Origin of the sequence: Streptomyces sp. NPDC126499 (assembly GCF_040302485.1) — a bacterium.
Classification (GTDB): domain Bacteria; phylum Actinomycetota; class Actinomycetes; order Streptomycetales; family Streptomycetaceae; genus Streptomyces.
The window spans coordinates 55,659-113,329 of record NZ_JBEOUO010000006.1 but is presented as its reverse complement, the minus strand read 5'-3'; the positions used below and the strand labels follow the sequence as shown (position 1 = coordinate 113,329).

The following is a 57,671-nucleotide window of genomic DNA, read 5'->3' as shown; positions in this document are numbered from 1 at the left end:
TCGCCGTCCTCGGCCTGCTCCGCGAGGCCCCGATGCACGGGTACGAGCTCCGCAAGCGGCTCAACACCTCGCTGGGGATCTTCCGGGCCTTCAGCTACGGCACCCTCTATCCCTGCCTCAAGACGCTGGTCGCCAACGGCTGGTTGATCGAGGAGCCGGGCAGCGCCCCCGAGGAAGCCGTGGCGGCTTCCCTGGCAGGGCGCCGCGCCAAGATCGTCTACCGGCTGACGGCCGAAGGTAAGGAGCACTTCGAGGAGCTCCTCTCCCACACCGGCCCCGACGCCTGGGAGGACGAGCACTTCGCCGCCCGGTTCGCCTTCTTCGGCCAGACCGAGCGCGAGGTGCGGATGCGGGTGCTGGAGGGACGCCGCAGCCGGCTGGAGGAGCGTCTGGAGAAGATGCGCGCCTCTCTGGCCCGTACGCGCGAGCGCCTCGACGACTACACGCTTGAGCTGCAGCGCCACGGAATGGAGTCCGTGGAGCGCGAAGTGCGCTGGCTGAACGAGCTCATCGAGAGCGAGCGGGCGGGGCGGGATCAGCGATCCGGCCCCGACGCCCCCGAGGGCGCCGCTCAGCAGGACAGAGATTCTGGAGAAACGGGCGGCCTGCCCCGGCACGGGGGCAGTACCCGGCCGGATCCGTCCGACGACACCGCCAAGTGAAACCCTGCTCTCGCAGGGCTTCCACGATCACACAGGGAGCAACCGGAAATGGGTTCGGTTCGCGTAGCCATCGTCGGCGTGGGCAACTGCGCCGCCTCGCTGGTGCAGGGCGTCGAGTACTACAAGGACGCCGACCCGGCGTCCAAGGTGCCCGGCCTGATGCACGTGCAGTTCGGCGACTACCACGTCCGTGACGTGGAGTTCGTGGCCGCTTTCGACGTGGACGCGAAGAAGGTCGGCCTCGACCTCGCGGACGCCATCGGCGCCAGCGAGAACAACACCATCAAGATCTGCGACGTCCCGAACACCGGCGTCACGGTCCAGCGCGGCCACACCCTGGACGGTCTCGGCAAGTACTACCGCCAGACCATCGAGGAGTCCGCCGAGGCCCCGGTCGACATCGTCCAGGTCCTCAAGGACAAGCAGGTCGACGTTCTCGTCTGCTACCTGCCCGTGGGCTCCGAGGACGCGGCGAAGTTCTACGCCCAGTGCGCCATCGACGCCAAGGTCGCCTTCGTCAACGCCCTCCCGGTCTTCATCGCCGGCACCAAGGAGTGGGCCGACAAGTTCACCGAGGCCGGTGTCCCGATCGTCGGTGACGACATCAAGTCCCAGGTGGGCGCCACCATCACGCACCGCGTCATGGCGAAGCTCTTCGAGGACCGCGGTGTCATCCTCGACCGCACGATGCAGCTGAACGTCGGCGGCAACATGGACTTCAAGAACATGCTCGAGCGCGAGCGCCTGGAGTCCAAGAAGATCTCCAAGACGCAGGCCGTCACCTCGCAGATCCCCGACCGGGACCTCGGCGAGAAGAACGTCCACATCGGCCCCTCGGACTACGTGGCCTGGCTGGACGACCGCAAGTGGGCGTACGTCCGCCTCGAGGGCCGCGCCTTCGGTGACGTTCCGCTGAACCTGGAGTACAAGCTCGAGGTGTGGGACTCCCCCAACTCCGCCGGTGTCATCATCGACGCCGTGCGCGCCGCGAAGATCGCCAAGGACCGCGGCATCGGCGGCCCGATCCTGTCGGCGTCGTCGTACTTCATGAAGTCCCCGCCGGTCCAGTACTTCGACGACGAGGCCCGCGAGAACGTCGAGAAGTTCATCAAGGGCGAGGTCGAGCGCTGATCTGAAGCTCGACCGGCCTGAAGGCCGAGCGCGTCGATGACGAGGGTCCCCGGGCGGCACTGCCCGGGGACCCTCGTCGTATGTGAGTCTTGCTGCCATGCCCGTCGTGCGTGATCTGCGCGTCCTCCTGCGCCTGCGCAACTTCCGCCGTCTGCTCGCCGTGCGCCTGCTCTCCCAGTGCGCCGACGGCGTCTACCAGGTCGCCCTCGCCGCGTACGTCGTCTTCTCCCCGGAGAAGGAGACCAGCGCGGCCGCCATCGCCGCCGCCATGGCCGTCCTGCTGCTCCCGTACTCCTTCGTGGGCCCCTTCGCCGGCGTCCTGCTCGACCGCTGGCGGCGACGCCAGGTCTTCTTCTACGGAAACCTGCTGCGCGCCCTCCTCGCGGGCGGCACCGCCCTGCTCATCCTGGCCTCCGTTCCCGACTGGCTCTTCTACGCCTCCGCCCTCTCGGTCACGGCCGTCAACCGCTTCGTCCTGGCGGGGCTCTCGGCCGCACTGCCCCGGGTGGTCGACGACGAGCGGCTGGTCGTCGCCAATTCCCTCTCCCCGACCGCAGGCACGCTCGCGGCGACGGTCGGCGGCGGACTCGCCTTCGGTGCGCGTCTTGTCGTCGGCGACTCCGACGCCGTGGTCGTCCTCCTGGGCGCCGTCCTCTATCTCTGCTCCGGTCTGGCCTCGCTCCGGATGTCCCGCGAGCTCCTCGGGCCTGACCCGGCGCTCGTCCGGCCCGGTCTCCTCAGCGCCCTGTCCTCCACCGCACGAGGGCTCGCCGGGGGGCTGCGGCACCTGTCCGAGCGGCGCCCCGCCGCCCGGGCACTGGCCGCGGTGTCCGTCATGCGCTTCTGCTACGGCGGCCTGTTCGTCACGGTGCTCATGCTCAGCCGGTACGCCTGGAGCACCACGGAGTCGGAAGGCCTTGCCGTGCTCGGGCTGGCGGTCGCCGCATCGGGAGCGGGTTTCTTCACCTCGGCGGTGATCTCGCCGTGGACGATCGGCCGGCTGGGGCCCTTCGGCTGGATGACGGTGTGCGCGGGGACCGCCGCCGTGCTGGCACCCGCCCTGGGCCTGACCTTCGCCCGGACTCCCTTCCTCCTGGCCGCCTTCGTGCTCGGCATGACCACCCAGGGCGCCAAGATCGCCACGGACACCGTCGTCCAGACCTCCGTGGACGACTCCTACCGAGGGCGGGTCTTCTCGCTCTACGACGTCCTGTTCAACGTCGCCTTCGTGGGCGCGGCCGGAGTCGCGGCACTGATGCTTCCGCCGGACGGCCGCTCTCCGGCCATCGTCGCGCTGGTGGGCGGGCTCTACGCCGTCGTCGCGCTCGGCCTGGTCAGGGCCGGCAGAAAGGGGTGATGTTTCACGTGAAACATCACCCCTGCCCGGCGTTCGCGGTCGATGTTTCACGTGAAACATCGACCCGCGTCAGTCGTCCTGGGTCGCCCACCACTCCTTGAGGGCGGCCACGGCGGCGTCGTGTCCCATCGGACCGTTCTCCAGCCGCAGCTCCAGCAGGAACTTGTACGCGCGCCCCACGGCCGGTCCCGGGCGGATGCCCAGGATCTCCTGGATCTGGTTGCCGTCCAGATCGGGACGGATCGAGTCCAGCTCCTCCTGCTCCTGAAGCTGCGCGATGCGCTCCTCCAGGCTGTCGTAGGTCCGGGAGAGGGCGGCGGCCTTGCGCTTGTTGCGGGTGGTGCAGTCGGAGCGCGTCAGCTTGTGGAGCCGGGTGAGCAGCGGTCCCGCGTCGCGGACGTAGCGGCGGACGGCGGAGTCGGTCCACTCGCCCGCGCCATAGCCGTGGAAGCGGAGGTGGAGCTCCACGAGACGCGAGACGTCCTTGATCATCTCGTTGGAGTACTTGAGCGCGGTCATGCGCTTCCTGGTCATCTTCGCGCCGACCACCTCGTGGTGGTGGAAGGAGACCCGGCCGTCCTTCTCGAAGCGACGGGTGCGCGGCTTGCCGATGTCATGGAGCAGGGCCGCGAGGCGCAGCACCAGGTCCGGGCCGTCCTCCTCCAGGTCGATGGCCTGGTCGAGCACGGTGAGCGAGTGCTCGTAGACGTCCTTGTGCCGGTGGTGCTCGTCGCTCTCCAGCCGCAGGGCCGGGAGCTCGGGCAGCACATGGTCGGCGAGACCGGTGTCGACGAGGAGACCGAGGCCCTTGCGGGGGTTCGCCGAGAGGAGCAGCTTGTTGAACTCCTCGCGGATGCGCTCGGCGGAGACGATCTCCAGCCGCCCGGACATCTCCTGCATGGCGGTGACGACCTCGGGGGCCACCTCGAAGTCCAGCTGTGCGGCGAAGCGCGCGGCCCGCATCATGCGCAGCGGGTCGTCCGAGAAGGACTCCTCGGGCGTCCCGGGAGTGCGCAGCACGCGCTCGGCGAGGTCCTCCAGGCCACCGTGCGGGTCGATGAACTCCTTCTCCGGGAGCGCCACGGCCATGGCGTTGACGGTGAAGTCGCGGCGGACCAGGTCTTCCTCGATGGAGTCGCCGTAGGAGACCTCCGGCTTGCGCGAGGTGCGGTCGTACGCCTCCGAGCGGTACGTGGTGACCTCGACCTGGAAGTGCTGCACGGCGTCTCCGACGCGGGCCTCCTTCTGGCAGCCGACGGTGCCGAAGGCGATCCCGACCTCCCAGACGGCGTCGGCCCAGGGACGCACGATCTTCAGCACGTCCTCGGGGCGGGCGTCGGTCGTGAAGTCCAGGTCGTTGCCGAGACGGCCAAGGAGGGCGTCGCGTACCGAGCCGCCGACCAGAGCGAGGCTGAACCCGGCCTCCTGGAAGCGGCGGGCGAGGTCGTCGGCGACAGGGGACACGCGCAGCAGCTCGCTGACCGCGCGGCGTTGCACCTGGCTCAGTGCAGTCGGGGTGTCTTCGTTGGCGTTCGGCACAACAGAAAAGGGTACGTGCCCCGGCTCACCCCGACGTCCTCGTTTTCCGACCGCCCCGGCCGATCACCTGGAGCACTCCCCGGCACTTGGCCGCCGCATGCCTCGTTACCATGCCTGGACACAGCAACCGGGAACCAGCGACACCACTGACACCACAGACAACGACGAGGACGGGCGACGCGTGGCCGAGGCGGCAGCTATCCAGGGGACCGTTCCCTCACCTGCCCGCCGCTGGCTGCGGCGCACGGCCTCCCTCGCCGTCGCGGCCCCGCTGCTGGCCGGCCTCCTCCAGGGGGTCAGCGCCCCCACAGCGGCGGCCGCCGAGTCCTCCGGCGGCGGAACGGTGGACGTGTCGGTCGACACACTGGCGCCGGCCGCCCCTGTGGAAAGCGACACGCTCACCATCACCGGCACGGTCACCAACGCGAGCAAGCAGGCCGTGACCGATGCCACGGTCGATCTCCGGGTGGGCCCCCGGATGACCAGCCGCAGCGAGATCGACGCCGTCGCCGACCGCGGTGGCTACCGGGACGGCCGCGACCCGGCTCCGCTCGGCGGCCCCTACACCGTCAAGATCCCCTCACTGGGCGCCGGACTCAGCAGGGACTTCACCCTCTCCGTGCCGGTGTCCAAGCTCGACCTGGACGACGCCGGCGTCTACCAGCTGGGCGTCTCCCTGACGGGCCGGACGGGGGGCCGGTCCTATGACCGGGTGCTCGGAATCGAGCGGACCTTCCTGCCGTACCAGCCCGAGGCCACCGAGAAGAAGACGCAGCTCACCTACCTCTGGCCGCTGATCTCCACCGCCCACGTCTCCGCCGAGACCGGTGCGAACCTGCAGCAGACCCCGGTCTTCGAGAACGACGAGCTCGCCGCCGAGCTCGCCCCGGGCGGCCGGCTCCACGAGATGGTCGCGCTCGGCAAGGACCTGCCGGTCACCTGGGTGATCGACCCCGACCTGCTGGCCAGTGTCAACGCGATGACCGAGCCCTACATGGTCAAGAGCGGGACGACCGAGGTCCCGGGCCGGAACCAGGCCGTCGCCGAGCAGTGGCTGAACGCCCTGGAGAAGGCCGTGCAGGGCCGCAAGGTCGTCGCCCTGCCCTTCGCCGACCCCGACCTGGCCTCGCTCGCCCACCACGGCAAGGAGGTGCCCGGCTCGCTCAGCCACCTCCAGCAGGCGACCGCGCTGGCCTCGACCACGGTCGAGACGATCCTCCACGTGAAGCCGTCCACCGACTTCTCCTGGCCCGTCGACGGCGCCGTCGACCCGTCGATCATGAACGTCGCCACCTCCGCGGGCGCGCGCAACGTGATCGCCCGCAGCGACAGCTTCCGCGACGACCTGTCGTACACGCCGACCTCGGCCCGCCCCATCGGCGGCGGCACGACGGCGGTCGTCACCGACGCCACTCTGTCGAAGGCCTTCCAGGGCGACATGATCAGGGCCGAGGGCTCCACCCTGGCCGTCCAGGAGTTCCTGGCCCAGTCCCTGGCGATCACCCTGGAGCTGCCCGAGGACCAGCGCAGCGTCGTGGTCGCGCCGCAGCGCATGCCGACCACCTCGCAGGCCCAGAGCATGGCGGCCGCACTGCACGGGCTCTCCGCCCAGCGCTGGACGCAGCCGCTGGACCTCCTGGCCGCCGTCGCCGTCAAGTCGGACCCCGACGCGTCGAAGCGGGTGCCCAGCACCCGCGCCTACCCGAAGAAGCTGCGCGCCCAGGAACTGGGCACCGACGCCTTCGAGCAGATGAAGACGACCCGGGACGAGCTGGACGACTTCAAGGTCATCCTGACCGCCCCGGACCGTGTGGTGCCGCCGTTCACCAACGCGATCAGCCGCGAGATGTCGACCTCGTGGCGCGGACAGGCCCCGTCGGCCGCCCTGTACCGCAGGGAGGTCCTGGACTACCTGCGCAGCCTCACGGCGGAAGTCCAGCTGATCGACAAGTCGGACCTCCTGCTGTCCGGACGCAGCGCCACCATTCCCGTGACGGTGCAGAACAAGCTGCTCCAGGGTGTGGACGGACTGGTGTTGCGGCTGGTCTCCGGCAACAAGACCCGTCTGAAGCTGAACGGCGGCGAAGCCGTCTCCGAGCTTCCGGTGAAGATCGACGGCGGCCACAGCCAGTCGGTGAAGTTCACCGCCACGGCCAACGCCAACGGACAGGTCCCGATGACGGCCCAGCTCTACACCGCGGACGGCACCCCCTACGGCAAGCCGATGACCTTCACCGTGAAGGTCTCCGAGATCACCCCCACGGTCATGCTCGTGATCGCCGGCGGTGTGCTGCTGCTCGTGCTCGCCGGTGTCCGCATGTACAGCCAGCGCAAGCGCGCCGCCGCTCGGAACGCCGAAGCGGAGGCGGAGACCGATGCGCAGACGGAGGCCGGCGCGGAGCACCCGGCCGGGACCGGCACCGGGACCGAAGCCGAAGCGGAGGCAGAGGCGGCCTCGGAAGCGGCCGAACCCGGGCAGCCGAGTGACCCGACACCGGACACCGGGCCCGAAAGCGGCGACCCGTCGGGCCCGGGTGAGAAAGTGGACCGTTGAGCGATGTCGTGGCCGGTCGGCCGGGGACGATGAGGTGGGGTAACCATGAACGCGCCGTACGACGGTGACCGCGGCCAAGGCGCGGACGGCACCGCGCCGTCCGGTGGAACGCCCGCGGCCCCCGCGCCCGGCCACGCGCCGGTGCCGCCGCCTCAGCAGGGCGCCCCGGACCCGTACGCACCGGACCCGCAGAACCCGTACGCCCAGGACCCCTACGTCCAGGACGCCTACAGCCACGACCCCTACCAGGCGCGGGACCTCTCCGCCCAGGACCCGGTGACCGAGGCGCTGTACGACCGCGCCGCCCACCCGCCGCCGCCACCGGGCACCTACGCCGATCCGCAGTCGCTCTACCAGCAGCCCGCCGTGCCCCCGCACGCGCCGGACCCCCGGGTCTGGGCCCAGACTCCCGCTCCCGAGCCCGACGGACCCTCGCGCCACCTGCCGTACGGCGACGACGCCCGCACGGTCCAGTTCACCGGTGTCGACGACCTGGTGACCCGCGCGGGGGAGGAGGAGCCCGAGCCCGACGCCTTCGCGCACCTGTACCGGGACCAGCAGGCGTCCGGCCAGGTGCCCCCGCCGTCCCCGGAGCCGAACCCCATGCCCGCGCCCGCCCCGAAGAAGGCCGGCCGTGCCTCCGGGCTGCTCAAGTCGAGCGCCGTGATGGCGGCCGGCACCCTCGTCTCCCGCCTGACCGGCTTCGTCCGCAGCCTGGTGATCACGGGTGCCCTCGGCGCCGCACTGCTCGGTGACACCTTCACCGTCGCCTACACCCTGCCGACGATGATCTACATCCTCACCGTCGGCGGCGGCCTCAACTCGGTCTTCGTACCGCAGCTGGTCCGGTCGATGAAGAACGACGCGGACGGCGGCGAGGCCTACGCCAACCGCCTGCTCACCCTCGTCATGGTCGCGCTCGGCGCGATCGTGGCCATCGCCGTGTTCGCGGCCCCGCTGTTGATCCAGCTGATGTCCCACACCATCGCCGACGACGCGGCGGCCAACGGCGTCGCCGTCACCTTCGCCCGCTACTGCCTGCCCACGATCTTCTTCATGGGTGTGCACGTGGTGATGGGTCAGATCCTCAACGCCCGCGGCAAGTTCGGCGCGATGATGTGGACCCCGGTCCTCAACAACATCGTCATGATCGCCACGTTCGGCCTCTTCATCTGGGTCTACGGCACCTCCGCCGAGTCCCACATGGGCGTCCAGACCATCCCCGACGAGGGCATCCGCCTGCTCGGCATCGGCACCCTGCTGGGCCTGGCCGTCCAGGCCCTGGCGATGATCCCGTACCTGCGCGAGACCGGCTTCCGCTTCCGCCCCCGCTTCGACTGGAAGGGCCACGGGCTCGGCAAGACCGTCAAGTTGGCCAAGTGGACCGTGCTCTTCGTCCTCGCCAACCAGGCCGGCGTCCTGGTCGTCACGCAGCTCGCCACCGCGGCCGGCGCGGAGTCCGGCAGGAACGGCGCCGGCTTCCTCGCGTACTCCAACGCCCAGCTGATCTGGGGCATGCCGCAGGCCATCATCACCGTCTCGGTCATGGCCGCGCTGCTGCCGCGGATCTCCCGCGCCGCGTCCGACGACGACCCGGGTGCCGTCCGTGACGACATCTCCCAGGGCCTGCGCAACTCGGCCGTGGCCATCGTCCCGGTCTCGTTCGCCTTCCTGGCACTCGGCGTCCCGATGTGCACCCTGCTCTACGCCTCCAGCGGCGTCGAGGCCGCCCGCGGGATGGGCTTCATCCTCATGGCCTTCGGCCTCGGCCTGATCCCCTACTCCGTCCAGTACGTCGTCCTGCGCGGCTTCTACGCCTACGAGGACACCCGGACGCCCTTCTACAACACCGTCATCGTCGCCGCCGTCAACGCGGCGGCCTCGGCCGTCTGTTACTTCGTGCTGCCCGCCCAGTGGGCCGTCGTCGGCATGGCCGCCTCCTACGGTCTCGCCTACGCCGTCGGTGTCGGCGTCGCCTGGCGCCGCCTGCGCAACCGGCTCGGCGGCGACCTCGACGGCGCCCATGTGATGCGCACCTACGCCCGCCTGTGCCTGGCGTCGCTGCCGGCCGCGATCGTCGCCGGAGCAGCCGGTTTCGGCCTCCTGAAGGTGCTCGGCGAGGGCGCCCTCGGTTCGCTCGTCGCCCTGTCCGTCGGCCTGGTGGTCCTGTTCGGCGTCTTCTTCGTCGCGGCCCGGCGCATGCGGATCGCGGAGCTCAACTCCATGGTCGGCATGGTCCGCGGGCGGCTCGGACGCTAGCCGCGACACGGGCGGGCGGGGTTCGCACAACCATCGCCCGCCGACGCGTGTCGTGCATAGCGCCGGACTGTGGGCACAATTGGCATGGCTGTTGGATGTGGCGCAACGGATGGGGAGGCAGGAACGACGGTGGCGGAACGTAGCACGGCTGCCGTCGACGTGGCCGACAACAGCGGCGAAGACCCGCTGACCGCCAAGGCGGACACGGCCGCGACCGACGGGGTGGCGGAAGCGCAGAAAAGGGCGGGCACGTCCGCCGAGGCCACGGAGGACAAGGCGGTCGAACGACAGAGCGGCGAACAGCCCTCCATCACGGCACCGGAACTGCACAGCGGCCACAAGCTGGCGAGGCGCTACCGGCTGGAGGAGTGCGTCACCCGTCTGGACGGATTCAGCAGCTGGCGTGCCGTGGACGAGAAACTGCGCCGGGCCGTGGGCGTGCACATCCTGCCCGCCGACCACAGCCGGGCCCGCTCCGTGCTCGCCGCGGCGCGCTCCGCGGCGCTCCTGGGCGACCCCCGGTTCGTCCAGGTCCTCGACGCCGTCGAGGAGAACGACCTCGTCTACGTCGTCCACGAGTGGCTTCCCGACTCCACCGAGCTGACCGCGCTGCTCGCGGCCGGCCCGATGGAACCCCACGACGCCTACCAGCTCGTCAGCCAGGTCTCCCAGGCGATGGCCGCCGCCCACCGCGAGGGCCTCTCCCACCTCCGGCTCACCCCCAGCGCCGTCCTGCGCAGCTCCACCGGCCAGTACCGCATCCGTGGCCTCGCCGTGAACGCCGCCCTGCGCGGCATCAGCGTCGAACGCCCGCAGCGCACGGACACCGAGGCCATCGGCGCCCTGCTGTACGCGGCACTCACCCAGCGCTGGCCGTACGAGAACGACGCGTACGGCCTCACCGGCCTCCCCAAGGGCGTCGGGCTGCTCGCCCCGGACCAGGTGCGGGCGGGCGTCCACCGCGGCCTGTCGGAGATCGCCATGCGGGCCCTGGCGAACGACGGGGCAACCGCCTCTCGCCAGGAGCCTCCCTGCACCACCCCGGACGAGCTGGCCAAGGCCGTCGCGGCGATGCCCCGCATCCGCCCGCCGGAGCCCGAGTTCCCCCTTCCCCCGCCCCCCGAGTACCAGCGCACCACCTACCAGCAGGGCACCTACGGCCGCCCCCAGCCGCGTCCGGCCGTGACCCAGCCCGTGGTGATCCCGCCGCCTCCGCTGCAGAGCCGTACCGGCAAGGCGCTCAAGTGGGCCGTCTCGGCCCTCCTGATCGCCGCCCTGGGTCTGGGCAGCTGGCAGATCGCGGACCGGCTCCTGGACCAGAACAACGGAGCCGAGCCCCAGCAGACCACGCAGGAGCCGAAGAACGAGGACCAGAACGAGCCGGCGGCGACCGGCAAGCCCGTCGCCATCGTCGACGCGCACGACTTTGACCCGCTCGGCGACGGCGCGGAGAACGCCGACCAGATAAAGAACGCCTACGACGGCGACCCGGGCACCACGTGGAAGACCATGCGGTACGACGGGTACTCGAAGTTCGGCAACCTCAAGGAAGGCGTCGGCATCGTCCTCGACCTCGGCACGGTCCAGCAGGTCGCCAAGGTCGAGGTCACCTTCCAGGGTCCGACCTCGGTCCAGCTGCGCACGGCTCCGGAGAACGCCTCCTCCTATCCCGGACAGCCCGGTGGCTACGCCATACAGGCCGCCGGATCCGGCAGTCAGGTGACCCTCCAGCCCGCCAAGCCGTCGAAGACGCGCTACGTTCTCGTCTGGCTGACCGACCTGCCGAACGGCGGTGGCGGTTACCGGGGCGAGATCTCGGACATCAAGATCACCGGCTGACGCCGCACCCGCGGGGAGGGGCTCACCGTTGGACGACGCCGAACGCGACGAGCGCAGCGACCAGGAACTGCTGGCCTGCCATGTGGCGGGCGACCCGCACGCCTTCGGTGAGCTCGTACGCCGTCACCGCGACCGCCTGTGGGCGGTGGCCCTGCGGACGCTCGGAGACCGCGAGGAGGCCGCTGACGCCGTCCAGGACGCCCTCGTGTCGGCCTTCCGGGCCGCCCACACCTTCCGCGGGCAGTCGGCCGTCACGACCTGGCTGCACCGCATCACGGTGAACGCCTGTCTCGACCGGGCGCGCAAGACCGCCTCGCGCCGGACCTCGCCCGTGGACGACACCGCCCGGTTCGAGCAGCTCCTCGAACCGCACGAGTCGGCCGAGGCCCCGGCCGAGCGCCAGGACCTCCACCGTGAGCTCCTGGCCGCCCTCGCGACGCTCCCCACGGAGCAGCGTGCGGCGCTCGTCCTCGTCGACATGCAGGGATACCCGGTCGCCGAGGCCGCTCGTATCCTCGATGTACCCACCGGAACGGTGAAGAGCCGCTGTGCACGCGGACGGGCCAAGCTGCTGCCGATGCTCACTCATCTGCGCGCCGACACGATGGGTAACGAAGGGCTCGACCGGGGAAGGAACCGGACGCCGGGGGCATCCGTCCCACCGGTACCGGGACCGACGGATACCGGACCGGGCAATCCAGCTGCTGTGAAGGGCGGAGGTGGGCGCGCGTGACTTCCACGGCCGACACGGCTCAGCACCCGGACGTCTCGGAGATCTCCGACCTCACCGAAGGGCTGCTCTCGCCCTCCCGCTCCGCCGCTGTGCGCCGGCACCTCGACGGCTGTCCCCTCTGTGCCGATGTACGGACCTCCCTCGAGGAGATCCGGGGTCTCCTTGGCACGCTCCCCGGGCCGCCCCGGATGCCCGCGGAGATCGCCGGACGCATCGATGCCGCTCTCGCCGCCGAAGCCCTCCTGAACGCCACCGCGCCGGCGCCCGACGCCGACGCCGACGTCCATGTTTCACGTGAAACATCGCGCAGCCGGACTCCCGCCCTGCCGGTCGCCGCCCGGCCCGCAGGGCACGCCCCGGCGGCCACCGGCCCGGGCCGCTCCCGCAGGTCCCGCCGCCGGATCGCGGCCGTCGGCGCGGCCTTCGGCGCCGCTGCCCTGGGCCTGAGCCTCTTCTTCGTCCAGTCCGGGACTCTGACCTCCGGCGGCGCCGACACCTCCGGCCACACCACGTCGGATACCGCCGCCACGGGCGCGGCTCACTTCGACGGCGCGCCGGTCGAGTCCTCGGTGCGGGCCCTGCTCCAGCAGCACGGCACCTTCAAGGCCCCCGAGGACCGCAACGCGCCGGCCGAGTCGTTCTCCGCCGAAGGCGGAGCCGCGGACAAGCGAACCCTGCCGACGGCCCTGCCCGAGTGCGTCAAGGCCGGTACCGGGCGCACCGAACCGGTCATCGCCTTCCAGCAGGGCGACTACCAGGGCACACTCGCCTATCTCGTCCTCCTGCCCGACACCACGGACGGCTCCAGGGTGCAGGCCTATGTGCTCGACGCCTCCTGCGCCTCCGGCGCCGGGAACGGCACGGCCGAGGTACTCCTCCGGGAATCCGTCCCCCGCTCCTGACCTCTTCGCCACGCCGGGCGGCGGTCTCGGGAATGCACGCCCCTTAGGATCGGTTGGGTGGGGTGACAGTGACCGATCCGACCGCCCCCGTAGGCAGTAGGCAGTCTGCAGAGACGAGGAACACACCCGTGAGCGACGTCCGTAACGTGATCATCATCGGCTCCGGGCCTGCGGGTTACACCGCTGCGCTCTACACGGCCCGCGCGTCGCTGAAGCCGCTCGTCTTCGAAGGGGCCGTCACCGCCGGTGGCGCCCTGATGAACACGACCGAGGTGGAGAACTTCCCCGGCTTCCGTGACGGCATCATGGGCCCGGACCTCATGGACAACATGCGTGCCCAGGCGGAGCGCTTCGGCGCCGAGCTCGTTCCGGACGACATCGTCGCCGTGGACCTCACCGGTGAGATCAAGACCGTCACGGACACCGCCGGTACCGTGTACCGCGCCAAGGCCGTCATCGTCACCACGGGCTCCCAGCACCGCAAGCTCGGCCTGCCGAACGAGGACGTGCTCTCCGGCCGCGGTGTCTCCTGGTGCGCCACGTGCGACGGCTTCTTCTTCAAGGAGCACGACATCGCCGTCGTCGGCGGCGGCGACACCGCGATGGAGGAGGCCACCTTCCTCTCGCGCTTCGCCAAGTCGGTCACCATCGTCCACCGCCGTGACTCGCTGCGCGCCTCCAAGGCGATGCAGGAGCGCGCCTTCGCCGACCCGAAGATCAAGTTCGCCTGGGACAGCGAGGTCGCCGAGATCCACGGCGAGCAGAAGCTCACCGGTCTGACCCTGCGCAACACCAAGACCGGCGAGACCAGTGAGCTGCCGGTGACCGGTCTCTTCATCGCCGTGGGCCACGACCCGCGCACCGAGCTCTTCAAGGGCCAGCTGGAGCTGGACGAGGAGGGCTACCTGAAGGTCGACGCCCCCTCGACCCGTACCAACATCCCGGGTGTCTTCGCCGCCGGTGACGTCGTCGACCACACCTACCGCCAGGCGATCACCGCGGCCGGCACCGGCTGCTCCGCCGCCCTCGACGCCGAGCGCTTCCTCGCCGCCCTCACCGACAGCGAGCAGCTCGCCGAGACCCCTGCGGTCTGATCCTTACGCTGCCCCACCCCACACCCCATCCATGAAGGAGGCCGCCGTGGCCGGCGCCACTATCACTGTTACCGACGCTGACTTCGAGGAGAAGGTCCTCAAGAGCGACAAGCCCGTCCTCGTGGACTTCTGGGCCGAGTGGTGCGGCCCGTGCCGCATGATCGCTCCGTCGCTCGAGGCCATCGCCTCCGAGCACGACGAGATCATCGTCGCGAAGCTCAACATCGACCAGAACCCGGCCACGGCCGCCAAGTACGGCGTCATGTCCATCCCGACGCTGAACGTCTACAAGGACGGCGACGTCGCCAAGACGATCGTCGGCGCGAAGCCGAAGGCGGCCATCGAGCGCGACCTGGCCGACTTCCTCACGTCCAAGGCCTGACGCTCTCGCTGTTTCACGTGAAACAGCAGCGGCCCGCCCCCTTCCGAGGGGGCGGGCCGCTGTCGTCCGTCCGATCGCTGTCATCGGTCAGAGGGGCCGCAGCACCGGTTCCTTCTGCACCGCACCGAGAAGCCTGTCGAGGGCCATCTCGACGTCCTCCTTCCACGAGAGCGTCGTCCTCAGCTCCAGTCGCAGTCTCGGGAAGGTCGGATGGGGCCGCACGGTCTTGAAGCCCACGGCCGTCAGATGGTCGGCCGGCAGCACACAGGCCGGCTCCTTCCAGCGGGCGTCACCGAAGGCCTCGATCGCCTTGAATCCCCGCCTCAGCAGATCCTTCGCCACCGTCTGCACCATCGTCCGCCCGAGTCCCTGCCCCTGATACCCGGGCATGATCCACGCCGTCATCAACTGCACGGCATCCGCGGCGACCGGGCTGGTGGGAAAGGCGGTGGAGCGCGGCACATACGCCGGCGGCGCGTACAGCACGAACCCGACGGGAACCTCGTCGACGTAGACCACCCGGCCGCAGGAACCCCATTCAAGGAGCACGGCGGAGATCCAGGCCTCCTTCTCCAGCTCCGGGCGGCCCGCCTTGACGGCGGCCTCTCCGCTCACCGGGTCGAGTTCCCAGAAGACACAGGAACGACATCGCTTGGGGAGATCCGGAAGGTTGTCCAGCGTGAGCGGTACGAGCCGACGCCCCACGGCTGCTCCTCGCTTCCCTCGGCCATCGCTGTACGAATACGCCTCACAGAATCGTAACGACGAGTGGATCAGGGCGATACCGCAGACAGGCAAAGGGCGGGGCGTGTCCCGGCAAGTGCCGGAACACGCCCCGCCCGGGGACGAAACAGCAGGCTCAGTCCTCGGAGCCCTGCTCGGGGTGATCCTCGGAGGCCCCCTGATCCAGGACCCGTCCCTCGCCCGGCGCCAGCGTCGCCAGGATCCGCTCCAGATCCTCCATCGAGGCGAACTCGACGGTGATCTTGCCCTTCTTCTGGCCCAGGTCGACCTTCACCCGGGTCTCGAAGCGGTCCGAGAGCCGGGTCGCCAGCTCCCGCAGAGCCGGGGAGACCCGGGTACCCGCGCGGGGCCCCTTGGGCTTGACCGGCGACGAGGGCTCCGAGCCCATGACCGCGACGATCTCCTCCACGGCACGGACCGAGAGGCCCTCGGCGACGATCCGGTAGGCCAGCTTGTCCTGCGTCTCCGGGTCGTCCACGGAGAGCAGCGCCCGGGCGTGGCCGGCCGAGAGGACTCCGGCGGCGACCCGGCGCTGCACGGGCGGGGAGAGCCGCAGCAGACGCAGCGTGTTGGAGACCTGGGGACGCGAGCGTCCGATCCGGTCGGCCAGCTGGTCATGGGTGCAGTTGAAGTCCTTGAGGAGCTGGTCGTAGGCGGCTGCCTCTTCCAGCGGGTTCAGCTGCGCCCGGTGCAGGTTCTCCAGCAGGGCGTCGAGCAGCAGCTTGTCGTCCTCGGTGGCCCGGACGATCGCCGGGATCCGCTCCAGGCCGGCCTCGCGGCAGGCCCGCCAACGGCGCTCGCCCATGATGAGCTCGTAGCGCTCGGGGCCCAGCTGACGGACGACGACCGGCTGGAGCAGACCGACCTCCTTGATGGAGGTGACCAGCTCGGCCAGGGCGTCCTCGTCGAAGACCTCGCGCGGCTGGCGCGGATTCGGGGTGATGGAGTCCAGCGGCAGCTCGGCGAAGTGCGCCCCGGCGGGGGACTCCGAAACCGGGGGCTCGGCCTCGGCCGTCGGCACGACGGAGTCCGGGGACTGCGGGCTCGCCGGGAGAGCCGCCAGCTTCGCCGCCGCCACGCCTCGGTCGGAACCGAGCGCCGGAATGGCGCCGGGGGAGGTCGTGGCGGGAGCGGATCCCACCCCGACGGCCTGCACCTGTCGTTCCTGGGGAGCAGCGGGGATCAGCGCACCGAGCCCACGCCCCAGCCCCCTACGTCGCTCGCTCACTGGATCCCCTCCGACATTCGCTGGCTGTTCTGGTGGCCCGGGAGCGGGTGTCCCCCATGGGCCTGGGTGGCGTCATAGTGGAGATCGACACCGCGCAGGGCGATCTCACGCGCCGCTTCGAGATACGACAGGGCGCCACTGGAGCCCGGGTCGTAGGTGAGGACGGTCTGTCCGTAGCTCGGGGCCTCCGAAATACGCACGGACCGCGGGATGCTGGTCTTCAGGACCTCCTCGCCGAAGTGGCTGCGCACCTCTTCGGCGACCTGCGAGGCAAGCCTCGTACGACCGTCGTACATGGTGAGGAGGATCGTCGAGACGTGCAAAGCGGGGTTGAGGTGCCCGCGGACCAGGTCGACGTTCCGCAGCAGCTGACCGAGACCCTCCAGCGCGTAGTACTCGCACTGGATGGGGATCAGCACCTCGGCCCCCGCCACGAGGGCGTTGACCGTCAGCAGGCCGAGGGAGGGCGGGCAGTCGATCAGGATGTAGTCGAGCGGCTGCTCGTACGCCTGAATCGCTCGCTGCAGCCGGCTCTCCCGCGCCACCAGGGACACCAGCTCGATCTCCGCACCGGCGAGATCGATCGTGGCGGGGGCACAGAAGAGTCCCTCCACATCCCGGACGGGCTGGACGACCTCGGAAAGCGGCCTGCTCTCCACGAGAACGTCGTAGATCGAGGGCACCTCGGCATGGTGATCGATGCCAAGGGCCGTCGAGGCATTGCCCTGCGGGTCGAGGTCGATGACCAGGACGCGGGCACCGTGGAGAGCGAGGGAGGCGGCAAGGTTGACCGTCGTGGTCGTCTTGCCCACGCCGCCCTTCTGGTTGGCGACCACCATCACGCGGGTCTGCGCGGGCCGGGGAAGTCCCTCACCAGCGCGGCCCAGGGCCTCCACGGCCAGCTGGGCCGCACGACCGATGGGGGTGTCGTCCATCGGAGGCGGTGTTTCACGTGAAACATCCGCCCCTACCGATTCGGTTCGGGGACCGGGGACCGGATCGGTCATCGGTCCCGCGATGTTGGCGTCGGACCGCAAGGATTCACTCTCCTCGGCTTCAGGCTCGCGATGCACAGAGCCTGCCATGCTTTCGGGGTCGTGAACCAGCGAGGCCCGTGGTTCTGTGGATGAATCCACCTCTGTGGACAACCCCTTAACCCTCACGGGGGGTTTCGCTGGAGGCTTGCGGTCCCAGGGCGTGCCAGCCGCGCGGCCGCGGCTGATGATCCCCTGCAGCAGTGAGCGACGTTTCACGTGAAACACGATGCACGCGCCGCAGGGTCGGGACCCCTCGACACTCCGAAATCTGTACGTATCGCAGCTTGTACGGATCAGCGGGTACGGATCGGGAAGGGCTCAGCGGCGTCGTCGGGGCCGGCTGGTCCGGGCCGCCTTGGCGCGCTTGGCGGCGAACCTCACACCGCCGGGGCTCTCGCCGACCTCGACCCGGACGACCGTGGTCAGCGGATCGACCACCCCCTCGCCCACGTGCAGCACCGACGCCTCCACCACACCGAGCTTGGAGAGCGCGGCACGGGCGCCGACGATCTCCTCCTCCGCGGTGTCGCCCTTGAGCGCGAGCATCTCGCCGTAGGGACGGAGCAGCGGGACACCCCAGCCGGCCAGTCGGTCGAGCGGCGCCACGGCCCGCGCGGTGACGACGTGCACCGACGGCAGCTTGCCCAGCATCTCCTCGGCGCGGCCACGGACCACGGTCACATGGTCGAGTCCGAGCAGTTCGACGGCCTCCTGGAGGAAGGTCGTACGACGGAGCAGGGGCTCCAGGAGCGTGATCTTCAGATCGCGGCGGACCAGGGCCAGCGGGATGCCGGGCAGACCGGCACCGGAGCCGACGTCGCAGACGGTGACGCCCTCCGGGACGACCTCGGAGAGCACGGCGCAGTTCAACAGGTGCCGCTCCCACAGCCGGGGAACCTCACGGGGGCCGATGAGGCCCCGCTTGACCCCTGCGTCCGCCAGGAGCTCCGCATACCGGACCGCCTCGGGGAAGTACTCGCCGAAGACCGTCCGCGCCTGCTCCGGCGCCTGGGGAAGCTCCGCTGCCTCCGTCACGGGGAACCGTCCTTCCGTACCGCACGCGTACCGCGCGAGCGCACTGTGGTGGCTGACTATCAGGCTGACAAAGTTCGGCCCCGCCTGCGAACAGACGGGGCCGACTCTACGAGAGGGATCAGGCAGGGAGCACGACGACGAAGCGCTGCGGCTCCTCGCCCTCGGACTCGCTGCGCAGACCTGCGGCGGCGACCGCGTCGTGCACGACCTTCCGCTCGAACGGGGTCATCGGGTCCAGCTTGACCGGCTTGCCGGAGGACTTGACCTCGTCCGCGGCCTTGGCGCCCAGCTGGGCCAGCTCGGTCCGCTTCTGGGCCCGGAAGCCCGCGATGTCGAGCATCAGCCGGCTGCGGTCACCGGTCTCGCGGTGCACGGCGAGCCGGGTCAGCTCCTGAAGGGCCTCCAGCACCTCTCCGTCGCGGCCGACGAGCTTCTGCAGGTCGCGGCTGCCGGAGTCGCTGATGATCGAGACCGACGCCCGGTCCGCCTCGACGTCCATGTCGATGTCACCGTCGAGGTCGGCGATGTCGAGCAGGCCCTCGAGGTAGTCGGCCGCGATCTCACCCTCCTGCTCCAGGCGGGTCAGGGTGTCGCCACCCTCGGCGGCGGAGGTGGTGCCTTCCGTCACGGATGGACTCCTTCTTGCTTCGTGGAGGCTTACTTCTTGGAGGAGGGGTGCTTGGGCCGCTGCTGGCCCTTGCGCTGGCCGGACTTGCCCTGACGGGCGCCACCGGAGTTGGCCCGGCTCGGCCGCGCCGGCTTGTCGGTCGCGTCCTGGGCGCCGGGCTTGGCGCCCTTCGCCTGCGGCTTCGTGTCCTTCTCCAGCGACGGAGCCGGCTTGTCCCCGGCCGTGGCCTCGGCGGTCGAGGCCGCGTCCTCGGCCTCCTTGGCCTGCTGGGCGGCCGCGGCCTGGCGCTGGGCCTTGGTCTGGCGCTTGGGCTGCTGGCGCCGGGTGCCGGCGCCGCCCTCCGCCTCGGCGGAGACGGTGTCGCTCTTGATCACGGTGCCGTCGGGCTGGGCGGCGAAGCCGGCCTTGGCCAGGCCCGCGAAGAAGCGGCGCTCGTTCTCGTTGCGGTCCGAACCCTTGGCGACGATGGCCTTGACGACCCGCTTGCGGCCACGGCCGCGGACCTCACCGTGGTGGGTGACGCTCTTGAGCAGGCGCTGGAGGTAGGCGTCCTGGGCCTTGCTGCCCGGCGTCGGGTTCTGGTTGATCACGTACATCTGCTGGCCCATGGTCCACACGTTGGTGGTCAGCCAGTAGACGAGGACACCGACGGGGAAGTTGATGCCCATGACGGCGAAGATCACCGGGAAGATGTACATGAGCATCTTCTGCTGCTGCATGTACGGGGTCTTCACCGTGAGGTCGACGTTCTTCATCATCAGCTGGCGCTGGGTGAAGAACTGCGAGGCCGACATCAGGATGATCATGACCGCGGTGACGATGCGGACGTCGGTCAGCGAGGCGCTGAGGGCCTCGACCTTCTCGGGGCTGTCCGTGAACTTGGCCGCGATGGGGGCGCCGAAGATGTGCGCCTCACGCGCGCTGTCGACGAGCTGCTGGTTCAGCGCGCCGATCCGCTCACCCTCGGCGATCTTGCTGAGCACGTGGTACAGCGCGAAGAAGAACGGCGACTGCGCCAGGATGGGAAGGCACGAGGAGAGCGGGTTGGTGCCCGTCTCCTTGTACAGCTTCATCATCTCTTCGGACTGACGCTGCTTGTCGCTCTTGTAGCGCTCCTGGATCGCCTTCATCTTCGGCTGGAGCGCCTGCATGTTCCGGGTCGCCTTGATCTGCTTCACGAAGAGCGGGATCAGGCAGATGCGGATCAGCACCACGAGGGACACGATCGACAGGCCCCAGGCCCAGCCCGTGTCAGGACCGAAGATCGCCCCGTACAACTTGTGGAACTGGACGATCACCCATGAGACGGGCGTGGTGATGAACGCGAACAGACTGGCAATCGTGTCCACTAATCAGGCTCCTTGAGCATTGGGCGAGGTCTCTGCGGCCGGGCTCGTCTCGGCGGAGATCCCGCCCTTGTCACCGCGCAGCGCGTTCCTGAGCATCTCGTGCCAGCGCGGCCGCTTGCGCGCGGGAACGTGGTCCACGCCGCCCGGCGACCACGGATTGCACCGCAGGATGCGCCAGGCGGTCAGGGCCGTGCCCTTGATCGCGCCATGCCGGTCGATGGCCGTGAATCCGTAGTGGGAACACGACGGGTAGTACCGGCAGACAGGACCCAGGAGAGGGCTGATCGTCCACTGGTACAACTTGATGAGAGCCAGCAGCGGGTACTTCATCGCGTGCCCCCTCCCAGCAACCGCTGGAGAGCGGCGTCCAGGTCTCGGGCCAGCTGGGCGTGGTCGGCGTCACCGGCTCCGGGCAACGCCCGTACGACCACCAGGCTACCGGGGGGCAGCTCGGTGAGCCGCTCGCGCATGAGATGGCGCAGACGACGCTTCACCTGGTTGCGGACGACCGCGCCGCCTACGGCCTTGCTCACGACGAAACCCGCACGCGTCGGGGGAGCGCTCTCCCCAGGCGCGTGCGGGTCCGTTGCACCGCTGCGTAGATGGACGACGAGGAGCGGGCGTCCGGCCCGGCGTCCTCGGCGTACCGCGGTCGCGAAGTCCTCGCGCCGCCTCAGCCGATTCTCGGTAGGCAGCACGTCATGACCTGTACGCGGATCAGGCGGACAGGCGGGCGCGACCCTTGCCACGACGGGCGGCCAGGATGGCGCGACCGGCACGGGTACGCATGCGCAGGCGGAAGCCGTGGGTCTTCGCGCGACGACGGTTGTTCGGCTGGAAGGTGCGCTTGCTCACTCGGGGGCTCCAGAAATGATTCGGGTGGTGGCGGGACATCGCCTGGCTGTCACCGTGCGCCCACGAGTAGCTCGCAATACGCCCGAGTGCACCGCTTCGCGATCACCTAAGGTGATCTTTGCCCATCGGAGGCAGGCGGCAGCAGCCATCGACAACTCGACCTGGTTACGGTACGCGCGGCTACGCCATCCGGTCAAACCGACCTGTCGTCACCCCCCATTGTGCACAGGCTGTGGACAACAACTTGAACCACGTCAGCCGCCACGACTACCGTGGCTGGACTCCGCAATCTTTTCCGTTCTGTCCTTACCTGTCCTTACGGACTTCGACCCACCGTCCCGAGAACCACACATTCGTGGGACCTGCGAGGAAGCGTGCCCCGTGGCTGACGTACCTGCCGATCTTGCCGCAGTGTGGCCGCGCGTGCTGGAACAGCTCCTCGGCGAAGGCCAGGGCATCGAGCCCAAGGACAAGCAGTGGATCGAGCGCTGCCAGCCACTCGCACTGGTGGCCGACACCGCGCTGCTCGCGGTGCCCAACGAGTACGGCAAGCAGGTCCTCGAAGGCCGTCTCGCCCCGCTGATCAGCGAGGCCCTCAGCCGCGCCTGCGGCCGGCCGATCCGGATCGCGATCACCGTCGACGACTCCGTCGGCGAGCCGACCCCGCCGGCGCCCCAGAGCCGGCCCGCCCAGCAGCCGTACGGGAAGTACGACGGCTACGACAAGCCGTACGAGAAGTACGACGACTACGGGCGGCCGATGCCGGACGACGGTCTGCCGACCGCGCGCCCCGCCTACCCCGAGTACCAGCAGCAGCGCCCCGACCCGGGTGTCTGGCCGCGCGCCCAGGAGGAGATCACCTGGCAGCAGCAGCGGCTCGGCGGCTTCCAGGACCGGGATCCGTACGCGACGGCCCGCCCGCAGCAGCCCCAGCAGCCGCGGTACGACGAGCGTTCTCCGTACGAGCAGCAGCGCCCCGACCGGGCGGAGCTTTCCGAGCCGGAGGGCTCCGGCGGCCCCGGCCACGGTGGTCCGGGTCACGGCGGACCCGGTCACGGCGGGCCGGGCGGCGGCCACGGGCCCCGTCCGGGAGTCGGCGGCGCGCCGGGCATGGGCGGCTCCTCGTCCGGGCAGGGCGCCGGGTCCGGCGCCCCCGGCGAGCAGCACGCGCGGCTGAACCCCCGCTACCTCTTCGACACCTTCGTCATCGGTTCCTCGAACCGCTTCGCGCACGCCGCCGCCGTCGCGGTGGCCGAGGCGCCGGCGAAGGCGTACAACCCCCTCTTCATCTACGGGGAGTCGGGGCTCGGCAAGACCCACCTGTTGCACGCCATCGGGCACTACGCGCGGAGCCTCTACCCGGGCACGCGGGTGCGGTACGTGAGCTCGGAGGAGTTCACCAACGAGTTCATCAACTCCATCCGCGACGGCAAGGGCGACGCCTTCCGCAAGCGCTACCGCGACGTGGACATCCTGCTGGTCGACGACATCCAGTTCCTCGCGAGCAAGGAGTCGACGCAGGAGGAGTTCTTCCACACCTTCAACACGCTCCACAACGCCAACAAGCAGATCGTGCTGTCCTCGGACCGGCCGCCCCGGCAGCTGGTGACCCTGGAGGACCGGCTCCGCAACCGCTTCGAGTGGGGTCTGACCACCGATGTGCAGCCGCCCGAGCTGGAGACGCGCATCGCGATCCTCCGTAAGAAGGCGGTCCAGGAGCAGCTCAACGCCCCGCCGGAGGTGCTGGAGTTCATCGCCTCCCGGATCTCGCGGAACATCCGTGAGCTGGAGGGCGCGCTGATCCGGGTCACCGCCTTCGCGAGCCTCAACCGGCAGCCGGTGGACCTCGGGCTCACCGAGATCGTCCTCAAGGACCTCATCCCGGGCGGCGAGGACTCGGCTCCGGAGATCACCGCCGGCGCGATCATGGCGTCGACGGCGGACTACTTCGGTCTGACGGTGGAGGACCTGTGCGGCTCCTCGCGCAGCCGCGTCCTCGTCACGGCCCGGCAGATCGCCATGTACCTGTGCCGGGAGCTGACGGACCTGTCGCTGCCGAAGATCGGCGCGCAGTTCGGCGGCCGCGACCACACGACCGTGATGCACGCGGACCGCAAGATCCGCGCGCTGATGGCCGAGCGGCGCTCCATCTACAACCAGGTCACCGAGCTGACCAACCGCATCAAGAACGGCTGAGGAAGCCGTCCACGACCCTCGAAGGGCGCTCCGGGACACCTCCCGGGGCGCCCTTCGGCGTTCCCGGCCCACGGCACCCGTCTGGCGACTGTTCGATTACTCCGTTCCGGTGGCGGGTTCTCCACAGATTGGGGGATGATCTCCCGTCCACAGGGTGGGGACTGTGAAGTTATCCGGATCGCGTCCACAGGCTGCCCTGGTCACAGGCCATCCAGCCAGGTCAGAGGGGTGTGGAATTGTTGGCAACCGATCTCCACAGGCTGTGGACAAAACTTTCGTCCACAGGGACCCCTCGCGGTTGTCCACGGGCAACCCACAGGCTGGGGGTGGTTGCCCACAGCTTCTCCACACCGCTGTCCACTGTTCGGCAACAAAACACCCCGCCTCACCGGGCCGAGTGAAAGCGGTCACACCAAGGGAGACGTTTGGGCTGTGGGGAACCGGGGGAAAGCTGGGGACAGCACTGGGGAGAACTCCCCATGGCCTGTGAATCGGGTGTGCAGAACTTTGGTGTGTCCACAGAGCACCCCGGTTGTCCACCGGTGTCACCCACAGGGCCGGTGGACAAAAAACTGGGTCTGACCTGCGTGGATGGCGTTATCCACGGTTTCCACAGGCCCTACTACTACTCCCACTCATAGTTAGCCCGGAATCCGCTTTGAAGTGGGACCTGTGCACAACTCGGCGCCGGAGCCTCGGCGAGCTCTTGTCGCGACTTGACCCCGAGCCGCACCGAGTGTCGGCGGCGTACGTCAGACTGGTTCCCGCAGTCGACGAAGAGCCAGCAACAAGCAGGAGGCGGTTCCGGTGAAGATCCGGGTGGAGCGCGATGTACTCGCGGAGGCGGTGGCCTGGGTGGCCCGCAGCCTTCCGGCCCGTCCGCCGGCGCCCGTACTCGCGGGCCTTCTGCTGAAGGCCGAGGACGGCGCGCTGAGCTTCTCCAGCTTCGACTACGAGGTCTCGGCCCGGGTCTCTGTCGAGGCCGAGGTGGAGGAGGACGGCACGGTCCTGGTCTCCGGCCGCCTGCTCGCCGATATCTGCCGCGCCCTGCCCAACCGCCCGGTGGAGATCTCCACGGACGGTGTGCGGGCGACCGTGGTCTGCGGCACCTCCCGCTTCACCCTCCACACCCTGCCCGTGGAGGAGTACCCGGCGCTGCCGGAGATGCCCACCGCGACCGGCACCGTCCCCGGCGAGGTCTTCGCGGCCGCCGCCGCCCAGGTGGCCATCGCCGCCGGCCGTGACGACACGCTGCCCGTCCTCACCGGTGTGCGCATCGAGATCGAGGGCGACACGGTCACCCTGGCCTCCACCGACCGCTACCGCTTCGCCGTCCGCGAGTTCCTGTGGAAGCCGGAGTCGCCGGACGCCTCCGCCGTCGCCCTGGTGCCCGCCAAGACGCTCCTGGACACGGCCAAGGCCCTGACCAGCGGCGACACCGTCACCCTGGCGCTCTCCGGCTCCGGCAAGGGCGAGGGCCTGATCGGCTTCGAGGGCGCCGGCCGCCGCACCACCACCCGGCTGCTCGAAGGCGACCTGCCGAAGTACCGGACGCTCTTCCCCACCGAGTTCAACTCGATCGCGGTGATCGAGACCGCCCCGTTCGTCGAGGCCGTCAAGCGTGTGGCCCTGGTCGCCGAGCGCAACACCCCGGTCCGGCTCAGCTTCGAGCAGGGCGTCCTCATCCTGGAGGCCGGCTCCAGCGACGACGCACAGGCTGTGGAGCGCGTCGACGCGCAGCTGGAGGGCGACGACATCTCGATCGCCTTCAACCCGACCTTCCTCCTGGACGGCCTGAGCGCGATCGACTCCCCGGTCGCCCAGCTCTCCTTCACGACCTCCACCAAGCCCGCCCTCCTGAGCGGCCGGCCGGCGGTCGACGCGGAGGCCGACGAGGCCTACAAGTACCTGATCATGCCGGTACGCCTGAGCGGCTGACCCCACAGGTGTGCACCGGGGTCCGGGCGTAGGCTCGGACCCGGGTAAACCGCACACGACGCTTAAGGAATCTCTGATGGAGCTCGGTCTCGTCGGTCTCGGCAAGATGGGCGGCAACATGCGCGAGCGCATCCGCCGCGCAGGCCACACCGTCATCGGATACGACCGCAACCCGGACCTCGCCGACGTCCACAGCCTCGAAGAGCTTGTGGGCAAGCTCAAGGGCCCGCGCGTCGTGTGGGTGATGGTCCCGGCCGGTGCCGCCACCCAGTCCACCATCGACGAGCTGGCGCAGCTGCTCTCGCCCGGCGACGTCGTGGTGGACGGCGGCAACTCCCGCTGGACCGACGACGAGAAGCACGCCGAGGAGCTCGCCGCCAAGGGCATCGGCTTCGTCGACTGTGGTGTCTCCGGCGGCGTCTGGGGCCTGGAGAACGGCTACGCGCTGATGTACGGCGGCGACGCCGAGAACGTGGCGAAGGTCCAGCCGATCTTCGACGCCCTCAAGCCCGAGGGTCCCTACGGCTCGGTCCACGCGGGCAAGGTCGGCGCCGGCCACTTCGCGAAGATGGTCCACAACGGCATCGAGTACGCGATGATGCAGGCCTACGCCGAGGGCTGGGAGCTCCTGGAGAAGGTCGACTCCGTCACCGACGTCCGCGAGGTCTTCCGCTCCTGGCAGGAAGGCACCGTCATCCGCTCCTGGCTGCTCGACCTCGCGGTCAACGCCCTCGACGAGGACGAGCACCTGGAGAAGCTGCGCGGCTACGCGGAGGACTCCGGCGAGGGCCGGTGGACCGTCGAGGCCGCCATCGACAACGCCGTACCGCTGCCGGCGATCACCGCGTCGCTGTTCGCGCGGTTCGCGTCGCGTCAGGACGACTCGCCGCAGATGAAGATGATCGCCGCGCTGCGCAACCAGTTCGGCGGTCACGCGGTCGAGACGAAGAAGTAATCCACAGGCTGTGCACCCGGCGGTGCACAGCCCGCCGGGGGAAGGTCGGCGCACACCATGCACGTCACGCATCTGTCGCTGGCCGACTTCCGCTCCTACGCCCGGGTCGAGGTCCCGCTCGATCCGGGCGTCACCGCGTTCGTGGGCGCGAACGGCCAGGGCAAGACCAACCTCGTCGAGGCCGTCGGCTATCTCGCCACCCTCGGCAGCCACCGTGTCGCCTCCGACGCCCCGCTGGTGCGCATGGGGGCGGAGCGGGCGATCATCCGCGCCGCCGTCACCCAGGGCGAGCGCTCCCAGCTCGTCGAGCTCGAACTCAACCCGGGCCGCGCCAACCGCGCCCGCATCAACAGGTCCTCGCAGGTCAGACCGCGTGACGTGCTGGGGATCGTGCGGACCGTGCTGTTCGCGCCGGAGGACCTGGCCCTCGTCAAGGGCGACCCCGGCGAGCGCCGGCGCTTCCTCGACGAACTGATCACGGCGCGCGCGCCGCGCATGGCGGGCGTGCGCTCCGACTACGAGCGGGTGCTCAAGCAGCGCAACACGCTCCTGAAGTCCGCCGCCATGGCCCGGCGCCACGGTGGCCGCGGCATGGACCTGTCGACCCTGGACGTGTGGGACCAGCACCTGGCCCGGGCCGGCGCCGAGCTGCTCGCCCAGCGGCTCGACCTCATCGGCACGCTCCGCCCGCTCGCCGACAAGGCGTACGAGCAGCTGGCCCCGGGCGGCGGACCGGTCCACCTCGAGTACAAGCCGTCCGCGCCCGCAGCCGGGCACACCCGCGAGGAGCTGTACGGACAGCTGATCGCCGCGCTCGCCGACGTACGCAAACAGGAGGTCGAGCGGGGCGTCACGCTGGTCGGACCGCACCGCGACGACCTCCTCCTCAAGCTCGGAGACCTGCCGGCCAAGGGGTACGCGAGCCACGGCGAGTCCTGGTCCTACGCCCTCGCGCTGCGGCTCGCCTCGTACGACCTGCTGCGCGCCGAGGGCAACGAGCCGGTCCTCGTCCTCGACGACGTCTTCGCCGAGCTGGACGCGCGCCGGCGCGAGCGCCTCGCGGAGCTGGTGGCGCCGGGCGAGCAGGTCCTCGTCACGGCGGCGGTCGACGACGACGTGCCGGGCGTGCTCGCCGGCACGCGGTACGCGGTGGCCGGCGGAGCGGTCGAAAGGGTGGCACGAGCATGACGGGCATCGGCGGCGAAACTTCCCCACAGCCTGTGGACAAGCCCGCGGTACCGGCGGTGCCCGAGCCCTCCGGCGTCGACCTGGCCCGGGTCGCGCTGCGCGCCGCCAAGGAGCAGGCGAAGGCGCGGGGCGCGGCGGCCCAGCAGAAGAAGCAGGCCAGGCGCGGCGGCGGACTGCGCTCCGGCGCGCGCGCCGACGGCCGCGACCCGATGGCGCTCGGCGCCGCGATCAACCGGCTGATCACCGAACGGGGCTGGGAGACCCCGGCCGCGGTCGGCGGGGTGATGGGGCGCTGGCCGCAGATCGTCGGCGAGGACCTCGCCAAGCACTGCGTACCGCTGAAGTACGACGAGGACCCCGAGGAGCGGGTGCTCACCGTGCAGTGCGACTCCACGGCATGGGCGACCCAGCTGCGGCTGCTCGCCCCGCGCCTGGTCGCGCGCCTCAACGAGGACCTGGGGCACGGCACCGTACGGATGATCAAGGTCCTGGGTCCGGGCGGCCCCCGGCGGGGCTACGGGCCGCTGCGGGCGCCCGGGTCGACGGGACCCGGAGATACGTACGGATAGCGGTACGGGGCGGACGCGCGACCCCGCGCGGGACGCATGCCCACAACCGGTCACCGCCCGAAGCGCTAGGTGGCCGTCAGGGGCGTCTGGAGCCCCTCCCCGGATATGGGGAGTCGTCTCGCGCCCGCCGAGGGCGGCACATGAGCATTCAGGTACCGGCAAACCCCCATGAGTGTCAGTGGTACCGGTAGACTGGAAGACAATCCCGCCACCCCGCGGAACATGTCGAACGACGCAGCCGCTCCCGTATGCCCGGAGAACGGCTTGTGCTGTGCCAGAAAGGGCGCTTCGTGGCCGATTCCGGCAACCCCAACGAGAACAAGCAGTACACCGCCAGCAACATCCAGGTCCTCGAGGGCCTGGATGCGGTGCGCAAGCGCCCCGGCATGTACATCGGCTCGACCGGAGAGCGCGGTCTGCACCACATGGTGCAGGAGGTCGTCGACAACTCGGTCGACGAGGCCCTGGCCGGTCACGCGGACACCATCGACGTGACGATCCTCGCCGACGGCGGCGTCCGCGTCGTCGACAACGGCCGCGGCATCCCCGTCGGCATCGTCGAGTCCGAGGGCAAGCCGGCCGTCGAGGTCGTGCTCACGGTCCTCCACGCGGGCGGCAAGTTCGGCGGCGGCGGCTACGCGGTCTCCGGCGGTCTGCACGGCGTCGGCGTCTCCGTCGTCAACGCGCTGTCCACCAAGGTCTCGGTGGAGATCAAGACCGACGGCCACCGCTGGACGCAGGACTACAAGATGGGCGCCCCGACGGCGCCCCTCGCCAAGCACGAGGCGACCGAGGAGACCGGCACCTCGGTCACCTTCTGGGCCGACCCCGACATCTTCGAGACCACCGAGTACTCCTTCGAGACGCTCTCGCGCCGTTTCCAGGAGATGGCCTTCCTGAACAAGGGCCTGACGATCACGCTCACCGACGAGCGCGAGTCCGCGAAGGCCACCGTCGGCGCCGACGACCCCGACGCCGAGGCGGCCGCCGAGCCGGCCGCGCGCACGGTGAAGTACCACTACGAGGGCGGCATCGTCGACTTCGTGAAGTACCTCAACTCGCGCAAGGGCGACCTGATCCACCCGACCGTCATCGACATCGAGGCCGAGGACAAGGAGCGCCTCCTCTCGGTCGAGATCGCGATGCAGTGGAACTCGTCGTACAGCGAGGGCGTGTACTCGTTCGCGAACACGATCCACACCCACGAGGGCGGTACGCACGAGGAGGGCTTCCGTGCCGCGCTGACGACCCTCGTCAACAAGTACGCGCGCGAGAAGAAGCTGCTCCGCGAGAAGGACGACAACCTCACGGGCGACGACATCCGCGAGGGTCTGACCGCCATCATCTCGGTCAAGATCGGCGAGCCGCAGTTCGAGGGCCAGACCAAGACCAAGCTCGGCAACACCGAGGCGAAGACCTTCGTCCAGAAGGTCGTCTTCGAGCACCTGACCGACTGGTTCGACCGCAACCCCAACGAGGCCGCGGACATCATCCGCAAGGGCATCACCGCCGCCACCGCGCGCGTGGCCGCCCGCAAGGCCCGCGACCTGACCCGCCGCAAGGGTCTCCTGGAGTCGGCGTCCCTGCCGGGCAAGCTCTCCGACTGCCAGTCGAACGACCCCACCAAGTGCGAGATCTTCATCGTCGAGGGTGACTCCGCCGGCGGCTCGGCCAAGTCCGGCCGCAACCCGATGTACCAGGCCATCCTGCCGATCCGCGGCAAGATCCTGAACGTCGAGAAGGCCCGGATCGACAAGATCCTCCAGAACACCGAGGTCCAGGCGCTGATCTCCGCCTTCGGCACCGGCGTCCACGAGGACTTCGACATCGAGAAGCTCCGCTATCACAAGATCATCCTGATGGCGGACGCCGACGTCGACGGCCAGCACATCAACACCCTGCTGCTGACCTTCCTCTTCCGCTTCATGCGCCCCCTGGTCGAGGCCGGGCACGTCTACCTCTCCCGCCCGCCGCTCTACAAGATCAAGTGGGGCCGGGACGACTTCGAGTACGCCTACTCGGACCGCGAGCGCGACGCCCTGGTCGAGCTGGGCAAGCAGAACGGCAAGCGGATCCGCGAGGACTCGATCCAGCGCTTCAAGGGCCTCGGCGAGATGAACGCCGAGGAGCTGCGCATCACCACCATGGACCAGGACCACCGCGTGCTCGGCCAGGTCACCCTCGACGACGCGGCGCAGGCCGACGATCTGTTCTCGGTGCTGATGGGTGAGGACGTCGAGGCACGGCGCTCGTTCATCCAGCGCAACGCCAAGGACGTTCGCTTCCTCGACATCTGAGTCGGCCTCAGCTGACCGTACGAAAGGACTGAAGACCGGCAATGGCCGACGAGAACACCCCTGTGATGCCCGAAGAGGAGCCGACGGTTCCCGGCGTGGGCATGCGCGTGGAGCCCGTGGGGCTCGAGACCGAGATGCAGCGCTCGTACCTCGACTACGCGATGTCCGTCATCGTGTCGCGCGCGCTGCCCGACGTCCGGGACGGCCTCAAGCCCGTACACCGCCGCGTGCTGTACGCGATGTACGACGGCGGCTACCGGCCCGAGAAGGGCTTCTACAAGTGCGCCCGCGTCGTCGGCGACGTCATGGGCAACTACCACCCGCACGGCGACACCTCGATCTACGACGCCCTCGTCCGCCTCGCCCAGCCCTGGGCCATGCGGATGCCGCTCGTCGACTCCAACGGCAACTTCGGCTCCCCGGGCAACGACCCGGCGGCGGCCATGCGCTACACCGAGTGCAAGATGGCGCCGCTGTCGATGGAGATGGTCCGCGACATCGACGAGGAGACCGTCGACTTCACGGACAACTACGACGGCCGCTCCCAGGAGCCGACCGTCCTGCCCTCCCGCTTCCCGAACCTGCTGATCAACGGCTCCGCCGGCATCGCGGTCGGCATGGCGACCAACATCCCGCCGCACAACCTGCGCGAGGTCGCCGCCGGCGCCCAGTGGTACCTGGAGCACCCCGAGGCCACCCACGAGGAGCTGCTCGACGCGCTCATCGAGCGCATCAAGGGCCCCGACTTCCCCACCGGCGCGCTCGTCGTCGGCCGCAAGGGCATCGAGGAGGCCTACCGCACCGGCCGCGGCTCCATCACCATGCGCGCGGTCGTCGAGGTCGAGGAGATCCAGAACCGCCAGTGCCTGGTGGTCACCGAGCTGCCCTACCAGGTCAACCCGGACAACCTCGCGCAGAAGATCGCCGACCTGGTGAAGGACGGCAAGATCGGCGGCATCGCCGACGTCCGCGACGAGACCTCCTCGCGCACCGGCCAGCGCCTGGTCATCGTCCTCAAGCGGGACGCGGTCGCCAAGGTCGTCCTCAACAACCTGTACAAGCACACCGACCTCCAGACGAACTTCGGCGCCAACATGCTGGCGCTCGTCGACGGCGTGCCGCGCACCCTCTCGATCGACGCGTTCATCCGCCACTGGGTGACGCACCAGATCGAGGTCATCGTGCGCCGGACCAAGTTCCGGCTGCGCAAGGCCGAGGAGCGCGCCCACATCCTGCGCGGTCTGCTCAAGGCCCTCGACGCGATCGACGAGGTCATCGCCCTCATCCGGCGCAGCGACACGGTCGACGTCGCCCGCGAGGGCCTGATGGGCCTCCTCCAGATCGACGAGATCCAGGCCAACGCCATCCTCGAGATGCAGCTGCGCCGGCTCGCCGCCCTGGAGCGCCAGAAGATCGTCGCCGAGCACGACGAGCTCCAGGCGAAGATCAACGAGTACAACGCGATCCTGGCCTCGCCCGAGAAGCAGCGGCAGATCGTCAGCGAGGAGCTCACGGCGCTCGTCGACAAGTACGGCGACGACCGCCGCAGCCAGCTCGTGCCCTTCGACGGTGACATGTCCATCGAGGACCTGATCGCCGAGGAGGACATCGTCGTCACCATCACGCGTGGCGGCTATGTGAAGCGTACGAAGACCGAGGACTACCGCTCGCAGAAGCGCGGCGGCAAGGGCGTGCGCGGCACGAAGCTGAAGCAGGACGACATCGTCGACCACTTCTTCGTGACCACCACCCACAACTGGCTGCTCTTCTTCACCAACAAGGGCCGGGTCTACCGGGCCAAGGCGTACGAGCTGCCGGACGCCGGCCGGGACGCCCGCGGCCAGCACGTGGCCAACCTGCTGGCCTTCCAGCCGGACGAGCAGATCGCCGAGATCCTCGCGATCCGCGACTACGAGGCCGCGCCGTACCTGGTGCTCGCCACCAAGGCCGGCCTCGTGAAGAAGACCGCGCTGAAGGACTACGACTCGCCGCGCTCCGGCGGTGTCATCGCCATCAACCTGCGCGAGCGCGAGGACGGCAGCGACGACGAGCTGATCGGCGCCGAGCTGGTCTCCTCCGACGACGACCTGCTGCTCATCAGCCGCAAGGCGCAGTCGATCCGCTTCACCGCATCGGACGACGCCCTGCGCCCGATGGGACGCGCGACCTCCGGGGTCAAGGGGATGAGTTTCCGCGAGGACGACGAGCTGCTCTCGATGAATGTCGTCCGGCCCGGTACGTTCGTCTTCACCGCGACCGACGGTGGCTACGCCAAGCGCACCGCCGTCGACGAGTACCGCGTCCAGGGTCGCGGCGGCCTCGGCATCAAGGCCGCCAAGATCGTGGAGGACCGTGGTTCGCTCGTGGGCGCGCTGGTGGTCGAGGACACCGACGAGATCCTCGCCATCACGCTGTCCGGCGGTGTGATTCGTACGCGAGTCAACGAAGTCAGGGAGACCGGCCGTGACACCATGGGCGTCCAGCTGATCAACCTGGGCAAGCGCGACGCCGTCGTCGGCATCGCCCGCAATGCCGAGGCCGGCGGCGAGGACGACGACATCGAGGAAGCTGCCGAGGCCGGGGAGACGGCCGAGGCGGTCGAGGGCACGGAGCCCGAGACCGGGGAGCACGAGGAGTAGAGCGTGAGTGGAGCCACGGGCGCCGGTTCGGCCGACGGCCGGTCCGCAGGATCGAGCGGTGCCCGTGGCTCCGCCACGGACTCCCAGGGGGTTACGGTGACGGACACTCGGGGGCAGCGACCCTCGTACGAGACGTACAACGGGCCGCTGCCCGGCGAGCGTGGGGGGACGCAGCCGCAGAGCGGGCCCTACCACCCGCCGCAGGCCTACGCCCCCGGGCAGGGCACGCCCGCCCAGGGCGTGCCGGCCGGCGGCAAGGGCGCGGCGGCCACGCGCAAGCCGCGCACGGGCGCGCGTACCACTCCGCGCACGCGCAAGGCGCGACTGCGGGTCGCCAAGGCCGATCCGTGGTCGGTGATGAAGGTGAGCTTCCTGCTCTCCATCGCGCTCGGCATCTGCACGGTGGTGGCCGCGGCGGTGCTGTGGATGGTCATGGACGCCATGGGCGTCTTCTCGACCGTCGGCGGCACGATCAGCGAGGCCACCGGCTCCAACGAGTCCAACGGCTTCGACCTGCAGTCCTTCCTGTCGCTTCCGCGGGTGCTGATGTTCACCTCGGTCATCGCGGTGATCGACGTGGTCCTGATGACGGCCCTGGCCACGCTGGGCGCCTTCATCTACAACCTGTCGGCCGGCTTCGTGGGCGGTGTCGAGCTCACCCTCGCCGAGGACGAGTGACCCGCGCGGGGGCCGGGTACGCGCACCCTCAGGGGCTCCGGCCCCGGGCGATTTTGGGACTGGCCCCCACGTGCGCTAATCTTCAGGAGTCAGCGCGCGGGACACACACCGCAAAGCGCGGCGGGGCTATAGCTCAGTTGGTTAGAGCGCATCCCTGATAAGGATGAGGCCACAGGTTCAAATCCTGTTAGCCCCACCAGCACGAAGACCCCCAGTCGATCGCGACTGGGGGTCTTTGACATCTACGGCTGCCATCAGCCGCTCAGCCGATCAACGGGTCTTCCAGAAGCTCGGCGAGCATGGCTGCGGCTTCCCGCTCTGTCGCCGTCTACCTCATCAAGCACCCGGCTCCGCTCCGCGTGACGCTCCTGCCTCCGGCCCGCTCCGCGCGCGCTGCGCCGACGCCTGCCCCTCCTGGCGGGATAGGTCCAAGGGCACGCAGCGTCACTTCCTGGAGGTCGGTCAGTACGAGGTCGGCTAGCGCCGGTCCGACGGCCCGGACGGTTCACCCGTCCGGGTCGATTGTTTTGCCCGGACGCGTTGGCGGACGAGGTCACCGATCGGTATCGGTCGGTGTGTAGAGTGGGCGTCAGAAGTCTCCTACGTCAACGAAAGACGAGGTCGCGCGGTGAAGAAGCTTCTCCTGGTCGCACTGGCCGCCATCGGCGGGCTCCTCGTGTACCGCCAGATCCAGGCGGATCGCGCCGAGCAGGATCTGTGGACGGAGGCGACCGACTCCGTGCCCGCAGGTTCGGGTGTGTGAGACGAAGAGCGTGTGTGAGTGAGGCCCCGACCGCGGTGAGCGGTCGGGGCCTCACTTTGTTCGCGTTCGCCAATCGATTGCTTGCCCTCGCAAATTTGTAGGGTCCCGGTCAGAGGAGCGGGCAGGATGGGCGCGCACGGAGACCACGAGGAGAAGCGCGTGAAGAGGCAACGGGGAACCGGTCGTACGGCGGGGGTGCTGGCCGCGGCGGTGTGCGCGGCCCTCGCGCTGCCCGGCGGTGCCCGGGCGGCCGGTGAGGGCGGCGGTTACGCCTTCGACGACCAGGCCCGGCGGGTGAAGGGCGCCGTCTCGAACCTGGACGCCGAGCGGCTCACGGCCGGGCAGAGCTACCGGGACACCATCAAGAAGGACGGCAAGCTCTACTACCGCGTCGACCTCGACGACAAGCAGAACGCGTACGTCTCGGTCGTCGCGGTCCCGAAAGCGGGCGCGAAGGCCGGTTACAGCGACGGCATCAAGGTGACCATGCAGGACGGATCGGGCACCGACTGCGGCCACCAGTCGGTGAACTTCGGCGGCTTCGGCTTCGCCCGGCCGATCGCCGCCTACACCCACCGCACGATCGACCCGGACTCCTCCAGCTGCCAGCAGGTCGGCGCGTACTACGTCCTCGTGGAGCGCACCTCCGAGTCCGACGGCTCGGACTGGGAACTGGAGCTCCGCTATGTGACCGAGCCGGGACTGAGGAAGACCGGCCCGACGGCCCTGCCGGAGACCTGGGCCTCGGGCACGCCCCAGCCGCCCGCCGGCGGGCCGCAGCGGCGTGACGGAGGCGCCGGCTTCCACAACGCGACCTCGCTCCGTCAGGGCGAGTGGCGCACCGACATCAGGCCCGGCCAGACGATGTACTACCGCGTCCCCGTCGACTGGGGCCAGCAGATCTTCGCCACCGCCGAGCTGGGCAGCAGCCCGGCCGCCGACGCCTACGTCGGCTACGCGCTCACGGTGTCCCTGATGAATCCGGCCCGCGGCTACGTCGACGGCAAGGACCTGTCCTACGACGGCGATCCGTCGACCCTCGCGCTCGACCCGCAGCGGCCGGTGGCCTACGAGAACCGCTTCTCCTCGAACGACTCCACCAGCGGCCTGCGGTTCGCCGGCTGGTACTACCTGTCGGCCACGCTCAGCCCCGAGATCGCCAAGGCCTACGGGGACAAGCCGCTGCCGCTGACCCTGCGGGTGAACGTGACCGGGCAGTCCAAGCCGCAGCCGGCGTACGACGGTCCCGCCGGGCCCTTCACGGTGACCGACGACGACCGGGAGGCGGCGGCCAGCGGCCAGAGCGGCCCGCAGGCGGCCAGGAGCGGCACGCTGAGGGTCGTCGGCGTGGCCGGGATCGGCGCCGGTACGGTCCTCGTCCTCGGCCTGGGCGCCTGGTGGCTCCTTGCCCGCCGGGCGGCGGGCGCGGGACCTACGCCTGGATGAGCGCCCAGATCCCGACGGCGAAGCAGACCAGCGCGGTGACCAGGACCGGGACCGCCACCTTCGCGGGCGGGCCCGGCCGGCGCACGGGAACCGATCCGGCCTGAGCGGTGTAGGAACGAGTGGAGACCTGCTCGTTGGACACCGCGGCCGTGGGGGCCTGGGCGAAGGAGGCGGGGGAATGCGCGGACGGCTGTACGGAGGACGGAGCCGGGGCCCCGGCCTGGGCGGCGGGGGACATGGCCGGGGAGGCGCCGGGCCGAGAGGCTCCCGGCTGGGGGGCGACCTGTGGCGGGGGCGGCCCGAAGGCGGGGGCCGGTGGGACGGCCACCGGCCGGGTGGGCGTCCGGGGCGGCGGCGGCAGGTGGAAGCTGCCCGTCTCGGACGGGCTCGGCAGGTTCGGCTGGTGCTGGGAGGCGTCCTGCTGGGCGGGCTGCTGAGCATGCTGCGGCTGCTCGGCGGGCACGGGCTCCGGGCCGTTCGGGCCGAAGCCGGCCGGCAGCGGGCCGATCTGGTCGAGGATCTCGACCCGCTCCTCGCCGGGACCGGGCTCGGGCAGCAGCTCGGCCGCCGCGTTGAGCGCCTTGCGCGCGCCCGTGGCCGTCTTGAAGCGGGCCTGCGGGTCGGGCTGGAGCAGCCCGGCGAGCACCTGCCACAGCGGTTCGGAGATGCCCCGCGGGGCGCTCGGGGTGCCGTAGGTCATGAAGTGGTCCACGAGCGCCTGGGAGTCCGGCCTGCGGCCCTGGAGCAGATAGAGCCCGACCAGGCCGACCGCGAACAGGTCCGCGGTGAAGTCCGGCTCCGCGCCCATCAGTTGCTCGGGCGCGAAGTAACCGGGCGTGCCCACCACGTAGTTGGTCTCGGTGAGCCGGGGCTCGCCCTTGCGCATCGAGATGCCGAAGTCGGACAGCCGCAGGTGCGGCCGTCCGGTGCCGGTGACTTCGAGCAGGATGTTGGCCGGCTTGATGTCGCGGTGCACGACCCCCTCCGCGTGCACCGCGGCCAGTCCGGACAGCAGCTGATCGAGCAGGGTGCACACGAAGCGGGGCGGCAGCGCGCCGTAGTCCCCGATGACGTGGGCCAGGGAGCCACCCGCCACGAGGTCCATGGTGAAGAGGACCTTGTCGTCGTCCGCGGCCCAGCTGGCCGGGGCGAGGACGTGCGGATGGTCGATCCTGAGCGCCTGCTCGCGGACGAAGCGCAGCAGGGTGTGGGCGTCGCTCTGCTGGAGCACCTTGGCCGCCACATAGCGGCGGCGCCGGTGGTCCCAGGCACGCCACACCGCGCCGACCCCGCCGCGACCGATCGGATCGATCAGTTCGTACCGACCAGCGAAGACCTCACCCATCGCGCTGCGCCCGCTCCCCGTACCGTCTCGGATGATGTCGTACCGGCGTCAGTTCTGATGCGCCTCGTAGTGGGCCACCGCGTCCGCGGTGCGCCCCGCGCCGTACACCCGGAGGAACTCTGCCAGTTCCGGGTGGGCGGGCGCGAGCGAGTCGGCCGCCTCGATGATGTCGCCCGCCGCGGCCACGGAGCGCAGCAGCGACTGGATCTCGCGGACCACCCGGCGCACGGTGGGCGCGCCGCTGGTGGTGGTGGACTGGGTGCCGGAGGTGAGGACGGAGCCGCCCTGGGACCTCTTGATCTCGTCCATCCGGTCGGTGGCCTCGGCGGCGCTGACGCTGCCGTCGGCGACCTGGCCGGCGAGCTCCTGCAGGGCCTGGACGCGCTGGACCACGGCGGGGTTGCCGATCTTGGCCCGCTGGCCGCTCATCAGCTGGGAGAGCATGGGCGCCGACAGGCCGAGCACGGCCGCGAGCCGGGCCTGATTCAGTCCGAGATCGTCGATCAGCCGGCGGAAGAGCGCCCCCAACGGCTCCCCGTACCAACTGCGCTGGAGCTCCCGGGCTCTGGCCGTGGCTTCCTGCTGCGCTGTATCCATTACTACTTCTCCCCATCCCTTGGGTTCGCCACTGCGAACCCCGATCAGCATCTTACGGAGCGTGGTCGTCCACGGGGAGTCCCAATCCTTTTGCGGAATACAGGGGGTGACCCGGTACTCTGTTGTCGTTCCGGGGCCTTAGCTCAGTTGGTAGAGCGCTGTCTTTGCATGGCAGATGTCAGGGGTTCGACTCCCCTAGGCTCCACTCCGGACGAGAGCTCCCTGACCTGCGGAAACGCGGGGCGGGGAGCTTTTTCGCGCTCAGGGGGAAGTGGCCCGCTCCCGCAGCTCGGGAATGGACCAGGTGAGCTGGGCCACCCGGGCCTAGCGTCGTGTCCATGGCGAAGACGACGAAGACCGGCGGCACCGCACGGACCCAGCGGGCGCTGCTGATCGCCCAGCTCGGCAACTCGATCGGCGACGGCGCTTTCTATGTGACCTCGGCGCTCTACTTCTCCCGGATCGTCGGCCTCTCCGCCCCGCAGATCGGTGCCGGACTCGCCGTGGCCTGGGGGATCGGCTCCCTCGCCGGGGTGCCGCTCGGGCACCTGGCCGACCGGCGCGGGCCGCGGGGCACCGCCGTCCTGCTCGCCCTGGCCACCGCGGCGGCCGTCGCCTCGTTCCTCCTGATCCGCTCCTTCGTCCCCTTCCTGCTCGCCGCAGCCGCGTACGCCACCGCCCAGAGCGGCCTCGCCGCCGCCCGCCAGGCCCTCCTCGCCGGTCTGGTCGAGCCGGCCGCCCGGGTCGGGACGCTGGCCCGGATCCAGGCCACCCTCAACGCCGGGCTCGCCGTCGGTGCCGCGCTCGGCGGCCTCGCCCTGAGTACCGGGACCCGTGGCGCCTACCTGGCCGTCTTCGCCCTCGACGCGGCCGGTTTCGTCCTGTGCGCCCTGGTGCTGCGCACCCTGCCCTCACTGCCGGGCACCCCGGCCGCCGGCGGCGGGGAACCGCGGCTCGTGGTGCTGCGGGACCGCCCGTACGCCGTGCTCACCCTCCTCAACGCGCTGCTGTTGCTCCGGCTGCCGCTGCTCAGCCTGGCCCTGCCACTGTGGATCGTGGAGCGGACCACGGCGCCCGGCTGGACGGTCTCGGCGCTCTTCGTCCTCAACACCGGCGCGGTGATGCTCTTTCAGGTGCGGGCGGCCCGCTCGGTGACCGGGCTGCCGGAGGCCACCCGGGCGGTGGGCCGGTCCAGCCTCGTGATGCTCGCCTCGTGCGCGGTGTTCGCGGTGACGGCGGCCGGGCTCGGGACCGGGCTGACGGTCGCGGTGCTGGTCGCCGGCGCCGTCCTGCAGGTGATCGCCGAGATGCGCCACTCGGCCGGGTCGTGGCAGATCGGCTTCTCCCTCGCGCCGGGCGACCGGATCGGCCAGTACCAGGGCTTCTACGGCACGGGCGTGCCGGTCGCGAGGACCCTCGGGCCGCTCCTGGTCACCACGCTGCTGGTCGGCTGGGGCGTGGCGGGCTGGCTGGTCCTGGGCCTGATCTTCGTGGCGGCGGGCTTCGCCACGGGGCCGGTGGTGCGCTGGGCGGAACGCTCCCGGGCCTCGTCCGCGCCGGCCGGCGAACGGGCCGGCGAGCCCGCCGGGGCGCACTGAGCCGGACGAGTGGTGTTCATCGGAAGAACTGCGCGGCGACGGCGTCGCTCCACGGATCGCGGGCGCCGTTCCCCATCATGAGGAAGGTACGAAAAGCGCGCAATCCGAAATGAACCATCCGAGAACGCCCGACTCGTCTCGAACCTCTACATCACGAAAGTGAGGGGTCATGGCCACCGCCAAGGTCAAGCAGTTCTGGACCGCCTTCGTCTCCGTCCTCTTCGCCCTGCTCGCCTCCCTCGGCCTGGCGAGCCCCGCCACCGCCGCCCAGCGGACCGCCCTCCAGCAGGGCGACGAGCCGGCGACGACGCCCGCGACGGCCGCCACGACGACGGCGCGCGCCCTCGCCTCCGTACCCGCACCGAGGTCGGCCCCCCAGTGGCACACCGCGCGGGGCCTCGCCCTGCCGCCCACCATCAAGCAGCGCATCCACGCCGAGGCGCACGGCTCCTCGCCCTCCGTCCGGCACCTGCCCGCGGACGCCCCGGCCGCCATGGACCGGGCGGGCGCGCTCGACCTGACGGACGCGGCCCTCGTCACGACGGCCGCCGCGGCCTCGGCCGCCGCTCCGGCCGGCTCGGCCGCTCCGGCCGCCCAGGCCGCGTAGGGCGCGGCGGGATTCTCCGCCGCGCCCTGTGCCCCGCCCCGTAACAGCTCGTCCGTCGTAGCAGCTCGTCCGTCGACCGGCCGGTGATCAGCGACGCTCTTCGTCGCGGTCCGTGCCCTCCGCCTCCGTCCCGGCTTCGGCCTCCTTGGCCGCCACCTCGGGATCGAGGGACGATCCGTCGTCGTCGACCGTCGAACGCGCCGTCCTGTCGTCCACCTCGGTGGGAGCGGGCGGTTCGACCAGCCAGTCGGGGTTGGCCTGCTTGTCCCACCACTTCCAGGCGGCGAAGGCGCCGCCGGCCAGCACTCCGAGGACCGCGAGGCCCTTGGCGAGGCGTCCGGCCCTGGCCCGGCGCTCGTGCTTCCTGATGATCTTTCGTACGTCCTTCGGCGTCACCTGACCGCGCAGCGCGGCCCAGGCGGCAGTCGAACGCGCTCCGGCCTCCTCCAGGACGGGACCGGTCGCGGCGACCGCGTGCTCGACACGCGGAACGGTGTAGTCGGCCGCCTGACGGGCGGCCTTGCGGGTCACGGCCGTGGTGCGCTTCGCGGCCTCGTCGACCCGCGGCGGCACGTGCGGTGCGACATGGCACGCGTACTGACGCCGGGCCTGAACACGGGCCGCTGTCGCGGCCTTCGAGACTTTCGGAGCGAGCTTGGCGCGTGTTTCGTGGGCATAGAGGACGGCCTGGTCCTTGGCCGTGCCGGCGTACGGCGCCACCACTTCCGCGGCGTGCAGGACGCTCTCCTTCGCCGAACCTGTCGCGGCGCGCACGCTGTCCATGCGGGTCACGGGATTCCTCCTCCTCGGTGGCGATGTCGGTTTTTCACCTTTCCATCCTGTTCGGAATCATGCCTGCCGGACCGCGCTCCGGCATGCGGGGCGGGCATCCGGGGCATGCGAGGATCGGACCACGGGCGCGAGCGCGCCGGGGCAAAGGTGTGTGGAGGAAGGCGATCGTGGCCGAGCAGCTGTACGCGACTCTGAAGACCAGCCAGGGTGACATCGAGATTCGGCTGCTGCCGTTCCACGCTCCCAAGACGGTCCGCAACTTCGTCGAACTCGCCCGCGGCGAGCGCGAGTGGACCCACCCGGCGACCGGAGAGGTCTCCACGGCGCCGCTCTACGACGGCACGGTCTTCCACCGGGTGATCAAGGACTTCATGATCCAGGGCGGTGACCCGCTGGCGGACGGCACGGGCGGCCCGGGCTACCAGTTCGCCGACGAGTTCCACCCCGAGCTCTTCTTCGACAAGCCGTACCTGCTGGCGATGGCCAACGCCGGCCCCGGCACCAACGGCTCGCAGTTCTTCATCACGCTCGGCGCGACGACCTGGCTCAACCGCAAGCACACGATCTTCGGCGAGGTCGTCGGCGAGGCGAGCAGGAAGGTCGTGGACGCGATCGCCGCGATCGAGACCAACCCGAGCACCAACCGTCCTGTCGAGGACGTCGTCATCGAGACCGTCGTCGTCGAGAGCCGCTGACCCGCGGGGTTCCGGGAACCTTCGCGCCCCGCCCGTCCGTCGGGAGGGCGGGGCGACGTGCTGACCCGTTCCCGCCGACCGTCCTCGGAGGACCCGCATGCACTGCTACCGACACCCGGACGTCGAGACCGGCATCCGCTGCACCCGCTGCGAGAAGCCGATCTGCCCGGACTGCATGGTGTCCGCGTCCGTCGGCTTCCAGTGCCCGGACTGCGTGCGCGGCGGCTCCGGCACCGGCCACGCCCCCGACGCCAACCAGCCGAGGACGCTCGCGGGCGGCCGGGTGGCGGCGGACGAGCGGTTCGTCACCAAGATCCTGATCGCGATCAACCTGGTCCTGTTCATCGCGGTGCGGGTGGCGGGGGACCGGTTCACGGACGAGCTGGTCATGATCGGGTTCGCGTACAACCCGGAGCTCGGCGAGGTCGTCGGCGTCGCGGACGGCGAGTGGTACCGGCTGCTGACCGCGGCCTTCCTCCACCAGGACGTCGCGCACTTCGTCTTCAACATGCTGGGTCTGTGGATCATCGGCGGAATCGTCGAGCCGGAGCTCGGCCGGGTCCGTTACGCGGCGCTGTGCCTGCTCTCCGGGCTCTCCGGCTCCGCGCTCGTCTATGTCCTGGACGCCCCGAACCAGGCCTCGCTCGGCGCCTCGGGCATCGTCTACGGCCTGATCGGCTCCTGGGTGGTGCTCGCCCGCCGCCGGCGCTACGACATGCGACCGGTCCTGCTCTTCGTGGCCATCTCCCTGATCCTCACCTTCGCCCGCCCGGGTGTCTCCTGGGAGGCCCACATCGGAGGTCTCGTCGCCGGCGCCGTCCTCACGTACGCGCTGGTGCACGCGCCGCGGGACCGGCGGGCGCTCGTGCAGTACGGGGCCTGCGGTCTGCTGCTCCTGATCGACCTGGGGATGGTGCTGGGCCGTACCGTCGCGCTCACCTGAGCGGGCAGGGCTGTGGACGAGCTCCCGGGAAAGCTTTCCCCAGAGTTATCCACAGTGCGTGGCCGGCTCGCCACGCTGGTCTGGACATGACCGCGCCCTCCGCCTCTGACCAGGTGTTTCCTGTCAGAGGCGGAGGGCGGGCCAAGGTCGTGCGGCAGATCTCGTGGTCGTACCGGCGTCAACCTCGCGGGAGTTATCCACAGATCTTCTTAAGTTATCCAGTGCTGTGCACAACGCTGTGGATAACTCAGGGCAGAGCTTGACGAGTCACTTCCACTGGGTGGAGACACCGAAGCCGGCGGCGATGAAGCCGAAGCCGACCACGATGTTCCAGTTGCTGAGGGACTTGACCGGCAGCGTGCCGTCGGTGACGTAGAAGACCACGATCCACACCAGCCCGATGGCGAACAGCGCCAGCATCACCGGCGCGACCCAGCTGCGGTTGGTCAGCTTGATGGACGCGGCCTGCTTCGCGGCGGGCGGCGGCGTGTAGTCGGCCTTCTTGCGGATCCGTGACTTCGGCACGAGGGACTCTCCTGTCGATGCGCTGCGTGACCGCGCAGGGAACTGTGGCTGGCGCCGGGATGTGACGTAGAGGACCGCTGCGTCCCCCGGGCGTCCGTTAGCGTAGTGCTTCCGCGGCACCGAAGGGGATCAGGGTACGTTGAGCAATTCCGCCGGCACTCCCGCACGGCCGGGCCGAAGCCTCAGGTGGCGCCCGGTCCGGCTGCTCACCGCTGCCGTGTTCGCCCTCGCCGGACTGATCTTCGTCACGAGCTTCAACACCGCCAAGGGCACCAACCTGCGCACCGATGCCTCCCTGCTCAGGCTCTCCGACCTGATCCAGGAACGCAGCCACAAGAACGCCGGCCTCGACGAGACCACCGCCGCGCTGCGCCGCCAGGTCGACGCCCTCGCCGCCCGCGACGACGGCTCCACCAAGGCCCAGGACGAGCGCCTGCGCGCCCTGGAGACGGCCGCCGGCACCACCGAGGCCCGCGGCGCCGGCCTCACCGTCACCCTCGACGACGCCCCGCCGAACGCCCAGGCCGCCCCCGGTTACCCCGAGCCGCAGGCCAACGACCTGGTCATCCACCAGCAGGACCTCCAGGCCGTCGTCAACGCCCTGTGGCAGGGCGGCGCCAAGGGCATCAAGGTCATGGACCAGCGGCTCATCTCCACCAGCGCCGTGCGCTGCGTCGGCAACACCCTGATCCTCCAGGGCCGCGTCTACTCGCCGCCCTACAGGATCACCGCTGTCGGTGACCGCGGCCGGCTGACCCGCGCCCTCGCCGACTCCCCCGCCGTCCAGAACTACCTGCTCTACGTGAAGGCCTACGGCCTCGGCTGGAAAGTCGACGAGCACAAGACGGTGACTCTCCCCGGCTACTCGGGCACAGTGGACCTCCACTACGCGAAGCCCGTGAGCTGAGGCCGACTGCCTGGGAGGGGCCCGTGGCGCTGCGCCTGGTCGTACGGAGCCTCAGCGAACTGTGCATCACCGTCGGCGCCCTGATCGTCCTCTTCGTCGTGTACGTCCTGTACTGGACGGGCGTGCGGGCGGACGGCGCCGCCGCCGGACAGCTCGCCGGCCTCCAGCGCGCGTGGGCCGACCGCCCCGTCGAGCCGCCCGCCGCCTCCGCACCCGCCTCCTCCGCGCCCCCCGCCTCCGCACCCGCCGCGGCCCCGCCCGCCCCGTACGCCGACGGCAAGGGCCTCGCCGTCATGTACGTCCCCCGCCTCGGCGAGGACTGGGAGTGGCCCGTCCTGGAAGGCACCCGGGCGGGCACCCTGAAGAAGGGCCTCGGCCACTACGCCGGCAGCACCCGCCTCGGCGCCACCGGAAACTTCGCCGTCGCCGGACACCGCCGCACCTACGGCGACCCCTTCAAGGACTTCCCCCGCCTGCGCCGCGGCGACGCCGTCGTCCTCACCGACGGGACGACCTGGTACACGTACCGGATCGTCCGCGCGCCCTACCGCACCGTGCCCACGGACACCGGCGTCGTCGCTCCGGTGCCCCGGAAGTCCGGCTTCACCGGACCGGGCCGCTATCTGACCCTCACCACCTGCGACCCCGAGTGGGGCAGCAGCCACCGGCTGATCGTCTGGGCGCACCTGGACGCCACCCAGCCGGTGTCGGCCGGTCGTCCACAGGCTTTGGACAGCTGACCCGCGAGCGCCCCCGCGACCCGTACTCTGGTGCCGTAACGAACGGAAGGGGCGGCGGACGTCATGTACGGATGGATCTGGCGGCATCTGCCGGGCAACGCCTTGGTGCGGGCGCTGATCTCGGTCGTGCTGGTCCTCGCGGTCGTCTATGTCCTCTTCCAGTACGTGTTCCCTTGGGCGGAGCCTCTGCTTCCGTTCAACGATGTGACGGTGGACGGCCAGTGAGCGCGCGAATTCTCGTCGTCGACAACTACGACAGCTTCGTCTTCAACCTCGTTCAGTACCTGTACCAGCTCGGCGCCGAGTGCGAAGTCCTGCGCAACGACGAGGTGGAGCTCTCCCACGCCCAGGACGGCTTCGACGGGGTGCTCCTGTCGCCCGGTCCCGGCGCGCCCGAGCAGGCCGGGGTCTGCATCGACATGGTGCGCCACTGCGCCGCCACCGGGGTGCCCGTGTTCGGCGTCTGCCTCGGCATGCAGTCGATGGCCGTCGCCTACGGCGGGGTCGTCGACCGGGCGCCGGAGTTGCTGCACGGCAAGACCTCGCTCGTCACCCACGAGGGCAAGGGCGTCTTCACCGGCCTGCCCTCGCCGTTCACCGCGACCCGCTACCACTCGCTGGCCGCCGAGCCCGCCACCCTGCCGGCCGAGCTCGAGGTCACCGCGCGCACCGAGGACGGCATCATCATGGGGCTGCGGCACCGCGAACTGCCCGTCGAAGGCGTCCAGTTCCACCCCGAGTCGGTGCTCACCGAGCACGGCCACCTGATGCTCGCCAACTGGCTGGAGCAGTGCGGCGACAAGGGGGCGGTCGCGCGGTCGGCGGGACTCGCGCCGGTGGTGGGCAAGGCCGTCGCGTGACGGCCGGGTCGCCGTGGTTCCGGACGACGAACCTGCCGGACGAGCCCGAGCCCCAGCCCCTACCCGCCGCCCAGTCCGGCCCCGGCCCCCTCCCTGACCCCGTACCGCCGCTGCACGAGGCCGAGACGGCCGTCTACGAGGCGATACCGGCCCCGGACGCCTACCAGGGCGTCCCGCGCCCCCAGACGCCCCAGGAGGCCTACGAGGCCCCGCCTTCGGCCCCGTACGAGCCGCCTGCCACCGCTCCGTACGCTCCCGAGCCGCCCGGCCCCGCTTCGTACGCTTCCGAGCCGGACCTCACGGCCTCCTACCGGCCCGAGCCGGACCTCACGGCCTCCTACCGGCCCGAGCCCGCTCCGGCGGTCTCGTACGAGCCGGACGCCGACGACCGGACGATGGCGCTGCACACCGTCGACCAGGCCCCCGCGCCGCTGCCCGGTCCCGGCCGGGCCGAGCGCCGCCGCGCGGCCAAGCGCAAGGGCCGCGGCACAGCCCCCGAGCCGGCCGCGCCCGCGCAGACGGGTGCGCCGCTCTCCCGGGTGGAGGCCCGCCGCGCCGCCCGCGCCGCCAAGGACAGCGTCGGCGTCGTCCTCAGCCGCGTCGTCGGTGAGCTCTTCATCACCTTCGGCGTCGTCATGCTCCTCTTCGTCACCTACCAGCTGTGGTGGACCAACGTCCGGGCCGGCCAGGAGACCGACAAGGCCAAGCAGCGGATCGAGAACTCCTGGTCCCACGAGGACCGCAGGCCCGGCGCCTTCGAACCCGGCGAGGGCTTCGCCATCATGTACATCCCGAAACTGGACGTCGTCGTCCCCGTCGCCGAGGGCATCGACAAGAACAAGGTCCTCGACAAGGGCATGGTCGGCCACTACGCCGAGGGCAGTCTCAAGACCGCCATGCCCGCCGACAAGCAGGGCAACTTCGCCGTCGCGGGGCACCGCAACACCCACGGCGAGCCGTTCCGGTACATCAACCGCCTCGAACCCGGCGACCCGATCGTCGTCGAGACCCGGGACGCCTACTACACGTACGAGATGGCGAGCATCCTGCCGCAGACCTCGCCGTCGAACGTCGCCGTGATCGACCCCGTACCGAAGGGCTCCGGCTTCACCGGGCCCGGCCGCTACATCACGCTGACGACCTGCACGCCGGAGTTCACGAGCACGTACCGCATGATCGTGTGGGGAAAGCTCGTCGAGGAACGCCCGCGCAGCAAGGGAAAGCCGGACGCGCTCGTAGGCTGACCCCCACGACCGAGACCCTCCACACCTCGACGGGACGACCTAGTGGCACGTGCGCGCAACCGGATCGCCGGGATCATCAGCGTCTTCGGTGAACTCCTCATCACCGCCGGCCTGGTACTCGGCCTCTTCGTCGTCTACTCCCTGTGGTGGACCAACGTGCTGGCCGACCGGGCCGCCGACAAGGACGGCGACCAGGTCCGCGACCACTGGGCCGACAGCGGCCCCGGCGCGCTCGACACCAAGGACGGCATCGGCTTCCTGCACGTGCCGGCCTTCGGCGGCGACGAGGTGCTGGTGAAGAAGGGCACCGACTCCAAGACCCTCAACAACGGTGTCGCCGGCTACTACACCGAACCCGTGAAGTCGGCCCTCCCGCAGGACAAGCAGGGCAACTTCACGCTCGCCGCGCACCGGGACGGGCACGGGGCGAAGTTCCACAACATCCACAAGTTGAAGAACGGCGATCCGATCGTCTTCGAATCCAAGGACACCTGGTACGTCTACAAGGTCTACAAGACCCTCCCGGAGACCACGAAGTACAACGTGGACGTGCTCCAGCCCGTCCCCAAGGAGTCGGGGAAGACCAAGCCGGGCCGCTACATCACCCTGACGACCTGCACCCCGATGTACACCTCGGACTACCGCTACATCGTGTGGGGCGAGCTGGAGCGCACCGAGAAGGTCGACGCCCAGCGCACGCCCCCGACGGAGCTGCGCTAGCACCGCGTACGTCATGAAGCCGTGCGCCACGAAGCCGTACGTGATGAAGGCGTGCGACATGAAGTAAGCCCCGGCGTCCTGGATGCCGGGGCTTACTTCACGGGGAGGGGCGTGCGGCTCTAGTCGAACCAGCCGCCGCCGTTGCCCTTCTTCTCGGTCTTCACGTTGACCGCCTGGTTCGGCTGGCCCGGCGTGCCCGGCACCGGGTCCTGCTGGTGGACGCGGGCGTCGCCGTCGGAGGATCCGTCGACGTTGCCCAGCTGGTAGCCGTTGGCGGCGAGCGTCGCGCGGGCCTCGTCGAGGGTCTGGCCGATGATGAACGGCACCGGCTGGGCCGTCTGCTGCGGGCCCTTGGAGACCTTCAGCGCGATCTGGACGTCCTTGGGCTGGTCGGTGTTGCCGTTGGGCGTCTGGCCGATGACCGTGCCCGCGGGCTGGTCGGAGTCCACGTCCTGACGGGCCACGTTCTCGAAGCCGAGCAGTTTCAGGTCCTGGACCGCCTGGTCGTAGGAGCGACCGGTGACGTCCGGCAGGCGCGACTTCTCCTTCTTCGCCACGGTGATCGTGACCTCGGAGTTCTTCTCCGCCTTCGAGCCGCCCTCGGGGCTCTGACTGAGCACCCGGCCCGGCTCCTGGTCGGACTCCTCGTACTTCACGGTGACCTTGAAGCCCTTTTCGCGCAGCGCCTCCTCGGCGCTCGCCTGCTGCTTCTCGGTGACGTCCGGCACCTCGATCTGCGGGGCGCCCTCGGAGACCACCACGGAGACCGTCTCGCCGACGTTCATCTTCGCCTCGGGCGTGTACAGCGGCGTCTGGCTGCAGATCGCGCCCTTCGGCTGCTCACAGCGCTCGGAGCCGCTCTGCACCACCTTGACCTGCGAGTTCGCCGCCAGGCCCTCCGCTTCCTTCAGCGTCTTGCCGACCAGCTGCGGCACGGGCACCTGGTCCGCGCCGTCCTTGGACTTGAACAGCGCCTGGCCGATGAGGATCGCGCCGATCAGCACCAGGATGCCCGCGAGGACCAGCAGGATCGTCGAGGTGTTCGACTTCTTCTGGCGTCGGCGGTCCGGGCGGTCGTCATAGCCGTAGCCGCCGTCGTCCGGGCTCATCGGTGGCAGCATCGTCGTCTGGCCCGCCGGGTCCGCCTGGCGCAGCGCCGTCGTCGGCTGGTCCTCCGGCGGATAGCCGCCGTAACCCCCGCCGTAGCCGACGGCGCTCATCGCGGCGGTCGCCGCGACCGGCTGGCCGTCCAGGCACGCCTCGATGTCCGCGCGCATCTCGTCGGCGGACTGGTAGCGGTAGTCGGGGTCCTTGACCAGCGCCTTGAGGACGATCGCGTCCATCTCCGGCGTGATCTCGGGGTCGAAGACGCTCGGCGGCTGCGGCTCCTCCCGCACGTGCTGGTAGGCCACGGCCACCGGCGAGTCGCCGATGAACGGCGGCCGCACCGTCAGCAGCTCGTACAGCAGACAACCGGTGGAGTACAGGTCGGAACGGGCGTCGACCTGCTCGCCCTTGGCCTGCTCCGGCGAGAGGTACTGGGCCGTGCCGATCACCGCCGCGGTCTGCGTCATGGTCATGCCCGCGTCGCCCATGGCGCGCGCGATGCCGAAGTCCATGACCTTGACCTGGCCGGTACGGGTCAGCATGACGTTCGCCGGCTTGATGTCGCGGTGCACGATCCCGGCGCGGTGCGAGTACTCCAGCGCCTGCAGGATGCCGACCGTCATCTCCAGCGTGCGCTCGGGCAGCAGCTTGCGCCCGGAGTGCAGCAGCTCACGCAGGGTCGAGCCGTCGACGTACTCCATCACGATGTACGGGATGGACACCCCGTCGACGTAGTCCTCGCCGGTGTCGTAGACCGCGACGATCGCCGGATGGTTGAGCGAGGCGGCGGACTGGGCCTCACGGCGGAACCGGGCCTGGAAGGACGGGTCACGGGCGAGGTCCGCCCGCAAGGTCTTCACGGCGACGGTGCGGCCGAGCCGGGTGTCGTGCGCGAGGTACACCTCGGCCATGCCACCACGGCCGAGCACCGAGCCCAGCTCGTACCGGCCGCCGAGGCGACGCGGCTCTTCCATAGCTTCTCCAGCCCTCTCCGTCTGTCCCGACCGCACCCGTGTGTGGTCCGGCGGTGTGTGCTGTCCGCGCATACGCTACCGGCCGTGGGAAGGCGCTTCGTCCGCCGACCGCCACCTGATACCCGACCGGTATCCGGCCCGGGAGATCAGCTCCTGCTCTTCACTACCGCCTTCATCACGGCCTTCGCGATCGGGGCCGCCAGACCGCCACCGCTGATGTCCTCGCGGTCCGTGCCGCCCGCGTCCTCGACGATCACGGCCACCGCGACCGGGGAACCCTGGTCGGTCTTGGCGTAGGAGATGAACCAGGCGTAGGGACGCTTGGCGTTCTTCTCGCCGTGCTGCGCCGTACCCGTCTTGCCGCCGACCTTCACGCCGTCCATGTTCAGGTCGGCGTTGCCGCCGGTGCCGTTCTCGACGACGTTCTCCATCATCCGCTGGAGCAGCTGCGCGTTCTCCGGCGAGACGGGGCGGCTCAGCTCCTTCGGCTCGTTCTGCTGGATCACGTCGAGGTTCGGCGCCACCAGCTTGTCGATCATGTACGGCTGCATCAGCTTGCCGTCGTTGGCGATCGCGGCCGTCACCATGGCCATCTGCAGCGGCGTGGTCGCCGTGTTGAACTGGCCGATGGACGACAGCGCGTTGCCACCCCGGTCGGCCGTCTTGTCGTAGACGGAGGCGACGGCGCGGACCGGGGTGAACTGCTCGGCGTTGAAGCCGAACTTCTCCGCCATCTCGACCATCTTGTCGCGGCCGACGTCGTCACCGAGCTTGGCGAACACCGAGTTGCACGACACCCGCAGCGCCTCGTTCAGGCTCGCGTTGGCACAGCCGCCGTGCTGGTTCTTCATCGGCACCCGGGAGAGCGGGATCTTCCAGCCCTCGGGGGTGTCCGTCGCCGCGTCGATGTCCTTGACCGCGCCGTTCTCCAGCGCCGCCGCCGCCGTGACCACCTTGAAGACGGAGCCGGGCGGGTAGATCTCCCGCAGCGCGCGGTTCAGCTTCGGCTTGTCCTTGTCCTTCTCCAGCGCCTGCCACGCCTTGGCGTCCGCGTTGTGGTAGCCCGCGAAGGACGCCGGGTCGTACGACGGCGTCGAGGCGAGCGCCAGGATCTTGCCCGTCGACGGCTCGATCGCGACGACCGCGCCCGTCTTCGACCCGAGACCCTTGTACGCGGCCTTCTGCGCCGCCCCGCTCAGGGTGGTGACGACGTCGCCGCCCTTCTTCTTCTCGCCGGTGAACATCGCGAGCGTGCGGTCGAAGAACAGCCGGTCGTCGTTGCCGGTGAGGATGCCGTCCTCGATCTTCTCGATCTGGCTGGCGTCGAAGGCCTGCGAGGCGTAACCCGTCACCGGAGCCCACATCGGGCCGTCGACGTACGTCCGCTTGAACTGGTAGAACTCGTCGCCCGAGTCGACCGAGCCGGTGATCGGCTTGCCGTCGACGATGATGTTGCCCCGCTCGCTCGCATAGCGCTCGATCGTGACCCGCTTGTTCTTCGGGTGGGCGTTGAGCTCGTCGGCGCGCACGTACTGCAGCCAGTTGTCCCGCACCAGCAGGGCGAAGATCAGCAGGCCGCAGAAGATCGCGACGCGGCGCAGCGGCTTGTTCACGGACGGACCACCTGCGTCATCTCGGCGTCGGGGTTCGGGGCGGGGGAGGGCGCGGGGCGGCGCGCGGTGTCGCTGATACGGATCAGCACGCCGATCAGCGCCCAGTTGGCGATCACGGACGAACCACCGTAGGCGAGGAACGGCATCGTCATACCGGTCAGCGGGATGAGGCCCATCACACCGCCGGCGACGACGAAGACCTGCAGCGCGAACGCGCCCGACAGGCCCATCGCCAGCAGCTTGCCGAACGGGTCGCGCGCCGCGAGGGCGGTGCGCACACCACGCTCGATGATCAGCCCGTAGAACAGCAGGAAGACCATCACACCGGTGAGGCCGAGCTCCTCGCCGACGGTGGCGAAGATGAAGTCGGAGTTCGCGGCGAACATGATCAGGTCGGAGTTGCCCTGGCCGAGGCCCGTGCCCAGGATGCCGCCGGAACCGAAGGACATCAGCACCTGCGTCATCTGGTCACAGGCGTTCAGCATGTTCGGGTCGGTCGCCGTCTTCAGACAGCCGAACGGGTCCAGCCAGGCCGCGACACGGGACTGCACGTGGCCCGCGAAGGAACTCACGGCGACCGCGCCGGCCGACGCCATCAGCAGACCCATCACGATCCAGCTGGTCCGCTCCGTCGCCACGTACAGCATGATCACGAACATGCCGAAGAACAGCAGCGACGTACCGAGGTCGTTCTCGAAGACCAGGATGAGGAGGCTGACCGCCCAGATCGTCAGGATCGGGCCGAGGTCACGGCCGCGCGGAAGGTACAGCCCCATGAAGCGGCGGCTGGCCAGCGCCAGCGCGTCCCGCTTCACCATCAGGTAGCCGGAGAAGAACACCGCGAGGACCAGCTTGGCGAACTCACCGGGCTGGATCGAGAAACCGCCGACCCGGATCCAGATCTTGGCGCCGAAGACGTCCGCGCCGAGGCCCGGGACGAGCGGCAGCAGCAGCAGCACGAGCGCCGCCACCATCGAGATGTACGTGTAGCGCTGCAGGACCCGGTGGTCCTTCAGCAGCAGCAGCACACCCACGAACATGGCGATGCCGATCGCCGAGTACATCATCTGGTTCGGGGCGTCCGGACTGAACGAGCCGTACGCGCGCTTCGCCTGGGCGATCAGCCGCGGCGACTGGTCCAGGCGCCAGATCAGCACCAGGCCCATCCCGTTGAGCAGCGTCGCCAGCGGCAGCAGCAGCGGGTCCGCGTACGGCGCCCACTTGCGCACCACGAGATGCGCGACGCCCGCGAGCAGGCCGAGCCCGAGCCCGTACCCCGCCATGCCCGGCGGCACCTTGCCGTCGATCGCCAGACCGACGTTCAGGTACGCGAACACCGGGATGGCGACGGCGAACGCCAGCAGCGCCAGCTCGGTGTTCCGGCGGCTCGGCGCCTCGATGGCGCCGATGGTGGTCGTGTTGGTGACAACGCTCATGGTGGTGAAAGGCCCCCTACGGGTCTGCTTACTGCTTGCCGCAGTTCGAGGCCAGCTTCTGCTCCTCCGAGGACAGGGTGGGCCCGGGGGACGGCGCGGCTGTGGTGGGCTTGGGGTTCGGCGACGCGGAGCCTTCCGCGGACGGCGGCGGGCTCGCCTTGTCCGCCGCGTCCGCGGCGGCCTTCTGGCGCTGCTCGGTCTTCTTGCAGGCCGAGGCCTGCACCGCCAGCTCGGCGATCTTCGTCTTCGCCTTGGCGAGGCTGCCGCCCGCGATGGTGTCCTCGACCTGCTTGCGCTGGTACGCCGGCAGGTACTTGAGTTCGATCTCGGGGTGGTCCGCCTCGACCTCCGAGAGCCTCACCCAGGCCAGGTCCTGGCTGATGCCCCGGTACAGCGCCACGTGCTCGTCCTTGGTGCCCACGTAGTACTGCGTCTGCGTCCAGCGGTACCCGCCGTACAGGCCGCCGCCGATCACACCGAGCGCCAGCACCAGGAAGAAGGACCGCTTCAGCCACTTGCGGCCGGAGCGCGGCTTCACGAAGTCGTCCTCCGCGTACGCGCCGAAGGAACCCTGCGGCGGCATCCCGCCGTAGCCGTGGTCGTCGCCGCTGCCGGGCGGGCCGAAGCCGCCCGCCGGAGGCTGCTGGTGCGGCGCCGGCCGGCCGAGCCCGGAGGCGCGGCCCGCGGGGGTGTGCATCGCGCCGCCGTCGTGCAGCGGCGACTGGTTCTCCGCGACCGCGCCCACGATCACCGGGGTGTCACTGAGGTGGCCGGCGAGGGTGTCGCCGCCGTCGACGTCGAGGACGTCGGCGACGATCACCGTGATGTTGTCCGGACCGCCGCCGCGCAGCGCGAGCTGGATCAGCTCCTGCACGGTCTCCTGCGGGCCCTGGTAGCTGGCGAGGGTCTCCTCCAGCGTCTGGTGCGACACCACGCCCGACAGGCCGTCGGAGCACACCAGATAGCGGTCGCCCGCCCGCACCTCGCGGATCGACAGGTCGGGCTCGACGTGGTCGCCACTGCCCAGCGCGCGCATGAGGAGCGACCGCTGCGGGTGGGTGGTGGCCTCCTCCTCGGTGATCCGGCCCTCGTCGACGAGCCGCTGCACCCAGGTGTGGTCCTGCGTGATCTGGGTGAGCACGCCGTCCCGCAGCAGATACGCGCGCGAGTCGCCGACGTGCACCAGACCGAGGCGCTGCCCCGTCCACAGCAGGGCGGTGAGCGTCGTGCCCATGCCCTCCAGCTGCGGGTCCTCCTCGACCATCATCCGCAGCTGGTCGTTGGCGCGCTGCACCGCCGTACCGAGCGAGGTGAGGATGTCGGAGCCGGGGACGTCGTCGTCGAGCGTCACCAGAGTGGAGATCACCTCGGAGGAGGCGACCTCACCGGCGGCCTGGCCGCCCATGCCGTCGGCGATCGCGAGCAGCCGTGGACCGGCGTAGCCGGAGTCCTCGTTGCCCTCGCGGATCATGCCCTTGTGCGAGCCCGCGGCGAAGCGCAGTGACAAGCTCATGCCCACCTGCCCTGTCGGCGCCGCCTCGGGGTGCCGCCGGTCTCGAGCCACACTGCCCACCCTCCGGTCGGGAGCCCGTACCCGCCCTGGCCCGCTGCCCGGGCTGCCGCGCGGTCCTCGGGGCGGCCCTTCGTGGGGACCGTCCCGGCGCGCTCGCTCCGCTCGCTCATTTTCGTACTACTTCCGCAGCTCGATGACGGTCTTGCCGATGCGGATCGGCGCGCCCAGCGGAATCGGCGTGGCGGTGGTGAGGCGGGTCCGGTCGAGATACGTGCCGTTGGTGGACCCGAGGTCCTCGACGATCCACTGACCGTCCCGGTCCGGGTAGATCCTGGCGTGCCTGCTGGACGCGTAGTCGTCGTCCAGCACGATCGTCGAGTCGTGGGCGCGGCCCAGCGTGATGGTCTGCCCCTGGAGGGCGACCGTCGTGCCGGTGAGGGTGCCCTCGGACACGACGAGCTTGGTCGGGGCGCCGCGGCGCTGCCGCCCGCCGCCCGCGGCCTGCTGGCCGCCCCGCTGCTGCGGAGGCGCGGCGGCCTGGCGCCCGCCCTGCTGCGGGCGTGCCTCCTGGCGCCGCGAACCGCGCTGGGTGACCCGCGTGCCGAACAGGTCGCTACGGATGACCTGGACGGCCACGATGACGAACAGCCACAGAACGGCCAGGAAACCCAGCCGCATGACCGTCAGGGTCAGCTCTGACATTGCCCCCGCTTCACCCTTCGGCTTGCCGGTAAACGATGGTGGTGCTGCCCACGACGATCCGCGAGCCGTCGCGGAGCGTAGCGCGGGTGGTGTGCTGCCCGTCCACCACGATGCCGTTGGTGGACCCGAGATCCGTGATCGTCGAGGGCGTTCCGGTCCGGATCTCGCAGTGCCGGCGCGAGACGCCGGGATCGTCGATCCTCACGTCCGCGTCGGTGCTGCGGCCGAGGACCAGGGTCGGGCGGGAAATCTGGTGACGGGTGCCGTTGATCTCGATCCAGCGGCGGACCTGCCCGCCGCCCGCGGCGGACACGGGCGCGGGACCGCCGGGACGGCCCGCGGCCGGAGCCGAAGGACGGTGACCGGGCATGGCCGGAGCGCCCGGCGGCGGCGCCGCGGGCATCGGCGGGGCACCGGCCGGAGGGTAGCCGTAGCCACCGCGCGGCGGCTGCTGCTGACCCGGACCGGGTTGCGGGGCGTGCCCGCCGGCGGGCTGCGGCTGTGACGTACTCGACGCGAGCGTACGGCTCCGCACCCGGTACAGACCGGTGTCGAGGTCGTCGGCCTTCTCCAGGTGGACCTTGATCGGGCCCATGAAGGTGTACCGCTGCTGCTTGGCGTAGTCCCTGACCAGGCCGGCGAGCTCGTCGCCGAGCTGGCCCGAGTACGGGCTGAGGCGCTCGTAGTCCGGCGCGCTCAGCTCCACGATGAAGTCGTTGGGGACGACCGTCCGCTCGCGGTTCCAGATCGTCGCGTTGTTGTCGCACTCGCGCTGGAGCGCGCCGGCGATCTCGACGGGCTGGACCTCGGACTTGAACACCTTGGCGAAGGTGCCGTTGACCAGACCTTCAAGTCGCTGTTCGAACCGCTTCAGGACTCCCATGGGGCACCTCCTCCGTCGTTGTCGTCCTGGTACTGCTTACTGATCGTATCCACGCGTCGGGAAATCGGCTGGTTCCCCTTCTCTGCCCTGTGGACGAGTGTCACCTCTCACAGACCTTCCGCGGGCCTTTCCCCAGGGATCGTAGAGGTGGCCTGTGGACAGTGTCCCGCACCGGGGACCGGAGCAGGAGTGCCACGTGCGTCACCTCGGCTCGGCGCCGGCTGGTCGGGCACGTGGGGGTCGGCGGGCTTGTTCGGCTCGGCGGGCTCGTGGGGCCTGTGGGACTTCTTCGGCTCGTGGGGCTCGTGGGGCCTGTGGGACTTCTTCGGCTCGTGGGGTTCTTCGGTCTTGCTCCTCCGGCTCTCCGGCTCCCGTCCAATCTCCTCTCTCCGTGTCCCTCCTTCTCTCTCCTCATCTCCCGCGCACCTCCGCTCACCTTCCCCGGCGTCCCTCCTCCCGTCCCTCCTCACTCCTCCTCCGCCGGGGAGGGGTCGAAACAACGGATGTGAATCCGCCGTCTCCGACGTGCTAATCTTCAGATGTCGCCAGGCGAACGCACCGAAAGGTGAGGGAGCCCGGAGACCACCCAATGCGCGGGTGGCGGAATAGGCAGACGCGCTGGATTCAGGTTCCAGTGCCCGAAAGGGCGTGGGGGTTCAACTCCCCCCTCGCGCACCAGACGGAAGCCCCGTAGGTCAACGACCTACGGGGCTTCCGCGTTGTTTGCGGCGGGTGCGGGTGCGGGTGCGGGTGCGGGTGCGGGTGCGGGTGCGGGGCGGGTTTCTGGGGGCGCGGGGCGTGGGGAGCGGCGCAACCTTCGTCGGTGGGGGCCGCGACGAAAGAGGACGGCGGGCGGGCGCGGGCCGCGCCTATCGTGCGAGCGTGGAAGCTCCTACGAAGATCCGGACCGTCAGGACCTGGCTCGGCGCCGGGTGGCGCTGGTTCGCGGTGCCGGGGCAGTGGTCGCGGCGCAGGACCGCGGGCGAGGTGGTGCTCGCCGTGGTCATGGCGCTGCTGGCCGCCGGCACCGAGGACCTCCTCGGCGGGGAGGGCTGGGCGCTCGCGGGCGTCGCCGTGGCCTCGGCCGTGCTGTCGCTGCTGCGGCGCCGGCTGCCCGTGACGGTGCTCGTCGTCACGTCGTTCCTCGCCCCGTTCCTTCCGGGCTTCCTGGCGCTGCTGATCCTGGTCGGCTGGTCGGCGGGGCGTTACATCCCGGGCGCCGGGCGGGCCCTGGCCGCGGCCACCGCCGCGTACGTCCTGAACATCGCCGGCACGGTCCTGGAGATGTGGGACACACACCGGATCCTGACCGTCACGTTCATCTCGACGCTGTACTTCCTGGCGACGACGCTCGCTCCCGGACTCGCCCACCGCTACTGGGCTCAGCGCAGGACGCTGCTGCACGCGCTCCAGGAGCGGAACGCGCAGCTGCTGCGGGAGCGGGCGATGATCGCGGGCCAGGCCAGGATGCGGGAGCGGCAGCGGATCGCCCAGGACATGCACGACAGCCTCGGCCACCAACTGGCGCTGATCTCCGTGCACACCGGAGCCCTGGAGGTCGACCCGCATCTGACCGACCGCCAGCGGGAGGTGGTGGGGGTGCTGCGGAAGGCGTCCATGGACGCCATGCACGAGCTGCGGGAGGTCGTCGGCATCCTGCGCGACGGCGTCGAGGCCCCGGACGACGGGCCCGGCGGGCCGGTGGGGCGGCCCGGTGACGAGACGGGACGGGCGGCGCGGGGGACCGCCGGTATCGAGGGGCTCGTCACCGCCGCCCGCTCCGCCGGGACCACCATCGGCCTGACCCGTCGGGGCGAGCCACGGGCGCTCGCGCCCGCGGTCGACCACGCCGCGTACCGGATCGTCCAGGAAG

51 protein-coding genes and 3 tRNA genes (2 of these 54 cut by a window edge) are annotated in these 57,671 nt (G+C 70.3%); 34 read left to right on the top strand and 20 right to left on the bottom strand.

Annotated features, from left to right (window positions below):
• The 3 genes from ABTZ91_RS10790 to ABTZ91_RS10780 form a co-directional block, all read left to right on the top strand.
• A protein-coding gene (locus ABTZ91_RS10790; RefSeq protein ID WP_352076804.1) for a helix-turn-helix transcriptional regulator crosses the window boundary here: on the top strand, positions 1–662 show its 3' portion. 28 nt of this gene lie to the left of the window's left edge; the window shows 662 of its 690 coding nt (coding positions 29–690); the start codon falls outside the window, past its left edge; it ends in the stop codon at positions 660–662.
• A 48-nt stretch (positions 663–710) separates the two neighbouring features.
• Positions 711–1,793 carry an inositol-3-phosphate synthase gene (locus ABTZ91_RS10785; protein WP_352076803.1) on the top strand — a complete coding sequence of 361 codons (1,083 nt, stop codon included), beginning with the start codon at positions 711–713 and terminating at the stop codon, positions 1,791–1,793.
• 97 nt (positions 1,794–1,890) lie between these two features.
• Entirely contained in the window at positions 1,891–3,150 is a 1,260-nt protein-coding gene (locus ABTZ91_RS10780) for an MFS transporter (protein ID WP_352076802.1), read from the top strand.
• A gap of 69 nt (positions 3,151–3,219) precedes the next feature.
• On the opposite strand, the gene ABTZ91_RS10775 is transcribed toward ABTZ91_RS10780, so the two are convergent.
• Positions 3,220–4,689, bottom strand: coding sequence for a CCA tRNA nucleotidyltransferase (locus ABTZ91_RS10775; protein WP_352076801.1), 1,470 nt, complete (start codon positions 4,687–4,689; stop codon positions 3,220–3,222).
• 181 nt (positions 4,690–4,870) lie between these two features.
• Here ABTZ91_RS10775 and ABTZ91_RS10770 point away from each other — a divergent pair, with 181 nt between their 5' ends.
• The 7 genes from ABTZ91_RS10770 to trxA all read left to right on the top strand — a co-directional run bounded on the left by ABTZ91_RS10770 (position 4,871) and on the right by trxA (position 14,452).
• The gene (locus ABTZ91_RS10770) at positions 4,871–7,243 is read left to right on the top strand and encodes a DUF6049 family protein (protein WP_352076800.1); all 2,373 of its coding nucleotides are present in this window, start codon (positions 4,871–4,873) and stop codon (positions 7,241–7,243) included.
• A 45-nt stretch (positions 7,244–7,288) separates the two neighbouring features.
• Positions 7,289–9,502 carry a murein biosynthesis integral membrane protein MurJ gene (gene murJ / locus ABTZ91_RS10765; protein ID WP_352076799.1) on the top strand — a complete coding sequence of 738 codons (2,214 nt, stop codon included), beginning with the start codon at positions 7,289–7,291 and terminating at the stop codon, positions 9,500–9,502.
• Between the two features lie 129 nt (positions 9,503–9,631).
• Positions 9,632–11,341 carry a protein kinase family protein gene (locus tag ABTZ91_RS10760; protein WP_352076798.1) on the top strand — a complete coding sequence of 570 codons (1,710 nt, stop codon included), beginning with the start codon at positions 9,632–9,634 and terminating at the stop codon, positions 11,339–11,341.
• 28 nt (positions 11,342–11,369) lie between these two features.
• The gene (gene sigM, locus ABTZ91_RS10755) at positions 11,370–12,074 is read left to right on the top strand and encodes an RNA polymerase sigma factor SigM (protein WP_352076797.1); all 705 of its coding nucleotides are present in this window, start codon (positions 11,370–11,372) and stop codon (positions 12,072–12,074) included.
• Positions 12,071–12,976 carry an anti-sigma factor gene (locus ABTZ91_RS10750; protein WP_352076796.1) on the top strand — a complete coding sequence of 302 codons (906 nt, stop codon included), beginning with the start codon at positions 12,071–12,073 and terminating at the stop codon, positions 12,974–12,976. The genes sigM and ABTZ91_RS10750 overlap by 4 nt, the downstream gene beginning before the upstream one ends.
• Positions 12,977–13,104: 128 nt before the next feature.
• A complete protein-coding gene (trxB, locus tag ABTZ91_RS10745) occupies positions 13,105–14,070 on the top strand; it encodes a thioredoxin-disulfide reductase (RefSeq protein ID WP_352076795.1) in 966 nt (321 codons plus the stop codon).
• Positions 14,071–14,116: 46 nt separating this feature from the next.
• A complete protein-coding gene (trxA, locus tag ABTZ91_RS10740; RefSeq protein WP_352076794.1) occupies positions 14,117–14,452 on the top strand; it encodes a thioredoxin in 336 nt (111 codons plus the stop codon).
• An 87-nt stretch (positions 14,453–14,539) separates the two neighbouring features.
• Here trxA and ABTZ91_RS10735 read toward each other — a convergent pair whose 3' ends face one another.
• The 9 genes from ABTZ91_RS10735 to rpmH form a co-directional block, all read right to left on the bottom strand.
• Positions 14,540–15,157 carry a GNAT family N-acetyltransferase gene (locus ABTZ91_RS10735; protein ID WP_345486892.1) on the bottom strand — a complete coding sequence of 206 codons (618 nt, stop codon included), beginning with the start codon at positions 15,155–15,157 and terminating at the stop codon, positions 14,540–14,542.
• Positions 15,158–15,311: 154 nt separating this feature from the next.
• A complete protein-coding gene (locus ABTZ91_RS10730; protein WP_352076793.1) occupies positions 15,312–16,424 on the bottom strand; it encodes a ParB/RepB/Spo0J family partition protein in 1,113 nt (370 codons plus the stop codon).
• A complete protein-coding gene (locus tag ABTZ91_RS10725) occupies positions 16,421–17,509 on the bottom strand; it encodes a ParA family protein (protein ID WP_352076792.1) in 1,089 nt (362 codons plus the stop codon). Before ABTZ91_RS10725 ends, ABTZ91_RS10730 begins: the two co-directional genes overlap by 4 nt.
• 270 nt (positions 17,510–17,779) lie before the next feature.
• Positions 17,780–18,496: a 16S rRNA (guanine(527)-N(7))-methyltransferase RsmG gene (gene rsmG, locus ABTZ91_RS10720; protein WP_352076791.1), complete on the bottom strand. Its 717-nt coding sequence runs from the start codon at positions 18,494–18,496 to the stop codon at positions 17,780–17,782.
• Positions 18,497–18,614: 118 nt separating this feature from the next.
• Complete coding sequence (locus tag ABTZ91_RS10715) at positions 18,615–19,124, bottom strand: R3H domain-containing nucleic acid-binding protein (protein WP_352076790.1); 510 nt, start codon at positions 19,122–19,124, stop codon at positions 18,615–18,617.
• 29 nt (positions 19,125–19,153) lie between these two features.
• On the bottom strand, positions 19,154–20,473 hold the full coding sequence (gene yidC, locus ABTZ91_RS10710; RefSeq protein WP_352076789.1) for a membrane protein insertase YidC: 1,320 nt from the start codon (positions 20,471–20,473) through the stop codon (positions 19,154–19,156).
• 3 nt (positions 20,474–20,476) lie between these two features.
• A complete protein-coding gene (gene yidD / locus ABTZ91_RS10705) occupies positions 20,477–20,803 on the bottom strand; it encodes a membrane protein insertion efficiency factor YidD (RefSeq protein ID WP_352076788.1) in 327 nt (108 codons plus the stop codon).
• Positions 20,800–21,171, bottom strand: coding sequence for a ribonuclease P protein component (gene rnpA, locus ABTZ91_RS10700; RefSeq protein WP_352076787.1), 372 nt, complete (start codon positions 21,169–21,171; stop codon positions 20,800–20,802). Before rnpA ends, yidD begins: the two co-directional genes overlap by 4 nt.
• Before the next feature lie 19 nt (positions 21,172–21,190).
• Complete coding sequence (gene rpmH / locus ABTZ91_RS10695; protein ID WP_125638610.1) at positions 21,191–21,328, bottom strand: 50S ribosomal protein L34; 138 nt, start codon at positions 21,326–21,328, stop codon at positions 21,191–21,193.
• A 381-nt stretch (positions 21,329–21,709) separates the two neighbouring features.
• Here rpmH and dnaA point away from each other — a divergent pair, with 381 nt between their 5' ends.
• The 11 genes from dnaA to ABTZ91_RS10640 all read left to right on the top strand — a co-directional run bounded on the left by dnaA (position 21,710) and on the right by ABTZ91_RS10640 (position 35,997).
• Positions 21,710–23,524: a chromosomal replication initiator protein DnaA gene (gene dnaA, locus ABTZ91_RS10690; protein ID WP_352076786.1), complete on the top strand. Its 1,815-nt coding sequence runs from the start codon at positions 21,710–21,712 to the stop codon at positions 23,522–23,524.
• Between the two features lie 807 nt (positions 23,525–24,331).
• On the top strand, positions 24,332–25,462 hold the full coding sequence (gene dnaN, locus ABTZ91_RS10685) for a DNA polymerase III subunit beta (RefSeq protein WP_345486901.1): 1,131 nt from the start codon (positions 24,332–24,334) through the stop codon (positions 25,460–25,462).
• Between the two features lie 76 nt (positions 25,463–25,538).
• A complete protein-coding gene (gnd, locus tag ABTZ91_RS10680) occupies positions 25,539–26,417 on the top strand; it encodes a phosphogluconate dehydrogenase (NAD(+)-dependent, decarboxylating) (RefSeq protein WP_352076785.1) in 879 nt (292 codons plus the stop codon).
• Positions 26,418–26,474: 57 nt separating this feature from the next.
• Positions 26,475–27,605 (top strand): DNA replication/repair protein RecF, encoded by a 1,131-nt coding sequence (gene recF, locus ABTZ91_RS10675; protein WP_352076784.1) that lies wholly within the window; start codon positions 26,475–26,477, stop codon positions 27,603–27,605.
• Positions 27,602–28,174 carry a DciA family protein gene (locus tag ABTZ91_RS10670; protein WP_352076783.1) on the top strand — a complete coding sequence of 191 codons (573 nt, stop codon included), beginning with the start codon at positions 27,602–27,604 and terminating at the stop codon, positions 28,172–28,174. The genes recF and ABTZ91_RS10670 overlap by 4 nt, the downstream gene beginning before the upstream one ends.
• Positions 28,175–28,440: 266 nt before the next feature.
• A complete protein-coding gene (gyrB, locus tag ABTZ91_RS10665) occupies positions 28,441–30,471 on the top strand; it encodes a DNA topoisomerase (ATP-hydrolyzing) subunit B (protein ID WP_352076782.1) in 2,031 nt (676 codons plus the stop codon).
• Between the two features lie 41 nt (positions 30,472–30,512).
• The gene (gyrA, locus tag ABTZ91_RS10660; protein WP_352076781.1) at positions 30,513–33,110 is read left to right on the top strand and encodes a DNA gyrase subunit A; all 2,598 of its coding nucleotides are present in this window, start codon (positions 30,513–30,515) and stop codon (positions 33,108–33,110) included.
• Positions 33,111–33,206: 96 nt separating this feature from the next.
• Positions 33,207–33,788 (top strand): DUF3566 domain-containing protein, encoded by a 582-nt coding sequence (locus ABTZ91_RS10655; protein WP_352076780.1) that lies wholly within the window; start codon positions 33,207–33,209, stop codon positions 33,786–33,788.
• Between the two features lie 122 nt (positions 33,789–33,910).
• Positions 33,911–33,987, top strand: a tRNA-Ile gene (locus ABTZ91_RS10650).
• A 429-nt stretch (positions 33,988–34,416) separates the two neighbouring features.
• Positions 34,417–34,551 (top strand): DLW-39 family protein, encoded by a 135-nt coding sequence (locus tag ABTZ91_RS10645; RefSeq protein WP_003958712.1) that lies wholly within the window; start codon positions 34,417–34,419, stop codon positions 34,549–34,551.
• 159 nt (positions 34,552–34,710) lie between these two features.
• On the top strand, positions 34,711–35,997 hold the full coding sequence (locus tag ABTZ91_RS10640) for a hypothetical protein (RefSeq protein ID WP_352076779.1): 1,287 nt from the start codon (positions 34,711–34,713) through the stop codon (positions 35,995–35,997).
• Here ABTZ91_RS10640 and ABTZ91_RS10635 read toward each other — a convergent pair.
• Both ABTZ91_RS10635 and ABTZ91_RS10630 read right to left on the bottom strand, forming a co-directional pair.
• Complete coding sequence (locus ABTZ91_RS10635) at positions 35,984–37,342, bottom strand: serine/threonine-protein kinase (RefSeq protein ID WP_352076778.1); 1,359 nt, start codon at positions 37,340–37,342, stop codon at positions 35,984–35,986. The genes ABTZ91_RS10640 and ABTZ91_RS10635 overlap by 14 nt on opposite strands.
• Positions 37,343–37,390: 48 nt before the next feature.
• The gene (locus ABTZ91_RS10630) at positions 37,391–37,939 is read right to left on the bottom strand and encodes a DNA-binding protein (protein ID WP_352076777.1); all 549 of its coding nucleotides are present in this window, start codon (positions 37,937–37,939) and stop codon (positions 37,391–37,393) included.
• Between the two features lie 132 nt (positions 37,940–38,071).
• Between ABTZ91_RS10630 and ABTZ91_RS10625 the strand changes: the two genes are divergently transcribed.
• From ABTZ91_RS10625 to ABTZ91_RS10615, 3 genes are all read left to right on the top strand, one after another.
• A tRNA-Ala gene (locus tag ABTZ91_RS10625) sits at positions 38,072–38,144 on the top strand.
• A 133-nt stretch (positions 38,145–38,277) separates the two neighbouring features.
• Complete coding sequence (locus tag ABTZ91_RS10620; protein ID WP_352076776.1) at positions 38,278–39,537, top strand: MFS transporter; 1,260 nt, start codon at positions 38,278–38,280, stop codon at positions 39,535–39,537.
• Between the two features lie 169 nt (positions 39,538–39,706).
• Complete coding sequence (locus tag ABTZ91_RS10615; protein WP_352076775.1) at positions 39,707–40,144, top strand: DUF6344 domain-containing protein; 438 nt, start codon at positions 39,707–39,709, stop codon at positions 40,142–40,144.
• An 87-nt stretch (positions 40,145–40,231) separates the two neighbouring features.
• Here ABTZ91_RS10615 and ABTZ91_RS10610 read toward each other — a convergent pair whose 3' ends face one another.
• Positions 40,232–40,936 (bottom strand): DUF5324 family protein, encoded by a 705-nt coding sequence (locus tag ABTZ91_RS10610; RefSeq protein ID WP_352076774.1) that lies wholly within the window; start codon positions 40,934–40,936, stop codon positions 40,232–40,234.
• A 167-nt stretch (positions 40,937–41,103) separates the two neighbouring features.
• Here ABTZ91_RS10610 and ABTZ91_RS10605 point away from each other — a divergent pair, with 167 nt between their 5' ends.
• On the top strand, positions 41,104–41,631 hold the full coding sequence (locus tag ABTZ91_RS10605) for a peptidylprolyl isomerase (protein ID WP_352076773.1): 528 nt from the start codon (positions 41,104–41,106) through the stop codon (positions 41,629–41,631).
• Positions 41,632–41,728: 97 nt separating this feature from the next.
• Positions 41,729–42,574 (top strand): rhomboid family intramembrane serine protease, encoded by an 846-nt coding sequence (locus ABTZ91_RS10600; protein WP_352076772.1) that lies wholly within the window; start codon positions 41,729–41,731, stop codon positions 42,572–42,574.
• Positions 42,575–42,841: 267 nt separating this feature from the next.
• Here ABTZ91_RS10600 and crgA read toward each other — a convergent pair whose 3' ends face one another.
• Entirely contained in the window at positions 42,842–43,099 is a 258-nt protein-coding gene (gene crgA / locus ABTZ91_RS10595; RefSeq protein ID WP_345486916.1) for a cell division protein CrgA, read from the bottom strand.
• A gap of 139 nt (positions 43,100–43,238) precedes the next feature.
• Between crgA and ABTZ91_RS10590 the strand changes: the two genes are divergently transcribed.
• The 6 genes from ABTZ91_RS10590 to ABTZ91_RS10565 all read left to right on the top strand — a co-directional run bounded on the left by ABTZ91_RS10590 (position 43,239) and on the right by ABTZ91_RS10565 (position 47,570).
• Positions 43,239–44,006: a DUF881 domain-containing protein gene (locus ABTZ91_RS10590; protein WP_352076771.1), complete on the top strand. Its 768-nt coding sequence runs from the start codon at positions 43,239–43,241 to the stop codon at positions 44,004–44,006.
• 23 nt (positions 44,007–44,029) lie between these two features.
• Positions 44,030–44,746 carry a class E sortase gene (locus ABTZ91_RS10585; protein ID WP_352076770.1) on the top strand — a complete coding sequence of 239 codons (717 nt, stop codon included), beginning with the start codon at positions 44,030–44,032 and terminating at the stop codon, positions 44,744–44,746.
• Positions 44,747–44,809: 63 nt separating this feature from the next.
• Positions 44,810–44,971, top strand: a complete 162-nt coding sequence (locus tag ABTZ91_RS10580) for a hypothetical protein (RefSeq protein ID WP_345486919.1) — start codon at positions 44,810–44,812, stop codon at positions 44,969–44,971.
• Entirely contained in the window at positions 44,968–45,606 is a 639-nt protein-coding gene (locus ABTZ91_RS10575; RefSeq protein WP_352076769.1) for an aminodeoxychorismate/anthranilate synthase component II, read from the top strand. Before ABTZ91_RS10580 ends, ABTZ91_RS10575 begins: the two co-directional genes overlap by 4 nt.
• The gene (locus ABTZ91_RS10570; protein WP_352076768.1) at positions 45,603–46,850 is read left to right on the top strand and encodes a class E sortase; all 1,248 of its coding nucleotides are present in this window, start codon (positions 45,603–45,605) and stop codon (positions 46,848–46,850) included. The genes ABTZ91_RS10575 and ABTZ91_RS10570 overlap by 4 nt, the downstream gene beginning before the upstream one ends.
• A 42-nt stretch (positions 46,851–46,892) precedes the next feature.
• Positions 46,893–47,570: a class E sortase gene (locus ABTZ91_RS10565; RefSeq protein WP_352076767.1), complete on the top strand. Its 678-nt coding sequence runs from the start codon at positions 46,893–46,895 to the stop codon at positions 47,568–47,570.
• A gap of 119 nt (positions 47,571–47,689) precedes the next feature.
• Here the strand turns inward: ABTZ91_RS10565 and pknB are convergent, their stop codons facing one another.
• The 6 genes from pknB to ABTZ91_RS10535 all read right to left on the bottom strand — a co-directional run bounded on the left by pknB (position 47,690) and on the right by ABTZ91_RS10535 (position 55,798).
• A complete protein-coding gene (pknB, locus tag ABTZ91_RS10560; RefSeq protein WP_352076766.1) occupies positions 47,690–49,651 on the bottom strand; it encodes a Stk1 family PASTA domain-containing Ser/Thr kinase in 1,962 nt (653 codons plus the stop codon).
• A 146-nt stretch (positions 49,652–49,797) separates the two neighbouring features.
• Complete coding sequence (locus ABTZ91_RS10555; RefSeq protein WP_352076765.1) at positions 49,798–51,264, bottom strand: penicillin-binding transpeptidase domain-containing protein; 1,467 nt, start codon at positions 51,262–51,264, stop codon at positions 49,798–49,800.
• Entirely contained in the window at positions 51,261–52,700 is a 1,440-nt protein-coding gene (locus tag ABTZ91_RS10550) for an FtsW/RodA/SpoVE family cell cycle protein (RefSeq protein ID WP_352076764.1), read from the bottom strand. Before ABTZ91_RS10550 ends, ABTZ91_RS10555 begins: the two co-directional genes overlap by 4 nt.
• A gap of 28 nt (positions 52,701–52,728) precedes the next feature.
• Entirely contained in the window at positions 52,729–54,213 is a 1,485-nt protein-coding gene (locus ABTZ91_RS10545; RefSeq protein WP_352076763.1) for a Stp1/IreP family PP2C-type Ser/Thr phosphatase, read from the bottom strand.
• A 177-nt stretch (positions 54,214–54,390) separates the two neighbouring features.
• Positions 54,391–54,915 (bottom strand): FHA domain-containing protein, encoded by a 525-nt coding sequence (locus ABTZ91_RS10540; RefSeq protein ID WP_345486927.1) that lies wholly within the window; start codon positions 54,913–54,915, stop codon positions 54,391–54,393.
• A gap of 10 nt (positions 54,916–54,925) precedes the next feature.
• On the bottom strand, positions 54,926–55,798 hold the full coding sequence (locus ABTZ91_RS10535) for a DUF3662 and FHA domain-containing protein (protein ID WP_352076762.1): 873 nt from the start codon (positions 55,796–55,798) through the stop codon (positions 54,926–54,928).
• 591 nt (positions 55,799–56,389) lie between these two features.
• Here ABTZ91_RS10535 and ABTZ91_RS10530 point away from each other — a divergent pair.
• Positions 56,390–56,476: transfer RNA gene (locus ABTZ91_RS10530), tRNA-Leu, on the top strand.
• Positions 56,477–56,680: 204 nt separating this feature from the next.
• A protein-coding gene (locus ABTZ91_RS10525; RefSeq protein ID WP_352076761.1) for a histidine kinase crosses the window boundary here: on the top strand, positions 56,681–57,671 show its 5' portion. The gene runs 935 nt beyond the window's last position; the window shows 991 of its 1,926 coding nt (coding positions 1–991); its start codon is at positions 56,681–56,683; its stop codon lies beyond the right edge, outside the window.

Bases quoted from the DNA above. Each gene is read 5' to 3' on its own strand.
- ABTZ91_RS10600 (WP_352076772.1), top strand. From the start codon at position 41,729: ATGCACTGCTACCGACACCCGGACGTCGAGACCGGCATCCGCTGCACC.
- ABTZ91_RS10535 (WP_352076762.1), bottom strand. From the start codon at position 55,798: ATGGGAGTCCTGAAGCGGTTCGAACAGCGACTTGAAGGTCTGGTCAAC.
- ABTZ91_RS10635 (WP_352076778.1), bottom strand. From the start codon at position 37,342: ATGGGTGAGGTCTTCGCTGGTCGGTACGAACTGATCGATCCGATCGGT.
- pknB (WP_352076766.1), bottom strand. From the start codon at position 49,651: ATGGAAGAGCCGCGTCGCCTCGGCGGCCGGTACGAGCTGGGCTCGGTG.
- ABTZ91_RS10615 (WP_352076775.1), top strand. From the start codon at position 39,707: ATGGCCACCGCCAAGGTCAAGCAGTTCTGGACCGCCTTCGTCTCCGTC.
- gyrA (WP_352076781.1), top strand. From the start codon at position 30,513: ATGGCCGACGAGAACACCCCTGTGATGCCCGAAGAGGAGCCGACGGTT.
- ABTZ91_RS10580 (WP_345486919.1), top strand. From the start codon at position 44,810: ATGTACGGATGGATCTGGCGGCATCTGCCGGGCAACGCCTTGGTGCGG.
- ABTZ91_RS10620 (WP_352076776.1), top strand. From the start codon at position 38,278: ATGGCGAAGACGACGAAGACCGGCGGCACCGCACGGACCCAGCGGGCG.
- gnd (WP_352076785.1), top strand. From the start codon at position 25,539: ATGGAGCTCGGTCTCGTCGGTCTCGGCAAGATGGGCGGCAACATGCGC.
- ABTZ91_RS10630 (WP_352076777.1), bottom strand. From the start codon at position 37,939: ATGGATACAGCGCAGCAGGAAGCCACGGCCAGAGCCCGGGAGCTCCAG.
- murJ (WP_352076799.1), top strand. From the start codon at position 7,289: ATGAACGCGCCGTACGACGGTGACCGCGGCCAAGGCGCGGACGGCACC.
- ABTZ91_RS10540 (WP_345486927.1), bottom strand. From the start codon at position 54,915: ATGTCAGAGCTGACCCTGACGGTCATGCGGCTGGGTTTCCTGGCCGTT.
- ABTZ91_RS10725 (WP_352076792.1), bottom strand. From the start codon at position 17,509: ATGGCAGGCTCTGTGCATCGCGAGCCTGAAGCCGAGGAGAGTGAATCC.
- ABTZ91_RS10550 (WP_352076764.1), bottom strand. From the start codon at position 52,700: ATGAGCGTTGTCACCAACACGACCACCATCGGCGCCATCGAGGCGCCG.
- yidD (WP_352076788.1), bottom strand. From the start codon at position 20,803: ATGAAGTACCCGCTGCTGGCTCTCATCAAGTTGTACCAGTGGACGATC.
- ABTZ91_RS10545 (WP_352076763.1), bottom strand. From the start codon at position 54,213: ATGAGCTTGTCACTGCGCTTCGCCGCGGGCTCGCACAAGGGCATGATC.
- ABTZ91_RS10780 (WP_352076802.1), top strand. From the start codon at position 1,891: ATGCCCGTCGTGCGTGATCTGCGCGTCCTCCTGCGCCTGCGCAACTTC.
- recF (WP_352076784.1), top strand. From the start codon at position 26,475: ATGCACGTCACGCATCTGTCGCTGGCCGACTTCCGCTCCTACGCCCGG.
- ABTZ91_RS10670 (WP_352076783.1), top strand. From the start codon at position 27,602: ATGACGGGCATCGGCGGCGAAACTTCCCCACAGCCTGTGGACAAGCCC.
- ABTZ91_RS10785 (WP_352076803.1), top strand. From the start codon at position 711: ATGGGTTCGGTTCGCGTAGCCATCGTCGGCGTGGGCAACTGCGCCGCC.